Here is a 57,671-nt window from a genome sequence, read left to right as displayed (position 1 = left end):
ACCACTTGGGTCTGGCTTTTAATCATATGTGCTATTTATCGAATTTCCCGCAAGTGCGGTGCCAGTTTGCGGACAAGCGCACAAATCATATGAAAAATGAATGTTTATACTGAATATTGTGGTTAGGCGAAAAGATAATTCTGAATATTTGTAACAGTAGGGTAAAAAAATTTATACACGCTGGAAACATTACCCCGATAGTCTATAGTCATTAGGCATTAAAATTTGCGCCTCATAATAGTTGGGCCGATTGTGGCACCGCAAAGGCGTAATACTCAGCAGGAGACAACAATGAAAATTTTCCAACGGTACAACCCACTTCAGGTGGCGAAGTACGTGAAGATCCTGTTCCGTGGACGGTTATACATCAAGGACGTTGGCGCTTTTGAATTTGATAAGGGTAAGATTCTTATCCCAAAAGTGAAGGATAAACTGCATTTGTCAGTGATGTCCGAAGTTAACCGTCAGGTTATGCGTCTGCAAACAGAGATGGCTTAACCAAGTGCTATGCAGTAATAAGACGGCTCCTGATTCAGGAGCCGTTGATGTTTCTGGGGTTATGCGACGCTTTCTTCTTTATCTTTGGCGTCAGGCAGTTTTGGCGCAAGGGCGGTGGCTTTACTGTCGATTCGCGTAACCAGTAGCTGGTCGATGCGGTAGTTATCAATGTCCACCACTTCAAATTTGTAACCGGAGAACTTCACCGAATCAGTGCGTTTCGGGATCTTACGCAACATAAACATCATAAAGCCGCCGATGGTTTCGTAGTTGCCCGACTGCGGGAACTCGTCGATATCCAGCACGCGCATCACGTCGTCAATCGGCGTACCGCCATCGATTAGCCATGAGTTCTCATCACGCGCTACAATCTGTTCTTCCAGTCCCTGACCAACCAGATCGCCCATCAACGTGGTCATCACGTCGTTGAGGGTGATGATTCCCACCACCAGTGCGTACTCGTTCATGATTACCGCAAAGTCTTCACCCGCAGCCTTAAAACTTTCCAGCGCCTCAGAGAGGGTCAGCGTATCAGGCACGATCAGCGTATTGCGAATTTGCACGCCACTGTTCAGTGCCAGGCTTTGATTGGCCAGCACGCGGTTCAGCAGATCTTTTGAATCGACATAACCGATAATGTGATCGATATCTTCATTACAGACGAGGAATTTCGAGTGCGGATGCTCCGCCACTTTATTCTTCAGGCTTTGCTCATCTTCATGGAGATCGAACCAAATCACGTTTTCACGCGGCGTCATGGAAGACGGCACGGTACGGGATTCCAGTTCAAACACGTTTTCGATCAGTTCGTGTTCCTGTTTACGCAATACACCAGCCAGTGCACCGGCCTCCACTACTGCGTAGATGTCATCAGATGTGATGTCATCTTTACGTACCATTGGCAATTTAAAGATACGGAAGATCATGTTCGCCAGGCCGTTGAAAAACCACACCAGAGGGGTGCAGACGAACAGGCAGAAGCGCATCGGGTTGATGATACGCAAAGCCACAGCTTCTGGCGCAATCATACCGATGCGTTTCGGGGTTAAATCCGCAAACAGAATAAACATGCCAGTCACTAACGAGAAAGAGAGAATAAAGCTCAGTTGCTCAGAGAGTTCCGCCGATATATAGCGGGAGAACAGGCTATTAAAAGCCGGAGAGAACGCCGCATCACCGACGATACCGCCGAGTATTGCCACCGCGTTCAGACCAATTTGCACCACGGTAAAGAACATGCCGGGATTTTCCTGCATATCCAGAACGCGCTGGGCGTTTATATTGCCTTCATCAGCCAGCAGTTTAAGTTTGATTTTGCGTGAGGCGGCAAGCGAGATCTCGGATATCGAGAAGAACGCACTCACAGCGATCAAGCAGAGTATGACTAAAATACTGTTTAACATATCTTATCCGACCGTTCAGGTCAGATCCTCGGAAGGGGAAGTTGATTAATTTGTGCGAAATACACATTGAAAGCCGGCTCGAAGAGAGTGAACCGACATTTTCAGTGGCTAGTATAGCGTAAGGTACTGTAAAGTCGCCAGAGGGTTAAATTTTTGCTTCATTTCGCTTTAGTTCTGCCTTTTATTGCTACGCTTCAGGCGGCAGGCAAATGCCGATCCCACCAATTCCGCAATAACCATACGGGTTTTTATGCAGATATTGCTGGTGGTCATCTTCGGCATAATAAAACGGTGTCGCGTTGGCGATCTCGGTGGTTATTTGACGATCGTCATCGGCGGCAAGCATCGCGGCCTGAAAACGTTCCAGACTGGCGCGGGCGGCAGCATCCTGTTCTGGTGTTAGCGGATAAATCGCGGAACGATACTGCGTGCCATGGTCATTGCCCTGACGCATCCCTTGTGCGGGATCGTGATTCTCCCAGAATACTTGTAACAGTTGTTCGTAGCTGATCACTGACGGATCGTAAACCACGCGTACCGCTTCGGCGTGGCCGGTATCACCAGAACACACTTCCCGATAAGTCGGGTTTGGCGTGTAACCGCCGGTATAACCTGCGGCGGTGCTGTAAACGCCGGGAAGTTGCCAGAAAAGGCGTTCCACGCCCCAGAAACAGCCCATAGCAAAAATGGCGATTTCCATTCCGTCAGGCACATTTGTCATTGAGTGACCATTGACTGCATTCAACGTGGCTACGGGCATCGGGGTATTACGTCCAGGAAGGGCATCGGCGGGGGAAACCAGATGCTTTTTATCAAATAAACTCATGGTATCGCTCTCCCGAAAATCGGTCTTTGGGGTTTAGGTTGTAACAAGAGACGTATTTGCACACAATAACTCTCGTGAATGTGTATAAAGTAAAACATAAGAAATATTTTGGATTTAGTCTGCTTTTAAATCCATATTGCTGGTTTTTTGTTAAGCCGTTTAACGGGGTTCCAGGGGCAGGAACAAAGGATATTCAGGAGAAAATGTGCGCTATATCCGACAGTTATGTTGTGTAAGCTTACTCTGTTTTGGTGGTTCTGCTATCGCCGCGAACGTCCGTCTACAGGTCGAAGGGTTATCAGGACAGCTGGAAAAAAATGTTCGTGCACAGCTTTCTACGATTGAAAGTGATGAAGTGACGCCAGACCGGCGATTTCGCGCGCGTGTCGATGATGCCATCCGCGAAGGCCTGAAGGCGCTGGGCTATTACCAGCCGACCATTGAATTTGATCTTCGCCCACCGCCAAAGAAAGGGCGACAGGTTTTGATCGCCAAAGTCACGCCCGGCGTGCCCGTTTTGATTGGCGGAACCGATGTTGTGTTACGCGGTGGAGCACGGACCGATAAAGACTATTTGAAGTTGCTCGATACTCGCCCGGCTATAGGCACGGTGCTGAATCAGGGCGACTACGAAAATTTCAAAAAGTCCTTAACCAGCATCGCGTTGCGCAAAGGCTATTTCGATAGTGAATTTACCAAAGCCCAGTTGGGTATTGCACTTGGCTTGCATAAAGCCTACTGGGATATTGATTACAACAGTGGCGAACGCTACCGCTTTGGGCATGTGACCTTCGAAGGCTCACAGATCCGCGATGAGTATCTGCAAAACCTTGTTCCGTTTAAAGAAGGTGATGAATACGAGTCAAAAGACCTGGCAGAGCTAAACCGCCGTCTCTCCGCCACTGGTTGGTTTAACTCGGTGGTGGTTGCACCGCAGTTTGATAAAGCGCGAGAAACAAAAGTATTGCCACTTACCGGCGTCGTTTCGCCGCGCACGGAAAACACGATTGAAACCGGGGTCGGGTACTCCACAGACGTAGGTCCACGTGTCAAAGCCACGTGGAAAAAGCCGTGGATGAACTCTTACGGTCACAGCCTGACCACCAGCACAAGTATCTCTGCACCGGAACAAACCCTCGATTTTAGCTATAAAATGCCGCTGCTTAAGAACCCGCTGGAACAATATTATCTGGTACAGGGCGGTTTTAAGCGCACCGATCTAAACGATACTGAATCCGATTCTACAACTCTGGTGGCTTCCCGTTATTGGGATCTCTCCAGCGGCTGGCAGCGCGCCATTAACTTACGCTGGAGTCTTGACCACTTTACCCAGGGTGAAATTACCAACACTACGATGCTGTTTTATCCGGGTGTGATGATTAGCCGCACGCGTTCACGCGGCGGCCTGATGCCGACCTGGGGCGACTCGCAACGCTACTCAATCGACTACTCAAACACGGCCTGGGGCTCGGACGTCGATTTCTCTGTGTTTCAGGCGCAAAACGTCTGGATACGCACACTCTACGATCGCCATCGTTTTGTCACGCGCGGCACGTTGGGCTGGATTGAAACGGGTGACTTCGACAAAGTGCCGCCTGATCTGCGTTTCTTTGCCGGGGGCGACCGTAGCATTCGTGGCTATAAATACAAATCTATCGCCCCGAAATACGCCAATGGTGACCTGAAAGGGGCATCAAAACTGATAACCGGATCGCTGGAGTACCAGTACAACGTGACCGGAAAATGGTGGGGGGCGGTGTTTGTTGATAGCGGCGAAGCGGTAAGCGATATTCGCCGCAGTGACTTTAAAACCGGCACCGGGGTTGGTGTGCGCTGGGAATCACCAGTCGGGCCGATCAAGCTCGATTTCGCCGTTCCGGTCGCTGACAAAGACGAGCATGGTTTACAGTTTTACATCGGTCTGGGGCCAGAATTATGAGTTTATGGAAAAAAATCAGCCTCGGCGTGGTTGTCGTCCTCTTACTATTGCTGGGATCGGTGGCATTTCTGGTGGGCACCACCAGTGGTTTGCATCTGGTATTTAAAGCGGCAGATCGCTGGGTGCCAGGGCTGGACATCGGTAAGGTGACTGGCGGCTGGCGCGACCTTACTCTGTCTGATGTTCGTTATGAGCAGCCAGGTGTGGCGGTTAAAGCGGGTAATCTGCATCTGGCGGTCGGGCTAGAGTGCCTGTGGGACAGCAGTATTTGCATTAACGATTTGGCACTGAAGGATATTCAGGTCAACATCGACAGCAAAAAAATGCCCCCTTCAGAGCAGGTTGAAGAAGAGGAAGACAGCGGCCCGCTGGATCTCACCACGCCGTATCCCATTACCCTGACGCGGGTGGCGCTGGATAACGTCAATATCAAAATTGATGATACTACGGTGTCGGTGATGGACTTCACCTCCGGTCTGAACTGGCAGGAGAAAACCCTGACCCTGAAACCGACATCGCTGAAAGGCCTGCTAATTGCCCTGCCGAAAGTGGCGGAAGTGGCGCAGGAAGAAGTCGTTGAACCGAAAATTGAAAATCCGCAGCCGGATGAAAAGCCGCTCGGCGAAACGCTGAAAGATCTCTTTTCTCGCCCGGTATTGCCGGAAATGACCGACGTGCATTTGCCGCTCAATCTGAACATTGAAGAGTTTAAGGGCGAGCAATTGCGCGTGACGGGCGATACGGACATTACCGTGCGCACCATGCTGCTGAAAGTGAGCAGTATCGACGGCAATACCAAACTGGACGCGCTGGATATCGATTCCAACCAGGGGATCGTCAATGCCAGCGGTACGGCGCAACTGGCCGATAACTGGCCGGTGGATCTCACCCTCAACAGCACACTGAACGTGGAGCCGTTGAAGGGTGAAAAAGTGAAGCTGAAAGTAGGCGGTGCGCTGCGCGAACAACTGGAGATTGGCGTTAACCTTTCCGGTCCGGTTGATATGGATCTGCGTGCCCAGACGCGGCTGGCGGAGGCTGGACTGCCGCTTAACGTCGAAGTGAACAGCAAACAGCTTTACTGGCCGTTTACCGGCGAGAAGCAGTATCAGGCGGACGATCTGAAACTGAAACTCACTGGCAAAATGACCGATTACACGCTCTCTATGCGCACGGCAGTGAAGGGACAGGAGATCCCGCCAGCCACCATTACCCTCGACGCGAAAGGTAATGAACAGCAGGTGAATCTCGACAAACTTACCGTCGCGGCGCTGGAAGGGAAAACTGAGTTGAAAGCGTTGCTCGACTGGCAGCAGGCAATTAGCTGGCGTGGTGAGTTAACGCTTAACGGCATTAACACCGTGAAAGAGTTCCCGGACTGGCCGTCGAAACTCAATGGTTTGATCAAAACGCGCGGCAGCCTGTACGGCGGCACCTGGCAGATGGACGTGCCGGAGCTGAAGCTGACCGGTAACGTTAAACAGAACAAAGTGAACGTTGAAGGTACGCTGAAAGGCAACAGTTATATGCAGTGGATGATCCCAGGTCTGCATCTGGAACTGGGATCAAACAGTGCCGAAGTGAAAGGCGAACTGGGAGTAAAAGATCTCAATCTTGATGCCACGATCAACGCGCCAGGTCTGGATAACGCGCTGCCAGGGCTGGGCGGTACAGCGAAAGGGTTGGTGAAGGTTCGAGGCACGGTGGAAGCACCGCAGTTGCTGGCGGATATCACCGCGCGCAGCCTGCGCTGGCAGGAACTCTCCGTGGCGCAGGTTCGCGTGGAAGGCGATATAAAATCCACCGATCAGATTGCGGGTAAACTCGACGTGCGCGTTGAGCAAATTTCGCAGCCGGATGTGAATATCAACCTCGTTACCCTGAATGCGAAAGGCAGCGAAAAGCAGCACGAGCTACAACTGCGGATTCAGGGTGAGCCGGTTTCCGGACAGCTCAATCTGGCGGGTAGCTTTGATCGTAAAGAAGAACGCTGGAAGGGAACGCTGAGTAATACCCGCTTCCAGACGCCAGTTGGGCCGTGGGCGCTGACCCGCGATATAGCTCTGGATTACCGCAATCAGGAGCAAAAAATCAGCATCGGGCCGCACTGCTGGCTTAACCCGAACGCGGAACTGTGCGTGCCGCAAACCATTGATGCCGGGGCTGAAGGGCGTGCGGTGGTGAATCTCAACCGTTTCGACCTGGCCATGCTGAAACCGTTTATGCCGGAAACGACTCAGGCAAGCGGTATCTTTACAGGTAAAGCAGACGTAGCCTGGGACACCACCAAAGAAGGGGTGCCGCAGGGCAGCATCACCCTTTCGGGGCGTAACGTGCAGGTGACGCAAACCGTCAACGATGCGGCGCTGCCGGTGGCGTTTCAGACGCTGAATCTGACGGCGGAGTTGCGTAACAACCGCGCCGAACTGGGCTGGACCATCCGCCTGACTAATAATGGTCAGTTCGATGGTCAGGTGCAGGTGACCGATCCACAAGGCCGCCGCAATCTCGGTGGCAACGTCAACATCCGCAACTTTAACCTCGCGATGGTAAACCCCATCTTTACGCGTGGCGAAAAAGCGGCGGGGATGGTGAGTGCTAATTTACGTCTGGGCGGTGATGTACAAAGCCCGCAGCTTTTTGGTCAGCTCCAGGTTACGGGTGTGGATATTGATGGCAACTTTATGCCGTTTGATATGCAGCCGAGCCAGCTTGCGGTCAACTTTAACGGTATGCGCTCGACGCTTGCGGGCACCGTGCGAACCCAGCAAGGTGACATTTACCTGAACGGGGATGCAGACTGGAGTCAGATTGAAAACTGGCGCGCGCGGGTAACGGCAAAAGGCAGTAAGGTGCGGATCACCGTACCGCCGATGGTGCGCATGGATGTGTCGCCAGATGTCGTATTCGAAGCCACACCAAGCCTGTTTACCCTTGATGGTCGCGTTGACGTACCGTGGGCGCGCATTGTGGTGCATGATTTGCCAGAAAGTGCGGTGGGCGTCTCCAGCGATGTCGTGATGCTCAACGATAATCTGCAACCGGAGGAGGCGAAAACTGCGTCGATTCCGATTAACAGCAACCTGATTGTCCACGTCGGCAACAACGTGCGCATTGATGCCTTTGGTCTGAAAGCGCGGCTGACGGGCGATCTCAATGTCGTACAGGACAAACAGGGGCTGGGGCTGAACGGACAGATCAACATACCGGAAGGGCGCTTCCATGCCTATGGTCAGGATCTGATCGTTCGCAAAGGCGAGTTGCTGTTCTCTGGTCCACCGGATCAACCGTATCTTAATATCGAAGCAATTCGTAACCCGGATGCTACAGAAGATGACGTAATCGCCGGTGTTCGCGTCACTGGACTGGCGGATGAACCGAAAGCGGAGATTTTCTCTGACCCGGCGATGTCGCAACAGGCTGCGTTGTCTTACTTGTTGCGTGGACAAGGGCTGGAGAGCGATCAGAGCGACAGTGCGGCGATGACCTCGATGCTGATTGGTCTGGGGGTTGCACAAAGTGGTCAGATTGTGGGTAAAATCGGCGAGACATTTGGCGTAAGTAATTTAGCTCTCGACACCGAGGGAGTAGGCGACTCCTCCCAGGTGGTGGTCAGCGGCTATGTACTACCAGGTCTACAAGTGAAATACGGCGTGGGGATATTTGACTCTATAGCAACACTCACGTTACGTTATCGCCTGATGCCAAAGCTATATCTGGAAGCCGTGTCTGGTGTAGATCAGGCACTGGATTTGCTCTATCAGTTCGAGTTTTAGCGATGCGAATATTTGTCTACGGCAGTTTACGTCACAAACAAGGCAACAGCCACTGGATGACCAATGCCCAGTTGCTGGGCGATTTCAGTATCGATAACTACCAGTTGTATAGCCTGGGCCACTATCCAGGCGCAGTTCCGGGAAACGGAACGGTACACGGTGAAGTTTATCGTATTGACAACGCCACGCTGGCCGAACTTGATGCCTTGCGCACCAGGGGCGGTGAATACGCGCGCCAGTTGATTCAGACGCCGTACGGGAGTGCATGGATGTACGTTTATCAACGACCCGTCGATGGATTAACGCTGATTGAAAGCGGCGACTGGTTAGACAGGGGTAAGTCATAATATAAACACGCCACCTTCGGGTGGCGTTGTTTTTTCGAGGTATCTCGCATTCTTTTTTGTAATTCCCCCACCTTTTGCTTTTCTCTCCGAGCCGCTTTCCATATCTGTTAACGCATGAAAAACTCTGCTGGCGTTTACAAATGCGCAGGGGTAAAACCGGGGCACGCTTTGAACGATGAGTATGAGTGAGGTCGGCTAACTTCCAGCAAGTGGCTATGAACAGCAAAATGGTGGTCGAGTTTAGCTTGTTCTTACCGTTCAAGCCTTTCAACTGCTGAGAATAATGATAGTGGAATAGATAGTTTATATATTGCGGGCATAAAAAAACCCTTACTAACCGAAGCCCGGCGTTCAGGGTTATTGCGCTAGAAGAACTTATTTATTCTTTGCGCGCTCGAAGGAAGCAACGATTTCAGCTTTAGCGGCTTCGGCGTTATCCCAGCCGTCAACTTTAACCCACTTGCCTTTTTCGAGGTCTTTGTAGTGCTCGAAGAAGTGAGCGATCTGAGCCTTCAGCAGTTCCGGCAGATCGTTAACGTCTTTGATGTGATCGTATTCTTTGCTCAGCTTGCTGTGCGGAACAGCAACCAGTTTCGCATCTTCACCGGCTTCGTCGGTCATTTTCAGAACGCCAACCGGACGGCAACGGATCACAGAACCCGGCTGCAGCGGGTACGGAGTCGGAACCAGTACGTCAACCGGGTCACCGTCCAGAGACAGGGTGTGGTTGATGTAACCGTAGTTGCACGGATAGAACATCGCGGTGGACATGAAGCGGTCAACGAACAGTGCGCCGCTCTCTTTGTCGATTTCGTATTTGATCGGATCTGCGTTAGCCGGGATCTCAATAACAACGTAGATGTCTTCCGGCAGATCTTTACCCGCAGGGACGTTGAGTAAGCTCATGTCTGTTTCCTTTAAAATATGTGGCAAACAAGTGCCGAGTATTATAGCCAACTCGCGCCGAATGTCTTCGCTTGTTTTCGTCCTCATATTCCTTTTTCGCCAGTTTTAAGACGGCTCGTGGAGCAGGAAAATCCATAACCGTAGCCGCATTTTTCATAGTGATATGAAAGCGATTACAAACTTGTGATTAACGTTTTATTTACTTTTTTGAAGTGTGATGTAACGCAATCCGTTACATAACGAATTGTCTATAGTTTTTTCGCGAACATCTTTTCACCAATAATAATTACCCCGACGAGGACAACCCTATGTGGAAACGCTTACTTGTAGTCTCTGCAGTCTCGGCAGCCATGTCGTCTATGGCGTTGGCCGCTCCATTAACCGTAGGATTTTCGCAGGTCGGATCAGAATCCGGCTGGCGCGCCGCAGAAACCAACGTGGCGAAAAGTGAGGCCGAAAAACGTGGTATCACGCTAAAAATTGCCGATGGTCAGCAAAAGCAGGAAAACCAGATTAAAGCGGTACGTTCCTTCGTTGCACAAGGGGTAGATGCGATCTTTATCGCTCCAGTGGTGGCGACGGGTTGGGAACCGGTATTAAAAGAGGCGAAAGATGCCGAAATTCCGGTCTTTTTGCTCGACCGTTCCATTGATGTGAAAGACAAATCTCTCTATATGACCACTGTCACCGCTGACAACATTCTTGAAGGTAAGCTGATTGGTGACTGGCTGGTAAAAGAAGTGAATGGCAAACCATGCAACGTGGTGGAGTTGCAGGGCACCGTTGGGGCAAGTGTTGCCATCGACCGTAAAAAAGGCTTTGCCGAAGCCATTAAGAATGCGCCAAATATCAAAATCATCCGCTCGCAGTCCGGTGATTTCACCCGCAGTAAAGGCAAAGAAGTTATGGAGAGCTTTATCAAAGCGGAAAACAACGGCAAAAACATCTGCATGGTTTACGCCCATAATGACGACATGGTGATTGGCGCAATTCAGGCAATTAAAGAAGCGGGTCTGAAGCCAGGCAAAGATATCCTCACGGGTTCCATTGACGGCGTGCCGGACATCTACAAAGCAATGATTGATGGCGAAGCGAATGCCAGCGTTGAACTGACGCCAAACATGGCCGGCCCGGCCTTCGACGCGCTGGAGAAATACAAAAAAGACGGCACCATGCCTGAAAAGCTGACGCTGACCAAGTCCACCCTTTACCTGCCTGATACCGCAAAAGAAGAGTTAGAGAAGAAGAAAAACATGGGGTATTGAGGGGCATCAATACCTGATGCCGACTTGTGGGCCGCCGGATAAGGCGTTTATGCCGCATCCGGCGGTTGTACAGCACCGGACTTAACACCGTGCACAATCTGTCCCCTCGCCCCTTCGGGGAGAGGGTTAGGGAGAGGGGGGACAAACGGCGCAGCTCTTAACATCAGGCACGATCTATTCCCAGGCTTTTAGAGCGTGGCTAAGGGAGAAACCATGACGACTAACCAACACCAGGAAATCCTCCGTACCGAAGGATTAAGTAAATTTTTCCCCGGCGTCAAAGCGTTAGACAGCGTTGATTTCAGCCTACGGCGCGGTGAAATTATGGCGCTGCTCGGTGAAAACGGAGCCGGTAAATCGACGCTGATCAAAGCACTTACCGGTGTCTACCACGCCGATCGCGGTACTATCTGGTTGGACGGTCAGACTATCTCACCAAAAAACACCGCCCACGCACAACAGCTAGGCATCGGCACCGTCTATCAGGAAGTCAACCTGTTACCCAACATGTCGGTAGCCGACAATCTATTCATAGGCCGCGAACCCAGGCGTTTCGGCCTGCTACGCCGTAAAGAGATGGAAAAGCGCGCTACCAAACTGATGGCATCGTATGGCTTCTCCCTCGATGTGCGTGAACCACTCAACCGCTTTTCGGTGGCGATGCAACAAATCGTCGCCATTTGCCGGGCTATCGATCTCTCCGCCAAAGTGCTGATCCTCGATGAACCCACCGCCAGTCTCGATACTCAGGAAGTGGAGTTGCTGTTTGGCCTGATGCGCCAGTTGTGCGATCGCGGCGTCAGCCTGATCTTCGTTACGCACTTTCTCGATCAGGTTTATCAGGTCAGCGATCGGATCACTGTCTTACGCAATGGCAGCTTCGTTGGCTGTCGGGAAACCCGCGAGCTACCGCAGATCGAACTGGTCAAAATGATGCTTGGGCGCGAACTCGATACCCACGCGCTACAACGTGCCGGACGGACATTACTTAGCGACAAACCCGTTGCTGCGTTTAAAAATTACGGCAAGAAAGGAACGATCGCGCCGTTTGATCTCGAAGTGCGCCCGGGCGAGATCGTCGGACTGGCAGGCTTGCTGGGATCGGGTCGTACCGAAACCGCTGAAGTTATCTTCGGAATCAAACCCGCCGACAGCGGCACTGCGCTGATCAAAGGCCAACAACAAACGCTACGATCGCCACATCAGGCTTCGGTACTGGGCATAGGTTTTTGCCCGGAAGACAGAAAAACCGATGGCATCATCGCCGCCGCCTCGGTGCGCGAAAATATCATCCTTGCCTTACAAGCCCAGCGCGGCTGGCTACGACCGATCTCTCGCAAAGAACAGCAAGAGATTGCTGAACGTTTTATCCGCCAGCTTGGCATTCGCACACCTTCCACCGAACAGCCGATTGAGTTTCTCTCCGGCGGCAATCAGCAAAAAGTATTACTTTCACGCTGGCTGCTGACTCGTCCGCAATTTCTGATCCTCGACGAGCCAACGCGCGGTATTGACGTGGGAGCCCACGCCGAGATCATCCGCCTGATTGAAACACTTTGCGCCGACGGTCTGGCTTTATTAGTAATTTCTTCCGAACTGGAAGAGCTGGTGGGCTATGCCGATCGGGTGATCATCATGCGCGATCGCAAACAGGTGGCGGAAATCCCGCTGGCAGAACTCTCCGTTCCGGCGATCATGAACGCCATTGCGGCGTAAGGAGAACAGTGTGATGCCTCAATCTCTCCCTGACACCGCGTCGTCGAAAAGGCGTTTTCGCTGGCCGACGGGAATGCCGCAACTGGCGGCGCTATTGCTGGTGCTGCTGGTCGATAGTCTGGTCGCCCCACATTTCTGGCAGGTGGTGCTTCAGGATGGGCGTTTGTTCGGTAGCCCCATCGACATTCTTAACCGTGCGGCTCCCGTTGCGTTACTGGCGATTGGCATGACGCTGGTGATCGCCACTGGTGGGATTGATCTCTCCGTAGGCGCGGTGATGGCTATCGCCGGAGCCACAACTGCCGCGATGACGGTAGCGGGATTCAGCCTGCCGATTGTTTTGTTAAGCGCCCTGGGCACCGGCATTCTGGCAGGATTGTGGAATGGCATTCTGGTGGCGATCCTCAAAATTCAACCGTTTGTCGCCACTCTGATCCTGATGGTTGCCGGGCGCGGCGTGGCGCAACTGATCACCTCCGGGCAGATCGTCACGTTTAACTCGCCGGATCTCTCGTGGTTCGGCAGTGGATCGCTGCTGTTCCTGCCAACGCCAGTCATTATCGCCATGCTGACGCTTCTCCTCTTCTGGCTGTTAACCCGTAAAACGGCGCTGGGGATGTTTATTGAAGCCGTTGGCATCAACATTCGGGCAGCGAAAAATGCCGGAGTGAACACTCGGATCATCGTCATGCTCACCTACGTGTTGAGTGGGCTGTGTGCGGCAATTGCGGGCATTATCGTGGCTGCGGATATTCGCGGTGCGGACGCCAATAACGCCGGATTATGGCTGGAACTGGACGCCATTCTCGCGGTTGTGATCGGCGGTGGATCGCTGATGGGCGGGCGTTTTAACCTGCTGCTTTCGGTAGTGGGGGCGCTGATCATTCAGGGAATGAACACCGGGATTTTACTTTCGGGCTTTCCGCCAGAGATGAACCAGGTGGTGAAAGCGGTGGTGGTGCTTTGCGTACTGATTGTTCAGTCGCAACGCTTTATCAGTCTGATTAAAGGAGTGCGTAGCCGTGATAAAACGTAATTTGCCACTGATGATCACCATCGGCGTTTTTGTGTTGGGCTATCTCTACTGCCTGACGCAGTTTCCCGGTTTTGCTTCTACGCGAGTGATCTGCAATATCCTGACCGATAACGCCTTTTTGGGGATCATCGCCGTCGGTATGACCTTTGTGATCCTCTCTGGCGGTATCGATCTCTCCGTCGGTTCGGTGATCGCTTTTACCGGCGTGTTTCTGGCAAAGGTGATTGGCGACTTTGGAATTTCACCACTCTTGGCCTTCCCACTGGTACTGGCGATGGGCTGTGCATTCGGCGCATTTATGGGGCTTTTGATCGACGCGCTGAAGATCCCGGCATTCATCATTACCCTTGCGGGAATGTTTTTTTTGCGTGGCGTCAGTTACCTTGTTTCGGAAGAGTCGATCCCAATAAACCATCCTGTTTATGACACGCTCTCAAGCCTTGCGTGGAAAATTCCCGGCGGCGGTCGCTTAAGCGCGATGGGGCTGCTGATGCTGGCGGTGGTAGTTATCGGCATATTCCTCGCTCATCGTACCCGTTTTGGTAATCAGGTATACGCCATTGGCGGCAACGCAACGTCGGCGAACCTGATGGGGATTTCCACTCGCAGCACCACGATTCGCATTTATATGCTTTCCACCGGACTGGCGACACTGGCGGGGATTGTCTTCTCTATTTACACCCAGGCCGGATACGCGCTGGCAGGCGTTGGTGTGGAACTGGACGCTATCGCCTCCGTGGTGATTGGCGGTACACTTTTAAGCGGCGGCGTTGGAACAGTATTAGGAACGCTGTTTGGCGTGGCGATTCAGGGACTCATTCAGACTTACATAAACTTTGACGGTACGCTGAGTTCATGGTGGACGAAAATCGCTATCGGAATTTTGTTGTTTATTTTTATTGCCTTACAGCGTGGGTTAACGGTGCTGTGGGAGAATCGTCAGAGTTCGCCAGTAATAAGAGTGAGTCCGGAAAATACAATAAAAGAGTAAATTCACTGATATATAAGGATATTTTTATGTGGGCAAAGGAAGGTGAGGGTTTAAGTACAACATGCAAAAGTTGTGGTGTGGATGTTTTACCACCTGATGATTATTGTAGAAGCTGTGATGATAAAAAACTTACGGGGATTGGCGGTTGGCTGTATTTACCTGCTATTTCTTTAGTGCTGGTGATTATTTCGAGCATTTATTCTTTTGTACGAACATGGGGGCTTGCTCAGAGTAGTCAGGAAGAACCGCTCAGAACTCTGCTTTATCTGGAAGTGGCTGGATTTGCCACGATATTTCTGTTGGTAAGTTATACTACCTTTTTGTTTTTTAATAAGAAACGCCAACTTCCGCACTACTATATTGCCCTTCTTCTGGCGCTCTTCGCATTGAATGTTGCTGATATCTGGGGAGCAGTACAATTTCTTCATGCCACAATTGATTTTTTAGACGCATGGGGTGTGCTGAAAAATATCATTCATCTGGCTATCTGGGTCCCCTATTTCCGAGTCTCTAAACGAGTCAAATTAACTTTTGTTAATTAGAACGCAAAAACGCCGGAACAATCCGGCGTTTTTAGACCATTACGCGTCCGGGAACTCACGGATAAAGCGTTCGACATCTTCAACCATATGGTTATTGCCGACGAAGAACGAACGGCGCTGGTGCAGGGTTTCCGGGATGATATCCAGAATACGCTCTTTGCCATCGCTCGCTTTACCGCCTGCTTGTTCCGCCAGGAATGCCATCGGGTTGCACTCATACAGCAAACGTAGTTTACCGTCTGGGTGGCTGGCGGTGCTTGGGTAGAGATAAATTCCACCTTTCAGCAGGTTACGGTGGAAATCCGCAACCAGTGAACCGATATAACGCGAGGTATACGGGCGGTTGGTGGATTTATCTTCTTCCTGGCAGAATTTAATGTACTTCTTCACCCCATTAGGGAACTTAATGTAGTTTCCTTCGTTGATGGAGTAGGTTGAGCCTTTCTCCGGGAAGCGCATCCGTTCCTGGCACAGGCAGAAAACGCCGAGTGAAGGATCATAGGTAAAGGCGTGAACACCGCATCCTGTGGTGTAAACCAGCATGGTAGAGGAGCCGTATACCACGTAACCTGCGGCAACCTGTTTGTTGCCAGGCTGGAGGAAATCTTCTTCCGTTACCGGCGTACCGACAGGTGTAACGCGGCGGTAGATGGAGAAAATCGTACCGACAGAGACGTTAACATCGATGTTGGACGAGCCATCCAGTGGGTCCATCAGCACAACGTATTTTGCGTGTTCACAGCCTTCAAAGACGACAATCTCATCTTCTTCTTCAGATGCAATGCCCGCAACGATATCGCGCGCTTTCAATGCGGCTTTCAGTTTTTCATTAGCGAACAGGTCGAGTTTCTGTTGAACCTCGCCCTGCACGTTCTCAGCACCGCTGGCACCCAGGATATCAACCAGTCCTGCTTTGTTGATATCGCGATGGATAATCTTGGCGCCCAGTTTTATTGCCGACAGCAAAGCAGTGAGCTCACCGGTAGCATGAGAAAACTCGTGCTGCTTTTCGACAATAAATTCACCTAACGTTTTCATAAAACTTTCCCTGCAATGTTTATGGAGTAAAGCGACCGCAACAATCTTAACAAATAATCTGAATGTTGCGCTCAGGTGAATCGCGCCAGCAAATTACGGATTATCCTGAAATGCGTTTCTCACTTGCCCGACATATGCGTAAAATGAGCGGTAGATTAAAAAAGGATAATGACGTATGCGCATTCATATTTTAGGAATTTGTGGCACGTTTATGGGTGGTCTGGCGATTCTGGCGCGCCAGTTGGGCCATGAAGTAACGGGTTCGGACGCTAATGTGTATCCGCCGATGAGCACCTTACTTGAGAAGCAAGGCATTGAACTGATTCAGGGTTACGATGCCAGCCAACTCGATCCGCAGCCGGATCTGGTGATTATTGGTAATGCCATGACCCGTGGAAATCCGTGTGTGGAAGCGGTACTGGAAAAAAACATTCCGTATATGTCGGGGCCGCAGTGGCTGCACGATTTTGTGCTGCGCGACCGCTGGGTGCTGGCCGTTGCCGGTACACACGGCAAAACCACCACGGCGGGAATGGCGACCTGGATTCTGGAACAGTGTGGCTATAAACCGGGTTTTGTTATTGGCGGTGTGCCTGGAAACTTTGATGTTTCGGCGCGTCTGGGCGAAAGCGACTTCTTTGTTATCGAAGCGGACGAGTATGACTGCGCCTTCTTCGACAAACGCTCCAAATTTGTCCATTACTGCCCGCGCACGCTGATCCTCAACAATCTTGAGTTCGATCACGCCGATATCTTTGATGACCTGAAAGCGATCCAGAAACAATTCCACCATCTGGTGCGTATTGTTCCTGGGCAGGGTCGTATTATCTGGCCGGAAAACGACATCAACCTGAAACAGACCATGGCGATGGGTTGCTGGAGTGATCAGGAACAGGTAGGCGAGCAGGGACGCTGGCAGGCGAAAAAGCTGACCACCGATGCTTCCGAATGGGAAGTATTGCTGGACGGCGAAAAAGTGGGCGAAGTGAAATGGTCGCTGGTTGGCGAACATAACATGCACAACGGTTTGATGGCGATTGCTGCGGCTCGTCATGTTGGTGTTGCGCCGGCAGATGCTGCTAATGCGCTGGGGTCGTTTATCAACGCGCGTCGTCGTCTGGAGTTGCGCGGTGAAGCGAATGGCGTGACGGTGTATGACGATTTTGCCCATCACCCGACGGCGATTCTGGCAACGCTGGCGGCGCTGCGCGGTAAAGTCGGTGGTACGGCGCGTATTATTGCCGTGCTGGAACCGCGCTCAAACACCATGAAGATGGGCGTCTGCAAAGACGATCTGGCACCGTCGTTAGGCCGTGCCGATGAAGTCTTTCTGCTGCAACCGGCGCATATTCCGTGGCAGGTAGCTGAAGTGGCAGAAGCCTGTATTCAGCCTGCGCACTGGAGTGGTGATGTCGATGCGTTGGCAGATATGGTGGTGAAAACCGCCCAGCCTGGCGACCATATTCTGGTGATGAGCAACGGCGGTTTTGGTGGTATTCATCAGAAACTGCTGGATGGTCTGGCGAAGAAGGCGGAAGCTGCGCAGTAATTCTGAAGCTTCAGCCTGGAGTAGCATTGCCGGATAAAGCGTTTACGCCGCATCCGGCAAACCATACTCACATCAACAACACAACTTACCCTTCGTTCTCTGCCAGCTCGCGCAGATACTGGAAAATCTGTCGCGCGGATTTCGGCGGCTTATTCCCTTCTTTCTCTTTCTTCGCGTTGCGGATCAGAGTACGCAGTTGCTGGCGATCGGCATCAGGCCACAAGTTCAATACGTCAGCGATGGCATCATCGCCGTGATCGATCAAACGATCGCGCAGGTTTTCCAGTTTATGGAACAGCACCACCTGCTGGTTGTGGCGGTTTTTCAGCTTATCCAGCGCCTGACGGATAGGCTCTACGTCGCGCTGGCGCAGCATCTTACCGATGAGCTGCAACTGGCGGCGGCGACCTTCCATCTTAATACGCTGGGCTAACTCGATAGCCGCACGCAGATCCGCATCTAACGGGATCTTATCCAGCGCGTTTTTCCCCAGATCAACAATTTCCGCGCCCAGGCGTTTTAACTCCTCGGCATCGCGTTTAATTTCACTTTTACTGACCCAGATAATTTCATCGTCTTCGTCTTCGATATCATCACCGGGAACGTCGTCGAGCCAGTCTTCGGGCTGCTTAGTCATGTCAGGCTCCTTAAAAAAAGAGGCTAATGTTACCAGTTAAGATGCGCACTGAAAAACGGTTCTCTGTTAGACTTCAGAGAAACTCTCTACATTATGGCACTTGCAATGAAAGTAATCTCTCAAGTTGAAGCGCAGCGCAAGATTCTGGAAGAAGCAGTTTCGACTGCGCTGGAGTTGGCCTCAGGCAAATCGGACGGTGCGGAAGTTGCCGTCAGCAAGACCACCGGCATTAGCGTAAGCACGCGCTATGGTGAAGTGGAGAATGTCGAATTCAATAGCGATGGCGCGCTGGGGATCACCGTTTATCACCAGAATCGCAAAGGTAGCGCATCATCCACCGATTTAAGCCCGCAGGCTATTGCCCGCACCGTACAGGCGGCGCTGGATATTGCTCGTTATACCTCGCCAGATCCTTACGCAGGTGTGGCAGATAAAGAACTGCTGGCCTTTGACGCGCCGGATCTCGATTTATTCCATCCTGCAGAAGTTTCCCCGGATGAAGCTATTGAACTGGCGGCTCGTGCTGAACAGGCGGCATTGCAGGCGGACAAACGCATCACCAATACCGAAGGCGGCAGCTTTAACAGCCACTACGGCGTAAAAGTTTTCGGCAACAGCCACGGCATGTTGCAGGGATACTGCTCAACGCGTCATTCACTCTCCAGCTGTGTGATTGCCGAAGAAAATGGCGATATGGAACGTGATTACGCCTACACCATTGGCCGCGCGATGAGCGATCTACAAACGCCAGAGTGGGTTGGGGCAGACTGCGCTCGCCGCACTTTATCGCGCCTGTCACCGCGTAAACTCTCCACCATGAAAGCGCCGGTGATTTTTGCCAATGAAGTCGCAACCGGATTGTTTGGTCATTTAGTTGGCGCAATTGCCGGTGGCGCGGTCTACCGTAAATCCACCTTCCTGCTCGACTCGCTGGGTAAACAAATTCTGCCGGACTGGCTGACCATTGAAGAACATCCGCATCTGCTGAAAGGGCTGGCCTCTACGCCATTCGACAGCGAAGGGGTGCGCACCGAGCGTCGCGATATTATTAAAGATGGCATCCTGACCCAGTGGCTGCTGACCAGCTATTCCGCGCGTAAACTGGGGCTGAAAAGCACCGGACACGCAGGTGGTATTCACAACTGGCGTATTGCCGGGCAAGGACTCAGCTTTGAGCAGATGCTCAAAGAAATGGGCACCGGCCTGGTAGTGACGGAACTGATGGGCCAGGGCGTGAGTGCAATTACCGGTGATTATTCCCGTGGTGCAGCGGGCTTCTGGGTCGAGAATGGCGAAATTCAATATCCGGTTAGTGAAATCACTATCGCAGGTAATTTAAAAGATATGTGGCGCAATATTGTCACCGTCGGTAACGATATTGAAACACGCAGCAATATACAGTGTGGTTCTGTACTGTTGCCGGAGATGAAAATCGCCGGGCAGTAAAAAAACTGGCGCGACCTGCCGCGCCGAATCTTCATAATAAAAAAGGAAGTGAGCAATGCGTAAAAGCCTGTTAGCTATTCTTGCAGTCTCCTCGTTGGTATTCAGTTCGGTGTCGTTTGCCGCTGAGCTGGAAGACAATATGGAAACCCTCAATGACAATTTAAAAGTGGTCGAAAAGGCGGATAACGCGGCACAAGTCAAAGACGCGTTAACCAAAATGCGCGCTGCGGCGCTGGATGCGCAAAAAGCGACGCCGCCGAAGCTGGAAGGTAAATCACCAGACAGCCCGGAAATGAAAGACTTCCGCCACGGTTTTGACATTCTGGTCGGTCAGATTGACGACGCGCTGAAGCTGGCTAATGAAGGTAAAGTCAAAGAAGCACAGGCCGCCGCAGAGCAACTGAAAACGACCCGCAACGCCTATCACCAGAAGTATCGTTAATTCCTTATTGGGCGGTGAAACGTTACCGCCCAACGCTTTCTTCTCCCTTCGTAAAATCACCGCAATATCTATCTTCACCACGGCATATTCCTGCGTGTCGTCCTCATTTTTGCGAGGCGTTTTCCAGAAATGAATGTAATGCATATGTAATGCTATAATGCATTACACTTTTCATAATTACCGGAGGCATAATGGCCACACTTAACGTCCGCCTGGATGACAAACTGAAAAATGAGGCTTATGCGGTGCTGGAAAAATTAAATATCACGCCTACTGAAGCAGTGCGGCTGCTGTTTCAATACGTTGCGGAAAATGGACGAATGCCGGTAAAAACGCTCACTGTTAGTGATAGTGAAGAAGCCTTGTTACGCAATGTCAGGGAACGACTGGCCAACCCACAAGAGGCCATTAAGGTCCGACTGGATGAACTATGAGCTGGCTTTTGATCTGCGGGCGCTGAAAGAGTGGCAAAAACTGGGCGTGACAGTCCGGGAACAATTTAAAAAAAAGCTTGAGGATGTGCTGAAAAGGCCGCGCAATCCATCGGCTAAACTGCGGGATTTACCGGACTGCTACAAAATTAAGCTGCACACACTGGGATATCGCTTGGTTTATCAGGTTAACGATAAAGAGTTGCTCGTGTTGGTGATAGCTATTGGTAAGAGAGAGAACTCAGCCGTTTATGAAGACGCGACTAAACGGCTGGATGAGTGATTAACGCAAATGATGCACCACCTGATTGCTGCTGCCGCGCCAGATCAGGGAAGGGTCTTTTAAATCCTGCACAAATTTGCCGTCGATCAGCACGTTAATCAAATCAACAACCTGCATTTGCGCAGTGTTGAGTTCGTCGAGTTTATAGCCTGTCCACACCCAGATATCTTTACCCGGACACTCGGCGCGGATGCGTTGTACCAGTTTTAAAATGTCCGGCACGTTTTGCGGATGCAGCGGGTCGCCGCCGGAGAGGGAAATGCCCTGGCGTTTGATGCGGGTATCGTTCAGATCGTTGATTATCTGGTCTTCCATTGCTTTGGTAAATGGCTGACCAGAGTTTACCCGCCAGGTGCTTTTGTTATAGCAGCCCGGGCATTCATGGACGCACCCGGAGACAAACAGGGTGCAGCGAGTGCCGGGGCCGTTGACGATGTCGACAGGATAGTACTGATGAAAGTTCATTTTCGCCTGGCTTATCAGTCCGCGTGTAGGCCGGATAAGGCGTTTACGCCACATCCGGCAATCAATGCCTGATGCGACGCTGTCGCGTCTTATCAGGCCTACAGCCGTTGCAACAGTCTGGAATTTGTAGGCCGGATAAGGCGTTTACGCCGCATCCGGCATTTGCTTAGCGCAGAGTGAAGATCAACCGATCTGCCCATTACCCAAATGTTTAACGCGGCGCTTAACTTCTTCCTGCTTACCGGCGTTAAACGGACGCGCATCCGGGCTACCTAAATATCCGCACACGCGGCGAGTTACCGACACACGGGAGGTGTCATGGTTGCCACATTTCGGGCAGGTGAAGCCTTTGCTGGTGCACTCAAACTCACCGGTAAAGCCACATTCATAGCATTCATCGATCGGCGTATTGGTGCCGTAATACGGTACATGCTGATAGCTGTAATCCCAGACATCTTCCAGCGCCTTCAGGTTGTGCTGAATGTTTGGATACTCGCCGTAGCAAATGAAACCACCGTTAGCCAGCGGCGGGTAAGGTGCTTCAAAGTCGATCTTGTCGTATGGGTTCACCTTTTTCTCCACATCAAGGTGGAAACTGTTGGTGTAGTAACCTTTATCGGTCACGCCCGGCACCACGCCAAACTCAGCGGTATCGAGACGGCAGAAGCGGTCGCACAGGTTTTCACTTGGCGTGCTGTAAAGGCTGAAACCGTAGCCAGTCTCTTCTTTCCACTGATCAACCGCCTGACGCAGACGTTCAACAATCGCAATACCTTTCGCGCGAAGCTGCTCGTTGTCATAAACATGCTCGCCGCCGAACAGCGCGTTAATGGTTTCGTGGATACCGATGTAACCCAGCGAAATAGACGCACGGCCGTTTTTGAAGATTTCAGAAACATCATCGTCGGCATTCAGGCGTACACCGCAGGCACCTTCCATATAAAGGATTGGAGCCACGCGCGCTTTCACGCCCTCGAGACGAGCGATACGGGTCATCAGCGCCTTACGTGCCAGCACCAGACGTTCATCCAGCAGCTTCCAGAAGGTGGCTTCATCGCCTTTCGCTTCCAGCGCAATACGTGGCAGGTTCAGGCTGATCACGCCGAGGTTGTTGCGACCATCGTGGATCTGCTCGCCGTTTTCGTTTTCCCATACGCCGAGGAAGCTGCGGCAACCCATCGGGGTTTTAAACGAACCGGTGACTTTCACTACCTGATCGTAGTTCAGGATATCCGGATACATGCGCTTGCTTGCGCACTCCAGCGCCAGCTGTTTGATGTCGTAGTTCGGATCGCCTTTTTTATGGTTCAGGCCATCGCGAATCGCAAACACCAGTTTCGGGAACACGGCGGTTTTGCGGTTTTTACCCAGGCCAGCGATACGGTTACGCAGGATGGATTCCTGAATCAGGCGCGACTCCCAGCTGGTGCCCAGACCAAAGCCAAAGGTTACAAACGGTGTTTGACCGTTGGCGGTGTGCAGGGTGTTTACTTCGTACTCCAGCGACTGGAAGGCGTCGTAGCACTCTTTGATGGTACGAGAGTTGGCGTAGCCTTCGGCGTCCGGGATGCTCCACTCTTCCGCCGTTTTACGGTGCTTGTTGTAGCTGGCGGTGACAAACGGAGCCAGAACTTCGTCGATACGGTTAATGGTGGTGCCGCCATAAATATGGCTGGCAACCTGGGCGATAATCTGCGCAGTTACTGCGGTGGCAGTGGAGATCGACTTCGGTGGTTCGATCTCGGCGTTCCCCATCTTAAAGCCCTGGGTCAGCATACCTTTCAGGTCGATCAACATGCAGTTGAACATCGGGAAGAACGGCGAGTAATCGAGGTCGTGGTAGTGAATATCGCCACGCTCATGCGCCTGCACCACGTCACGCGGCAACAGGTGCTGACGCGCATAGTGTTTAGCAACAATACCAGCCAGCAGGTCGCGTTGGGTTGGAATTACTTTGCTGTCTTTGTTGGCGTTTTCATTGAGCAACGAAGAGTTGGTTTGCTCGACCAGACCACGGATCTCCTGGTTCAGGCGACCGCGTTTTTCACGTTCGATGTCGCGATCGTGACGGTACTCAATGTAAGCACGAGCCAGTTGTTTGTACGGGCCTGACATCAGCTGGTTTTCAACTGCGGTCTGAATTTCGTTAATATCGACCTGGTTGCGGCCTTGCATTTGCTCGCTGACGACGGCGGCAACAGTGGCACAATAATCTGCATCATCGACTTCCGCTGCTTTAGCTGCACGCAGAATGGCTTCTTTGATGCGCTCTGATTTAAACGGCACTTTGCAGCCGTCTCGTTTCATCACATGCGGTGTCATGATCGCTCCATATTTTTAAGAACAGGTTATACACAGAAAGTTGGGAAGTGCGCCCCGCTTTATTTAGCTCTTTTTACGGGGAGTTACTGCAATCCCAATCCGCTTTATCCACAATTTTGTCGGCTTTGTTGGCGTGTGTCTTGGTGCAAGTATAGTCGACGGATACAACATATTGGGTTGAGAGGCATTTTAAAGTCTATATATAGTGCTTTGCATTAAGGATGTTTGAGGTTTTTTTGATTTAGCTCAAAGTAAAAATCAGAGTGTACGGATGACGGGCGCTACAGCGATGTGTAAATTTTTTAATAATTTTCTGTTCAAAAAACCAACAAAAACAACGCTCTGACAGGTAAGGCCCCGGAAATACTCGCTTTACCGGGGCCTGGCGAAGAATTATCTCTGCAACCACCAGACAGCCTCAAAAGGTCGCAATGTCATGGCTCCCGGTTGAGAGGCGGCTTCTTCATAGTTATGCATTAATAGTTGCCAGTCGCCGCTGATTTGCGTTGGTTGCCAGGGCTGCACGTCACGGCTAAGGTTGGCTATCACCAATAAAGTTTGCCCCAGCCATTCACGGCGATAGCACCACAATACAGTGTTGTTTGGCAGGAGATCCTGGTAATTTCCCCATGTCAGAATGGGTTCTTGTTTACGCAGCGTGATTAACTTCTGGTAGGTGTAAAACACTGAGGATTCATCGGCCAGTGCAGCTTCCACGTTGATTTCGCGATAGTTATCACTCAGACCAATCCACGGCTCGCCGGTAGTAAACCCTGCGTTATCGCCGTTGCTCCATTGCATTGGCGTGCGGCTGTTATCGCGGGATTTACTGGCGAGGATTGCCAATAGCTCTTCGGCGTCACGCCCATCGTTGCGCAGCTCGGCAAACATATTGAGGCTCTCCACGTCGCGGTAATCGGTAATGCGCGTGAAATGCGGATTAGTCATGCCAATCTCCTCACCCTGGTAGATATACGGTGTTCCCTGCATACCATGCAGTACCATCGCCAGCATTTTTGCCGCAGGCTCACGGTAGTCACCTTCATCGCCAAAGCGAGAAACAATGCGCGGCTGATCGTGGTTACACCAGAACAAAGCATTCCACGCAACGTTGTGCATTCCCTGTTGCCAGTGGCGGAACAATGTTTTTAACGCCACAAAGTCAGGTTTAGCCAGCGTCCATTTTTCACCGCCGGGGTAATCGACCTTCAGGTGATGAAAATTAAAGGTCATCGACAATTCACTGCCTGTCAGTGCCGCGTATCGCTGGCAATGTTCAAGGCTGGTGGAGGACATTTCACCCACAGTCATTAATCCGCGTGGCGTAAAGACATCGCGGTTCATTTCGTGCAAAAATTCGTGTGCTCGTGGCCCGTCGGTGTAGAAGCGACGCCCGTCGCCATCCAGATCGTTGGGGAAGTTCTGGTCTTTGGAAATCAGATTCACCACATCCAGGCGCAGCCCGTCTACCCCGCGATCGGCCCAAAACTCACAGACTTTTTTCAGTTCTGCGCGTACTGCTGGGTTTTCCCAGTTGAGATCGGCCTGTTCTGGTGCAAACAGATGCAAATAATACTGTTCGCTTTCTGCGTGCCAGCGCCAGGCATTGCCGCCGAATTTAGAACGCCAGTTATTCGGTGGTATTCCTGGTTCGCCATCACGCCAGATATAAAACTGACGGTAAGGACTTTCTTTGTTCAGTGCCTCGCGAAACCAGGCGTGTTGGGTAGAAGTATGGTTAAACACCATATCAAGGATAATGCGAATACCGCGCGATTTCGCCTGCGCCACCAGTTCGTCAAACTCGTCCAGCGTACCGTAGGTGGGATCAATCGCCGTATAGTTCGCTACGTCGTAACCGTTATCGACCTGTGGGGAGACATAAAAAGGTGTCAACCAGATAGCATCGACGCCCAGTTTTTGTAGGTAGTCGAGGCGCAGAGTGACTCCTCGCAGATCGCCGGTGCCGCTGCCCGTGGTGTCCTGAAAACTCTTTGGATAAATCTGGTAGATAACGCCGTTTTGCCACCAGTGGGGAAGATTAGTCATTACGTCATTCCTGCAAATGCGAGGGGGCGCAAGTGCGCCCCGAAGAAAATTAAACAATGTTCAGCGTGCCCAGGCGGTGTTTTCGCTGGTAGATAAACGAGGTGAGCACAATCGGGATGATGATGGCGATAGCCATGGCCAGCGCAAATACCTGCCAGTAGCTCGGCTGAATGGAGAGAATACCAGGCAGGCCACCGACGCCGATGCCATTCGCCATAACGCCGTTCAGGCCGCAGAGCAACCCTGCCAGACCGGAACCAATCATCGCGCACAGCATCGGGAAGCGATATTTCAGGTTGATGCCGTACATTGCCGGCTCCGTGACTCCAAGATAAGCGGAGATCGCCGCTGGAACCGAAATTTCCCGCTCGTTCTGTTTACGGCTGGCGATAATAACTCCTACCACTGCCGACGCCTGAGCAATATTCGAAAGGGCAATCAGCGGCCAGACTGGCGTACCGCCCATGCTTTGAATCATCTGCATATCAATGGCAAGCGTGGTCTGGTGTACGCCGGTAATGACCAGCGGCGCATAGAGGAAGCCAAACAACGCTGCGCCAATCGGAGCAAAGCTGCCAGTCATCAGGTGACGAACCGCAAAGGCAACGCCATCGCCAATCATGCGACCAAACGGACCAATCAGCGCATGGGCGAGGAACACTGCGAGGATCAGCGAGCAGACCGGTACAACCACCAGATAGAGATAATCCGGCACGATGCGCTTAAGGCGAGTTTCAATAAAGCCCAGCGCCAGCCCGGCTAACAGCGCCGGGATCACTTGCGCCTGATAGCCTACTTTCGCAATACTGAACATGCCAAAGTCCCACACTTCCGGCACCTGCTGCCCGAGCAGATAGGCGTTCATCAGTTGTGGAGAAACTAGCGTTACGCCAAGCACGATACCAAGGATCGGCGTGCCGCCCATTTTTTTCACCGCCGACCAGCAAATCCCGACCGGCAGGTAGAAGAAGATCGCCTCACCGATCAACCACAGAAAATCGTAGATCGTTTGCAGGGAAGGGTACATTTGCGCCAGCGTCTGGCCGTTGCTCATCGGCAGATCGCCGATAACATTGCGAAAACCGAGGATCAAACCGCCGCTAATCAGCGCGGGCAGTAACGGGAAGAAGATCTCCGCGAAATGGGAGATCAACTGCTCATGCCATTTCATATTCTGCCTGGCGGCTTTTTTCACCTGCTCTTTATCGACCTGCGCCTGACCAGTCGTTGCCAATAACGCTTTGTAGTAATCGCCAACGTTGGTGCCAATCACTACCTGAAATTGTCCTGCATTGGTGAAACAGCCTTTCACCATGGGGAGTTGTTCAATTTCTTTTGGTCTGGCATTGGCTGGTTGGTTGAGGACAAAGCGCAGGCGAGTAATACAGTGGCTGACCGTCGCGATATTGCCGCGCCCGCCGACCAGTTCAATCAACCGATCGATATCCGTTTGGTTCACTTTGCTCATCATAAGGCCCCGTGGCAGATGACATATTTGGTTGACGGCAGAATATAGTGGGAAGAAAAAATTAAAAATGGGAACGTTCCCGAAACACGGCGAAGATCACAATTTATCGTTCAGGAAACGATCAGGACAGGGTGGCGGGGATGATGATTTGTTGCGGTTCGCTGCGCCCGGTTATCTGCTCAATCAACTGGCAGGCCGCCTGGCGTCCGGCTTCTGCGTAGCCTGGGTCAACGGTGACGATCTCCGGATGGAGGAACTTCATCAACGGTGTATTACCAACGCTCGCCAGCTGTAAGGTATCGATGCGTTGCTCTTGCAGGTATTTACTTGCGCCAAGTGCCAGCGTGTCAGTTGCGCACAGCAACGCGGTGGTTTCAGGGGTAATAACTTTTGCCACGTTCTCATAACCTTGCTTCATGGCGAGGCCAGGCAAAGCGGCGACGGGATGCAGTTTATGCGCTTTGCAGAACGCCAGATAGGCTTCGTGACGTCGTTTACCGGTCGTCACGTCGCTGTGCGGTACGCCGAGATAACTGATATTGCGATGCCCCTGGTCATACAGCCGTTGCATCAGGATTTTGATCGCCCCTTCGTCGTCATAACAGACTGAAGCAAAGCCCTTTGCGTCGCGTGCCAGCAGCACCAGCGATGACTGCCAGTGGGCTAACATCTCTTCGGTTATACCGGTAAAACCAAACAGCACTACGCCGTCGATATTACGACGTTTCAAAACGCCCAGATGTTCGGCAACTAATTGTGGTGAAAACTGGCTTTCCATCATGATGGGGTCGTAACCCTGTTCATAGAACGCCGGCAGCATGGTCTGAACCGCGAGATTTTCTGACAGCGAATCCAGACGTGTCACGATGATGGCGACCACTTTATCGCTTTGCCCACGCATGGCGCGCGCAGAGCGGGAAGGGGAAAATCCATGCTGATTCATCACCGCTTCAACACGCTCGCGCGTACGCTGGCTCACGCCGCTTTCGTTATTCAGCACCCGGGAAACAGTGGATTTTCCCACGCCGCTCAAGCGCGCGATGTCTTTGATGGTCAGCCGATTTTGCATCCTGTTATCCCGTAACTTGTTGTTTAATTATTAGAGACTAACTTTACCCTCGCATTCAGCAATGGGCAAAGTCTGGTTTATCGTTTGTTTAGTTGCCGACAGGTATTATATCGGCATAAATGCTACGAATATTATTGGATTCGCGGCGCTATTTATTCACTTACCGGAGGTTATATGGAACCTGATCCCACGCCTCTCCCTCGACGGAGATTAAAACTTTTCCGGTAAGCCTGTCTTTTCACGGCGTTACCGGATGCGTAAGGCCGTGACGTTTTAACGTCCCTGCTCAGTTTTATTACCTTCAGGTAAGGCTTCGCCACGCCTGAAGATATTTCTGCACTGTTCCTGACAGCGCGGAGGGACTCTCTATGTTTAAAGAAATTTTTACCCGGCTCATTCGCCATTTACCTTCCCGTCTGATCCGTCGCGATCCGCTACCGGGGGCGCAGCAGACAGCGAATGCACCAATCCCGCCTTCCTTAAGCGCGCATTGCCTGAAAATGGCGGTGATGCCAGAAGAAGAATTATGGAAAACGTTCGACACGCACCCGGAAGGGTTGAATCAGGCGGAAGTGGAAGTTGCCCGTGAAAAAGATGGCGAAAATAAATTACCTGCGCAACAACCGTCACCGTGGTGGGTACATTTGTGGGTCTGCTATCGCAACCCCTTTAATATTTTGCTCACGATCCTTGGCGGCATTTCTTACGCCACGGAAGATTTATTTGCTGCTGGCGTTATTGCGTTAATGGTGGCTATTTCTACGTTGCTGAACTTTATTCAGGAAGCACGTTCCACCAAAGCGGCAGATGCCCTGAAAGCGATGGTCAGTAATACCGCGACGGTGCTGCGCGTAATTAACGACAAAGGCGAAAATGGCTGGCTGGAGATCCCGATCGACCAGTTGGTGCCCGGCGATATTATTAAACTGGCGGCGGGGGATATGATCCCGGCAGATTTACGTATCTTGCAGGCGCGGGATCTGTTCGTCGCTCAAGCGTCGTTAACCGGTGAGTCTCTGCCCGTTGAAAAAAACGCGACCACGCGCCAGCCGGATCACAGCAATCCGCTGGAGTGTGACACCCTGTGTTTTATGGGCACCACAGTGGTGAGCGGCACGGCACAAGCGATGGTGATTGCCACAGGTGGCAACACCTGGTTTGGTCAACTGGCGGGGCGTGTCAGTGAGCAGGAAAGTGAGCCGAATGCCTTTCAGCAAGGGATCAGCCGCGTCAGTATGCTGCTGATTCGCTTTATGCTGGTGATGGCGCCCGTGGTGCTGTTGATCAATGGTTACACCAAAGGCGACTGGTGGGAAGCGGCGCTGTTCGCGCTTTCGGTAGCGGTAGGTTTGACGCCGGAAATGTTGCCGATGATTGTCACCTCAACGCTGGCGCGTGGCGCAGTAAAGCTGTCGAAACAGAAAGTGATCGTCAAACATCTGGATGCCATTCAGAACTTTGGCGCTATGGATATTCTGTGTACCGATAAAACCGGCACCCTGACGCAGGATAAAATTGTGCTGGAGAATCATACCGATATCTCCGGTAAAACCAGCGAACGCGTGCTGCATAGCGCGTGGTTGAACAGCCATTACCAGACCGGGCTTAAAAACCTGCTTGATACAGCGGTGCTCGAAGGTACGGATGAAGAGTCGGCGCGCTCGCTGGCCAGCCGTTGGCAGAAAATTGATGAGATACCGTTTGATTTTGAGCGTCGTCGGATGTCGGTGGTAGTGGCAGAAAATACCGAACACCATCAACTGGTGTGCAAAGGCGCATTGCAGGAAATCCTCAATGTGTGTTCGCAGGTACGTCACAATGGCGAGATTGTGCCGCTCGATGACACCATGCTGCGTAAGATTAAGCGGGTTACTGATACGCTGAATCGTCAGGGGCTGCGTGTGGTAGCGGTGGCGACGAAATACCTGCCGGCGCGTGAAGGGGATTACCAGCGGGCAGATGAATCCGACCTGATCCTCGAAGGATATATTGCTTTCCTTGATCCGCCCAAAGAGACAACCGCTCCGGCACTGAAGGCATTAAAAGCGAGTGGCATTACCGTAAAAATCCTCACTGGCGACAGTGAGTTAGTGGCGGCGAAAGTGTGCCATGAAGTGGGGCTGGACGCGGGAGAGGTGGTTACTGGTAGTGATATTGAAACGCTAACTGACAACGAACTGGCAAATCTCGCACAGCGTACCACGCTGTTTGCCCGCCTGACGCCGATGCATAAAGAACGCATCGTAACGTTGCTGAAGCGCGAAGGGCATGTGGTTGGCTTTATGGGCGATGGTATTAATGATGCGCCCGCCTTACGTGCTGCGGATATCGGCATTTCTGTGGATGGCGCGGTAGATATTGCCCGTGAAGCAGCGGATATCATTCTGCTGGAAAAAAGCCTGATGGTGCTGGAAGAGGGGGTTATTGAGGGACGTCGCACTTTCGCCAATATGCTGAAATACATCAAAATGACGGCGAGCTCTAACTTCGGTAATGTGTTCAGCGTGCTGGTGGCGAGTGCTTTTTTGCCCTTCCTGCCGATGTTGCCGTTACACTTGCTTATTCAGAACCTGCTGTATGATGTGTCACAGGTGGCGATCCCGTTTGATAACGTAGACGATGAGCAAATTCAAAAGCCGCAGCGTTGGAATCCGGCGGATCTGGGACGCTTTATGATCTTCTTCGGACCGATCAGTTCGATCTTCGATATTCTGACGTTTTGCCTGATGTGGTGGGTATTTCATGCCAACACGCCGGAAACGCAAACGCTGTTCCAGTCGGGCTGGTTTGTGGTGGGGTTACTGTCACAAACGCTGATTGTGCATATGATCCGCACCCGCCGTGTGCCGTTTATTCAGAGCTGTGCATCGTGGCCGTTAATGATCATGACCGTGATCGTGATGATTGTCGGGATCGCGTTACCGTTTTCGCCGCTGGCCAGTTATCTGCAACTGCAGGCGCTGCCGTTAAGCTATTTCCCGTGGCTGATTGCGATTCTGGCAGGGTATATGACGTTAACCCAGTTAGTGAAAGGATTTTATAGCCGTCGTTACGGCTGGCAATAAGTGAGTGCTGAGACTGATCGATAAATATTCTTACTGGTCAGTCTCCTACGAAAAGACCTGAACAAAAAAATAAATTACTGCAAAAATAAAAAAACAAATAAATGTCCAGCTCAAATTATAAAGGGCGCTATAGCTTTTATTTACCGAACGAGAGAGAAAGATGTCTTCTTTTTTAATGTGTCTGGAGGAGATGTTGCGATACAGGCGGATATAATAAACACAATAAAGTAATAAAGGCGGTATTACCCATCCACCTGTTGGTTTGCCAAATATAAGCGTGAGTATAATGGAGACAGCAAAGAAAAGCAGAAAGACGATTTGCGCTTTGGATTCTATTTTTTTTAATTCGCTTCTTACGCCTTCTGCGTGCTGTTCTTGCCAGCGCCGGAGCGTACTAACACTAAATTGATAGTGTTCACATAGCTCCTTATTAGACGTACCCTCTTTTGACCGCTGTAAAATTTCAGCAATTTGTTCATTCGTGAAACGGGATTTAGCCATCTTCAACCCTCCGTGGTTGAATCAGATAATCCAGGCGCGATTCCTGGATTATCTTTCTGACAGAGATTAGCGACGAACAGCGATCGCTTCGATCTCAATCTTCACGTCTTTCGGCAGACGGGCAACTTCAACGCAAGAACGTGCCGGGAAGGTAGCGTTGTGTTCGGTGAAGAAGGCTTCGTAAGTCGCATTTACGGTTGCGAAGTCGTTCAGATCTTTCACAAACACGGTGGTTTTAACGATGTCGCCCACTTTCAGGCCAGCCGCTTCCACGATCGCTTTCACGTTATCCAGTGACTGACGCGCTTGTGCTGCTACGTCTGCCGGTACTTCGCCAGTTTTCGGGTTTACCGGGATCTGACCGGAGGTGATGATCATACTGCCCAGATCAACGCCCTGAACATAAGGTCCGATAGCTGCCGGTGCATTTTCCGTAGCGATAGTTTTGCTCATGATTTCTCCTTTATTACAGCGGTAAAAAGTCTGGCTCATTATAGGGAGCCAGACTTTTATTACCAACCGCAATTAATTGGCCAGCACCACATTATGGGAAAACTCTTTTTCGCAGTATTTGCATTTGAGCGCGATGTCATTGGCGCGTTTTCGCACTGCAAAGCTGGAAGAAACCGGTTCGGCATGGCTGATACAGTTGCTGTTCGGGCAGACCAGCACATTGTCGATGCGCTCCGGCAGGCTGGGGCGCGATTTACCAACCACTTCATAATTGTCGATACGATTTACTGTGGCTTGCGGTGCGTACAGCGCCAGTTGGTCTACCTGATCTTCACTCAAAAAGGTATTTTCGATCTTGATCAGATCTTTGCGCCCCATCTCGCCAGAAGGCAGGTTCAGACCGATGGTGATACGCTGATCCGTTTCGGTCAGCTTGAACAGACTCAACAGCTTAAAACCGATTTGGGCGGGGATATGGTCAATTACCGTGCCGCGTTTAATAGCTTCAACCTGCAATTTATTATCGTGTGTCATCTCAATTTCCCCTTACAGTACCAGATCGCGATTCAGAACCAGTGCCAGTAACGCCTGGCGAGCGAAAATACCGTTGCCTGCTTGCTGGAAGTACCAGGCGTGCGGCGTTTTATCGACATCCGTTGCAATTTCATCAATACGCGGCAGCGGATGCAGCACTTTCATATTGGCTTTGGCGTTGTGAAGGTCGCTGGCGCGCAGGACAAACTGCGCTTTTACGTTAGCGTATTCGGACGGATCCAGGCGTTCTTTTTGCACGCGGGTCATATACAGAATGTCCACTTCCGCCATCACTTCTTCAATGGAACTATGCAGGCTCCAGGCGATACCTTTTTCATCAAGCATGTCCAGAATGTACTGCGGCATTGCCAGCGCGTCCGGCGCGATGAAGTAAAAACGGTTGCCGTCGAACTTCGCTAACGCCTGAGTCAGGGAGTGAACGGTGCGACCATATTTCAGGTCGCCGACCATTGCGACGCGAAGATTGTCCAGACGTCCCTGGGTTTCCTGAATGGTGAACAGATCCAGCAAGGTTTGCGTCGGATGTTGGTTGGAACCATCACCGGCGTTCAGCACCGGCACATTGCCGGAAAACTCAGTCGCCAGGCGCGCCGCGCCTTCCTGCGGATGGCGCATCACAATTGCATCGACGTAAGTGCTGATAACCGAGATGGTATCAGCCAGCGTTTCACCTTTTTTTCCCAGTGAGGTGTTTGCGCTGTCAGAGAATCCCACCACACTAGCGCCCAGGCGGTGCATTGAGGTTTCGAAAGAGAGGCGGGTGCGGGTTGATGCTTCGAAGAAGCAACTGGCAATCACTTTATGTTTCAACAACTCTGGTTGCGGGTTTGCTTTCAGTTTCGCCGCTGTCGCCAGCACCAGATTAAGGTCATCGCGACTAAGGTCATTTATGGAAATGATATGTTTTTGATATAGCGGATTAGCCATGTTTATCTCCTGACGCCTGGGCAAAAAAAAGCCCCTCGATTGAGGGGCTGGGAATGGGTGATCAACGGGAAGAAAAACGGCAGGCCAGCGTCTTTTTTCAGACGCGGTAAGACAAAATGTCGAACACACTGAACCATACATCCTCCCGGCAAATTGTCCGGCATTATACTCAGCCAGAAAGTGGGATCAAGAGATTAATGCAAGAAATTCCCCAGGTAAACGATTGTTGTGAATTTATATGCTTCAAATTTGAATTTATAACGAAATGAATTTGGGGGGAATGTGGGTGGAAAAATATGCGCTGGCGCAATCAGGCGGCAAAAAATGCTGGTATGGCAGTAAGGAATTACGTATAACAAGAGAAATGAAACGATGTTTTAATTGAGGGAATGAAAAAATGATCATCGGAAATATTCATAATCTCCAGCAATGGTTACCGGAAGAGTTACGCCAGGCGATTGAGTATATTAAAGCGCACGCTACGGCAGAAACGCCAAAAGGTAAGCACGACATCGAAGGCAACCGCCTGTTTTATCTTATCTCTGAAGATATGACCGAGCCGAATGAAGCACGCCGTGCGGAGTACCATGCCCGCTATCTCGATATTCAGATTGTACTAAAAGGGCAGGAAGGCATGACCTTCAGCACACAACCTGCGGGCACGCCGGATACCGATTGGTTAGCCGATAAAGACATCGCCTTTTTGCCAGAAGGTGTTGAGGAGAAAACAGTTATCCTCAATGAAGGCGACTTTGTCGTGTTCTATCCGGGTGAAGTACACAAGCCACTGTGCGCAGTGGGCGAGCCAGCCCAGGTTCGCAAAGCGGTTGTGAAAATGCTGATGGCGTAAGTGGATTATGCTGGAGGCGACGTTACGCCGCCTCCGGTACTGGCGTTATTGGGCGAGCGTCGCAACCATTACCGCTTTGATGGTATGCATGCGGTTTTCCGCCTGATCAAAAACAATACTGGCGGCAGATTCAAAGACCTCATCCGTCACTTCCATCCCACCGTGCAGGCCAAACTCTTCTGCCATCTTTTTACCTAGCGTCGTTTGGTCGTCATGAAACGCGGGCAGGCAGTGCAGAAACTTGACGTCTGGATTACCGGTCAACTGCATCATTTTGCTATTCACCTGATAATCACGCAGCAATGCAATACGTTCTGCCCATTTCTCTTTCGCTTCCCCCATCGACACCCACACATCGGTGTAAATAAAGTCGGCCCCTTTAACGCCTGCTGCGATATCTTCTGTCAGCGTAATATTCCCGCCATTTTGCTGCGCCAGGGCGCGGCATTCCGTAACCAGCGAAGCTTCCGGCCAGCACGCTTGTGGCGCTACCAGGCGTAAATCCAGACCGGTCAACGCCGCAGCTTCCAGCATTGAGTTACCCATGTTGTTGCGTGCATCTCCGGCATAAACCAGCGTCATCTCATTGAAAGCTTTACCTGGTAAATGCTCCTGCATGGTCAGCAGATCCGCCAGAAGCTGTGTAGGATGAAACTCATTGGTCAGGCCGTTCCATACCGGCACACCTGCATATTCCGCCAGCGTTTCGACAATCTCCTGACCATAGCCGCGATACTGAATACCGTCATACATGCGACCAAGTACGCGGGCGGTATCTTTAATCGACTCTTTATGGCCAATCTGGCTGCCGCTGGGGCCGAGATAAGTGACACGTGCGCCCTGGTCATATGCGGCAACTTCGAAAGAGCATCGGGTACGAGTCGAGTCTTTTTCGAAGATGAGCGCGATATTTTTACCTGTGAGTCTGGCTTCTTCTTTACCGCTTTTCTTATCGGCTTTCAGCTTCGCAGCTAATTGCAGCAGGCTGTTGAGTTCAGCTGGCGTGAAATCGAGTAATTTCAGGAAATGTTTATGATAAAACCCGGACATAGATCCCTCCAGTGGCTAACGCTGTAATGAATTAAAATTCAATTTATATGGATGATTATTCATTTGCAAGCCTAAAACATAAATCTTTGTCACAAAGGTGGAGGCAATGTCAGTGGTGTGTGACAATAAGAGTATCGGCAGGACATTAAGAGGAATGAGCCATGGCAAACCCGGAACAACTGGAAGAACAGCGTGAAGAAACGCGTTTGATTATTGAAGAATTACTGGAAGATGGCAGCGATCCGGACGCGCTGTACACCATCGAACATCACCTTTCCGCAGACGATCTGGAAACCCTGGAAAAAGCAGCGGTTGAAGCGTTTAAACTCGGTTACGAAGTGACCGATCCGGAAGAGCTGGAAGTGGAAGATGGCGATATCGTAATTTGCTGTGACATCCTCAGCGAATGCGCGTTGAATGCCGATCTTATCGACGCCCAGGTTGAGCAATTGATGAACCTGGCAGAGAAATTCGACGTTGAATACGACGGTTGGGGCACTTACTTTGAAGATCCTAACGGCGAAGATGGCGACGATGAAGATTATGTCGACGAAGACGATGACGGTGTTCGTCACTAATTAATTGATTAAAATGCCCGCTAGTACACACTAGCGGGCATTTTTTTAGAGTTTACGCAGCATCCGCACTTCACAATCGACATGGCCCGTGCAACCAAGTGCGTAATCGATATGTTGAAAACCTAAATGTTCATACAAACCAATCGCTTCTTTTAAAAAAGCGGTCGTTTCCAGATAGCAGCGTTTGAAGCCCATTTCTCGCGCCTGCTCCATCGCCATTAAGGCCAGTTTTTTCGCCAGTCCTTTACCGCGAATAGCAGGAAGAAAATACATCTTTTGCAGTTCGCAAATGTCCGATTCACTACCTGCTAATGGCGCAATCCCGCCGCCGCCCACCACTTCGCCATTGTGTTCAACTACCCAATACGCATGACCAGGCTGACTATACACTTGATACAATTCGTCGAGATTGGGATCGGCGACGGTGTAGCCTTTATCAGCGGTAAGACCGTATTCTGCGGATACCTGGCGGATGACGCTGGCGATGGCGGGATTATCGGCGGCAGTAAGTTTGCGCAAACGGAGCGCGGGAGAAGCGACAACATTCATAGCATAGCTCAATTTCAAATGTATGATTTATAGCTCACTTTAATACCACCCTCGCTTATGCGGTGCAAGAAGAAGATAAATCAGAAAATATTAAGCATATATCTCTTTGAGAAAGCGTATTCTAGGCGTACCAGTATCAATTTACTGGGATTATTATCTATATGAATGGAATTTATTTTAGGGATATGATTCATGAATGGTGTAACCGTCGGGAAAGATAAATCTCGTCACTCATTTGTTTTTACAGGCAAAGGTGGTGAGTATTTTCTTATTTGTCTTGTGAATTTTTTACTGACAATTATTACTCTGGGAATATATGGGCCGTGGGCATTGGTGAAGTGCCGTCGTTATATTTATCAACATGTGACACTCAATGGGCAACCATTTAGTTATAAGGGAACTGGTGGTGCCATTTTCGTTAGCATGTTCCTTATTATGGTCGTTTATCTTCTCAGTATTTCTTGTTTTTCAGGCCAGCACTTTGTTCTTGGTTTTCTCCTGTTTGCTCTCTTGATCTGCGGTATTCCTTGCATGGCAGTGAAGAGTCTGCAATATCAGGCGAACATGACCTCACTGAATGGCATTCGCTTTGGCTTTAACTGCTCGATGCTCCGTGCATGGTGGGTCATGTTAGGTCTGCCTGTTCTGTTGGCGTTAGCTTTTTGGTTCGCACTGTATCTTATTGCGCAAGTGACGACATCGATAGGAGGATTATTCTTTAACTTAGTCGCGTTAAGTTTGCTTTCTGCCATCGGGCTGGGTGTTGTCCATGGTATAACCTATAGTAAATGGATGCCATTGCTGGGTAATAATGCAACTTTTGGCATTAATAAATTTTCTATTCAGGTAAACGTAAAAGAATGCATTAAAGGATGTACACTCGCAATATTAACTATGGCTCCTTTCATCATTGTGATTGGTATTATGATTGCGCCAGTATTCCAGCAGTTAATAATGATGAGCATGTTGGGGCAGTCTGATGCAGGAGGTGAGCTTGTATTGCAATATTACCCGCAGATTACGGCTTCCTACTTCCTGTATTTTGTTGCGATTCTTGTGTTTTCCAGTTATCTCTATGTCACGTTACGCAATCTGTTTCTGAATAATTTAACGCTGGCAAATGGAACAATTCGTTTTCATTCGTCCATTACCACGTTCGCTATGCTTCTGCGCATGTTTGCAGTATTAATGGGAGCCTCAATCACCTGTGGCCTGGCTTACCCCTGGTTGAAAATGTGGATGATTAGCTGGATTGCCAACAATACCCACGTTCAGGGTGACCTTGATTCGCTGGAGTTAACCAATGATGACAAACCGCAGGATAGCGGTCCGTTAATGTGGATTTCTCGCGGTATTATGCCGTATGTTCCGTTTATCTAAATAAAAAGGCCGGAGTATGATCCGGCCTTCGTTTTCTTTACTGCATTGATTACAGTGCAGCGATAACAGCCTGCTGTTCAATCAGCTTCGCTTTCGCTTCTGCATAGCCTTCCAGCTTCTCACGCTCTTTAGCGATGACCGCTTCCGGTGCGCGGGCGACAAAGCCTTCGTTCGCCAGCTTGTTCTCGATACGGCTGATTTCACCTTCAATCTTCGCCACTTCTTTCGCCAGACGCGCCAGCTCATCTTCTTTGTTGATGAGGCCTGCCATCGGGATCAGCAACTCTGCGCCGTCGACGATCTTAGTAACGGAAACCGGACCTTTGTCATCGGCAGGCAGCACGGTGATGCTTTCCAGACGCGCCAGCGTTTGCAGGAAGCCACGGTTTTCATTCACGCGACGCTCTGCATCCGCACTGCAACCACGCAGCAGCAGCTCCAGCGGTTTGCCCGGGGCGATGTTCATTTCCGCACGGATGTTACGTACCGCAACGATCGCTTGTTTCAGCCACTCGGTATCGGCCAGTGCGGCTTCATCAACCTGAGATGCATCGTACTGCGGGAACGGCTGCAGCATGATGGTGTCAGCGGTGATGCCGCAAAGCACTTTTACGCGCTGCCAGATAGTTTCGGTGATGAACGGAATGATCGGATGCGCAAGGCGCAGCAGACCTTCCAGCACGGTCACCAGCGTATGGCGAGTACCACGCAGTTCGGCTTCGGTGCCACCGTTCATTACCGGCTTGGTCAGCTCCAGATACCAGTCACAGAACTGGTTCCAGGTGAATTCATACAGAATGCCAGCAGCGATATCGAAGCGGAAGCTATCCAGTGCTTCGCGGTATGCTTTGATGGTCTGGTTGAACTCCGCCAGAATCCAGCGATCCGCCAGCGACAGCGTCATTTCGCCGCCGTTGAAGCCGCAATCCTGACCTTCTGTGTTCATCAGCACAAAGCGGCTGGCGTTCCACAGTTTGTTACAGAAGTTACGGTAACCTTCCAGACGCTTCATATCCCAGTTGATGTCACGACCAGTAGAAGCCAGCGCCGCCAGGGTGAAGCGCAGGGCGTCAGTACCGTGCGGCTCAATGCCGTTCGGGAACTGCTTCTCGGTGCGCTTACGGATTTTGTCCGCCAGCTGCGGCTGCATCATGTTGCCGGTACGTTTTTCCAGCAGTTCAGGCAGCGAAATACCGTCGACCATATCCAGCGGGTCAATAACGTTACCCTTGGATTTGGACATCTTCTGGCCTTCGTCGTCACGAATCAGGCCGGTCATGTAAACAGTGTGGAACGGCACCTGCGGTTTGCCATTTTCATCTTTGATGAAGTGCATGGTCATCATGATCATGCGGGCAATCCAGAAGAAGATGATGTCGAAGCCAGAAACCATCACGCTGGTCGGGTGGAACTGACGCAGGGCGTCGGTGTTTTCCGGCCAGCCAAGAGTAGAGAAGGTCCACAGCGCGGAAGAGAACCAGGTGTCGAGAACGTCTTCGTCCTGACGCAGCGCGACGTCCGCGCTCAGGTTGTTTTCCTGACGCACTTCATCTTCGTTGCGGCCAACATAAACGTTACCCGCTTCGTCGTACCATGCCGGGATACGGTGACCCCACCACAGCTGACGAGAGATACACCAGTCCTGAATATCGCGCATCCAGGAGAAGTACATGTTTTCGTACTGCTTCGGTACGAACTGAATGTCGCCGTTCTCAACTGCTTCAACCGCCGGTTTCGCCAGCACGTTGGCACGAACGTACCACTGGTCGGTCAGCATCGGTTCGATAACCACGCCGCCACGGTCGCCGTAAGGAACGGTCAGGTCGTGCGGTTTAATTTCTTCCAGCAGGCCGAGTGCGTCAACCGCAGCAACGACTGCTTTACGCGCAGCAAAACGTTCCAGTTTCTGGAACTCTGCCGGGATTTCGCTGGAATAAACGTCGGATTCGTTGCCTTTGGTATCGAACACCTGGGCGCTTTCACGGATATCACCATCAAAGGTCAGAATGTTGATCATCGGCAGGGCGTGACGTTTACCCACTTCATAGTCGTTAAAGTCGTGCGCTGGAGTAATCTTCACGCAGCCGGTGCCTTTTTCCATGTCGGCGTGTTCGTCGCCAACGATCGGAATACGGCGGTTAACCAGCGGCAGAATGACATATTTGCCAATCAGATCTTTATAACGCGGATCTTCCGGGTTAACGGCCACGCCGGTGTCGCCCAGCAGGGTTTCCGGGCGAGTGGTCGCAACCACCAGATAATCTTTACCGTCTGCGGTTTCCGCGCCGTCAGCCAGCGGATAGCGGATATGCCACATTGAGCCTTTCGACTCGCGGTTTTCCACTTCCAGGTCAGAGATGGCGGTACGCAGTTTCGGATCCCAGTTTACCAGGCGTTTACCACGGTAAATCAGATCTTCTTTATACAGACGAACGAAAACTTCTTTCACCGCATTGGACAGACCTTCGTCCATGGTGAAGCGTTCACGCTCCCAGTCTACGGAGTTGCCAAGACGACGCATCTGACGGGTAATGGTGCCGCCGGATTCTGCTTTCCATTCCCAGATTTTGTCGATGAAGGCTTCGCGGCCATAGTCGTGACGGGTTTTACCTTCTTCTGCGGCAATCTTGCGCTCAACGACCATCTGGGTAGCGATCCCGGCGTGGTCAGTACCGACCTGCCACAGGGTGTTTTTACCCTGCATACGCTGATAGCGGATCATGGTATCCATGATGGTTTGCTGGAAGGCGTGACCCATATGCAAACTGCCGGTGACGTTCGGCGGCGGGATCATGATGCAGAAACTTTCCTGGCTTTCATCGCCATTAGGCTTAAAGTAGCCCTGCTTTTCCCAGTGCTCGTAAAGCGGCTGTTCGATATCTTGTGGGTTATATGTCTTTTCCATTATTTCCAGGTTGCCGTATTCAGGTTGAAACCAGCCACGCGGTAGGCTTTATAGCGTTCGCGCGCCAGTTGTTTCAGAGAATCTTCATAAGGAACGAAGTCTACCACTTCTGTGAAAGCGGTGGCAAAATCTGCAAAGCTTGTTCGCAGACTAATCAATATATCGCGCGGGCTGCTGCTACGTTTTTGCGGCCAAGCGATCTCCACCGGCGCACCGCCGCGCGGTCCTTCTCCCGCTAAATTGTGCGGAACAAAACTTTCTGCCGGACGCGCCCACAGGGATTCATCCAGCCGGTAAGCCTGCTTTTCATCTTCACAGGCGATGAGCACGCGCTTACCGCTGCGCCAACGTTCTGCGGCAATTTCACACACCAGTTGCTCAACGGCGCTTAAGCCATCGACGGTGGTGTCATTGTCCAGAAGGTAGAACGTTGCGTTTTTCATATATGGGGCTTCTTGTGGTGGATTTAAATACGCCTCAGGCATACACAACATGGCCTGATGCGACGCTGTCGCGTCTTATCAGGCCTACGAGTTCGGTGCTCTGTGTAGGTCGGATAAGGCGTTCACGCCGCATCCGACAATAACAGCATTGCCTGATGCAATTACTCTTCGCCGTTAAACCCGGCGCGGTTTAACAGGAACTGTGCCAGCAACGCTACCGGACGACCGGTTGCGCCTTTTGCTTTTCCAGAACGCCATGCGGTTCCCGCGATATCCAGGTGCGCCCAGTTGTACTTACGGGTAAAGCGCGACAGGAAGCAACCTGCGGTAATCGCCCCGCCAGGACGCCCGCCAATGTTCGCCATATCAGCAAAATTGGATTCCAGCTGTTCCTGATACTCATCACCCAGCGGTAAACGCCATGCGCGGTCGCCAGACTGTTCAGACGCGGCAATCAGCTCATGGGCCAGCGGATTATGGTTCGCCATCAGGCCGGTGATGTGATGACCCAGCGCGATTACGCAGGCTCCGGTCAACGTCGCTACGTCAATTACCGCTTCCGGCTCAAAACGCTCAACGTAAGTTAACACATCGCACAGCACCAGACGGCCTTCGGCGTCGGTGTTTAGTACTTCAACGGTTTGACCGGACATGGTGGTTAACACATCACCCGGACGATAGGCACGACCGCCTGGCATGTTTTCGCACCCTGCCAGAACGCCGATAACGTTAATCGGCAGTTGCAGCTCCGCGACCATCCGCATCACGCCGTAAACCGCCGCCGCGCCGCACATATCGTACTTCATCTCATCCATGCCTTCTGAAGGCTTGATCGAGATACCGCCGGAGTCGAAGGTTAAACCTTTACCCACCAGCACAATCGGGCGCGCATCTTCTGACGCATTACCTTTGTACTCAATCACCGACATCAGCGATTCGTTTTGTGAACCCTGACCAACTGCCAGATAGGAGTGCATCCCCAGCTCTTTCATCTGCTGTTCGCCGATAACGCGGGTGATGACATTCTTGCTGTAGCTGTCAGCCAACTGGCGCGCCTGAGAGGCGAGGTAAGCAGCGTTACAGATATTCGGTGGCATATTGCCGAGATCTTTCGCGGCTTTGATCCCGGCAGCAATCGCCAGACCGTGCTGGATCGCGCGCTCACCGCTGGTCAGTTCGCGGCGGGTCGGCACGTTGAAGACCATCTTACGCAGCGGACGACGCGGCTCGGTCTTGTTTGTTTTCAGCTGGTCAAAGCTGTAGAGCGTCTCTTTTGCCGTCTCGACCGCCTGACGCACTTTCCAGTAGTTGTTGCGACCTTTGACGTGCAGCTCGGTCAGGAAACAGACCGCTTCCATTGAACCAGTATCATTCAGTGTATTAATGGTTTTCTGAATAACCTGCTTGTACTGACGCTCATCCAGCTCACGTTCTTTGCCGCAACCAATAAGGAGGATGCGCTCGGAGAGCACATTTGGCACATGGTGCAGCAACAGGGTCTGCCCCGGTTTTCCTTCCAGTTCGCCCCGACGCAGCAGGGCGCTGATGTACCCATCACTGATCTTATCGAGCTGTTCTGCAATCGGAGAAAGGCGACGTGGTTCGAAGACGCCCACGACGATGCAGGCACTCCGCTGTTTCTCCGGGCTACCGCTTTTTACACTAAACTCCATGCACTACGCTCCTGAATCTTAAAGACAACGGCGGTGGCTACAGATAGAATTGCAAGCTTTCGTAACTCATGTCCGCTGTTGCGATGACTTCGTGTTAATCTTAACGTTATTACGGCATTGGCACGTCAGAACAAAATCTGAGAGGTGAATCCGTTGAGTATAATTATCTTAGCGACGATTTCGACGACTCAAGAGAATAAATGACGTTTAAGCCATGAAACAAGCTAAAATCCTGCAAAAGACGAGTTTTTACGGGCGTATTTAAAGTGATAATCATAAGATATCTGGTTCGGGAGACGCTCAAAAGCCAGCTGGCGATACTCTTCATCTTGCTTTTGATCTTCTTCTGTCAAAAGTTAGTGAGGATACTCGGCGCAGCGGTTGACGGCGACATTCCGGCGAACCTGGTGCTCTCCCTTCTCGGGTTGGGCGTGCCGGAAATGGCGCAGCTTATCCTGCCATTAAGCCTGTTCCTCGGGCTGCTGATGACGTTGGGTAAACTGTATACCGAAAGTGAAATTACGGTAATGCATGCCTGCGGCCTGAGCAAAGCGGTTCTGGTGAAAGCGGCAATGGTTCTCGCGGTGTTCACGGCGATTGTCGCGGCGGTTAACGTCATGTGGGCGGGGCCGTGGTCATCGCGTCATCAGGATGAGGTGTTAGCCGAAGCGAAAGCTAACCCTGGCATGGCTGCGCTGGCGCAAGGGCAATTCCAGCAAGCGACCAATGGCAGCTCGGTGCTGTTCATCGAAAGCGTTGACGGCAGCGATTTCAAAGATGTGTTCCTCGCGCAAATTCGACCAAAAGGTAATGCACGACCTTCTGTGGTGGTGGCCGATTCCGGACATTTAACTCAGTTGCGGGATGGCTCTCAGGTGGTGACTCTCAACCAGGGAACGCGTTTCGAAGGCACTGCACTATTACGTGATTTCCGCATTACTGACTTCCAGGATTATCAGGCGATCATTGGTCACCAGGCGGTGGCGCTCGACCCGAACGATACCGACCAGATGGACATGCGCACGTTGTGGAACACCGACACCGATCGCGCCCGTGCGGAGCTAAACTGGCGTATCACGCTGGTATTCACCGTGTTTATGATGGCGTTGATGGTCGTACCGCTGAGTGTGGTTAACCCACGTCAGGGACGCGTACTGTCGATGCTGCCTGCGATGCTGCTGTATCTGCTTTTCTTCCTGATCCAGACCTCCCTGAAATCGAACGGCGGCAAAGGTAAGCTGGACCCGACGCTGTGGATGTGGACTGTTAACCTGATTTATCTGGCTTTGGCGATTGTTCTCAACCTTTGGGACACCGTGCCGGTCCGCCGCCTGCGCGCCAGTTTTTCGCGTAAAGGAGCGGTGTGATGCAACCTTTTGGCGTACTTGACCGCTATATCGGTAAAACTATTTTCACCACCATCATGATGACGCTGTTCATGCTGGTGTCGCTCTCCGGCATTATCAAATTTGTCGATCAGCTGAAAAAAGCCGGGCAGGGGAGTTACGACGCGTTAGGCGCAGGAATGTATACCCTGCTGAGCGTGCCGAAAGATGTGCAAATCTTCTTCCCGATGGCGGCTCTGCTGGGGGCGTTGCTGGGTCTTGGGATGCTGGCGCAGCGCAGCGAACTGGTGGTGATGCAGGCTTCTGGTTTTACCCGTATGCAGGTGGCGTTGTCGGTAATGAAAACCGCCATTCCGCTGGTCTTGCTGACGATGGCGATTGGCGAATGGGTCGCACCGCAGGGCGAGCAGATGGCACGTAACTACCGTGCACAGGCGATGTACGGCGGCTCGTTGCTCTCTACCCAGCAAGGTTTATGGGCTAAAGATGGCAATAATTTTGTCTATATTGAGCGGGTAAAAGGTGACGAAGAGTTAGGGGGTATCAGTATTTATGCCTTTAACGAAAATCGTCGTCTGCAATCTGTGCGCTATGCCGCTTCCGCTAAGTTTGATCCTGAACATAAAGTCTGGCGTCTGTCGCAGGTTGATGAATCTGACCTGACTAATCCAAAACAAATCACCGGTTCACAGACCGTGAGTGGCACCTGGAAAACCAACCTCACTCCAGACAAACTGGGCGTGGTGGCGCTGGACCCGGATGCACTCTCCATCAGCGGTTTGCACAACTATGTGAAGTATCTGAAGTCGAGCGGTCAGGACGCCGGACGTTATCAGCTCAACATGTGGAGCAAAATCTTCCAGCCGCTATCCGTGGCGGTGATGATGCTGATGGCTCTGTCGTTCATCTTCGGCCCACTGCGTAGCGTGCCGATGGGCGTGCGCGTGGTTACTGGTATCAGCTTCGGTTTTGTGTTCTATGTACTGGATCAGATCTTCGGCCCGCTGACGTTGGTTTACGGCATCCCGCCGATCATCGGCGCACTGTTGCCAAGTGCAAGTTTCTTCTTAATCAGCCTGTGGCTGTTAATGAGAAAATCGTAACCAGATGAGTGAAGAAAGGGAGCGAAAGCTCCCTTTCAGATTTTTGATAAAGTCAAATACGAGCTCGATCGGTCCCCTCGCCCCTTTGGGGAGAGGGCTAGGGTGAGGGGCACAGACAGCACCTTACTTACCTTTTTCTCCCTCCCAGCAAGCTCCCCAGCACACCGCGTATAATTTGGTTCGTGACCTGGCGGGCGGCACTTTTCGCCATAGTCTGTACTACGCCATCTTTCTTTCCGCCACGCGGTCCGGTAGTGCCAAACAAAATGTCCTTTAACCCACCGAGAATACCGTCATCCACAGCCATCTCTTTTCCTTTGGCTGGTGGATTATTTTGCTGTTCGGTACTGGTTTGCACTCCTTTTTGCAGCATCTCATAGGCAGATTCCCGATCCACGTCATCTTCATACTTGCCATATACCGGCGAGTGATTAATCAGGCCGTTACGCTCATCTTCCGTCACCGGTCCCATCCGTGAACAAGGTGCAATCACCATTGCACGCTCCACCACAGAAGGACTACCTTTCGCATCCAGAAATGAGATCAACGCTTCGCCGGTTCCCAGCTCCTGGATTGCCTTTTCTGTATCAAACGCTGGATTGGGTCGCATGGTTTGCGCTGCCGTCTTCACTGCTTTCTGGTCTTTCGGCGTAAAGGCGCGCAGAGCGTGTTGAACGCGATTCCCCAACTGCCCGAGTACGTTGTCGGGTATATCCGAAGGGTTTTGCGAGACAAACCAGACGCCCACGCCTTTCGAGCGGATAAGCCGTATTACCTGCTCAATTTTATCCAGCAGCACTTGCGGTGCATCGTTAAACAACAGATGCGCTTCGTCGAAGAAAAAGACGAGTTTCGGTTTATCCAGATCCCCCGCTTCCGGCAGTTGCTCATACAGCTCAGAAAGCATCCACAGCAGACTGGCAGCGTACAGTTTTGGCATCTGGTAGAGCTTTTCGGCGCTAAGGATATTGATAACGCCTTTACCGTTAGCATCGGTACGCATCCAGTCTTTGATATCCAGCATCGGCTCGCCAAAGAAATGCGTCGCTCCTTGCTGCTCCAGCGACAGTAATCCGCGCTGGATTGCACCAACAGATGCGTTACTGATATTGCCATACTGATTCTGGAATGATTTTGCGTTATCACCGATGTACTGGGTAATGGCTCGAAGATCCTTAAAGTCGAGCAACAACAGTCCCTGATCGTCAGCAATGCGGAAGATGATATCCAGCACGCCAGTTTGCACGTCGTTGAGATTCAACAAACGCGCCAGCAACAACGGCCCGAGATCCGATACCGTTGCCCGCACTGGATGACCTTTCTCACCAAAAATATCCCATACCACCACTGGATTCGCATGTGGTTGCCAGTCGTTGACGCCGATACCTTTCAACCGAGCGAGCAGTTTTTCCGAGGTCGTACCTTCCTGTGCAACCCCGGTCAAATCGCCTTTCACATCGGCCATAAACACGGGTACACCGATTTCTGACAGTGATTCCGCTAGTTTTTGCAGCGTGACAGTTTTACCCGTCCCCGTTGCACCAGTAATCAGCCCGTGACGGTTAGCCATAGCGGGTAATAAAAACAGTTCCGTGTCAGGCGTGCGTGCAATTAAAAGTGGTTCGCTCATGAGATTTCCTCCAGTTCCCTGCCTGGAGTATAGGCACGGTTGAAAAGTTTTCACCACTAAATTCAGCCGATTGCGAGATGTCTTAAAGGCCGGGCAGAATCGACCTGATAAAGGGATTAGAAGTCGGCTTTCAGGACCACGCGGCAGCGCGCCTTACCGTCACGTACATGCTGGATGGCATCGTTAATTTTCGACATTGGGAACAGTTCGGTTGTTGGTGCGACTTTGCTGCGGGAAGTGTAGAGCATGGTCGGCAGGTGCCTGGAGTGTGACAGAGGTTACACATCGTGGAATACAATGCCGAAATTTTCAGCACTTAGCGAGGCAGGCGTAAGCTGGCGCTTGCATGGCGGCGCATGACAGGTATAATCCACAACGTTTTCCGCATACCTCTTCAGTGCCGAAGTGGCGAAATCGGTAGACGCAGTTGATTCAAAATCAACCGTAGAAATACGTGCCGGTTCGAGTCCGGCCTTCGGCACCAAAAGTATGTAAATAGACCTCAACTGAGGTCTTTTTTTATGCCTGAAATCCGCGCTACACAAGGCTTTTCCAGCTTTTCTCCTCAACTGAAGTCAACCTGACTCAACCCACATCACCCGCAATATCGATCGCAGCATCTGGCGCGATCTCATGCTGAAGTCCGGGATGTTGACTCTGATGGATGCCGAAGCCCGCAGTCAGTGGGCAAATAACCTGGAGGAGGGCGATCTTCCGGCGATTAGCGAAGCCAACATCCTGAGTACCTTTGAACAACTCCACAACAACAAGCAGGACGTTTTCGAACGTGGGATTATCAATGTATTTAAGGGATTGAGCTGGGATTACAAAACCAATAATCCCTGTTATTTCGGTAAGAAGATTATCGTTAACAATCTGGTGAAGCATGACAGATGGGGCTACAGCCTGAACTGGGGCTGGCGAGGAGATCAACTCGCCGATCTGGAACGGATGTTCTATCTGCTGGATGGGAAGACCATTCCCGATAACCGGCATGATGTTTCGATTCGGTTTATGGACTTCGTTAGTGCTCACCCGCATGAGCAGGTATTTGATGACGATTTATTTGTCATCCGCTATTACCAGAAAGGCAGTGGGCATATCACTTTCAAACGTTTGGATCTGGTGGATAAGATGAATGACATTGTGGCGAAGCACTATCCGTCAGCGTTATCAGCAAAATGAATGTCGTATGTTTGCTATCTAAAATGTCGTATTTTTGCTACTCTTTATGCAATGACTCAGGAGGCGAATATGACGATAAAAGCACGCATTCAGTCACGACTGAAACGTTCTAAACGTTACGTATTTACTCGTGACGACTTTAAAGATATTGCAGGCTACGATCAGGTTGGTCGGGTATTGCGCGATCTTGTCAGGGAAGGGCAACTGTTGAAGGTTGGTTATGGCGTATATACCAAAGCACGGCGGAACAGTATTACAGGTAAGGTAATGCCAGCGGCTCCCGGAGGCTCTTCAGCGGTGATTGTCGAAACGCTGGAACGCCTGAAAGTACGCTATCGTTTTGCTGGTGCAACGCAGGCATACAACAGCGGTACTTCTACGCAGATCCCAGCTTCACCGGAGATAAAAACCCCCCGGCGTTTTAAACGCGTATTATCTGTAGGGAACAGCAGATTAAATGGATGATTTAACCACTCTTTTTTCTGAAGTGGCTGACGCGCTTGGTATTGAGTCTGTCGCAATTGTGGAAAAAGATCACTATATCGTTGAGCTTTTGCAATTACTTAAACCTCTGGTGTTCGATACTCATCAATTGGTGTTTGCCGGAGGAACAGCTCTGGCAAAATCAGGTGTCGCACTTAATCGCATGTCGGAAGATGTGGATATCAAACTGGTGCCTAAGGATGCATTTCAGACACTTTCCCGCACTCAGCGAAAAAATACCCGTAAAGAAATTTTTCAGGCAGTTTCCAGTGCAATAGCTTCATCGGGTGTGTTCAATTTTGATGATGATTACCCAAAAGTGACGCGGGATGAATATCGCTATAATGACATACCTGTTCGTTATCCACAGCGAGTGGTGCAGGCACCTTGTTTGCGTCCTTTTATCCGACTGGAACTGATGGAAGCGAAGTTACTGGAGCCTTCTGAATTACGGGATATTCATTCACTGGTAACAGGGATCACGGGAAAAGCGGCTATTGTTTCAGCGTTTCCATGCGCAACTATCATTAGCACACAGGCTGAAAAGCTGGTGGCGATGTTACGTCGTACTGCGGCAGTTGTGCGAGATGTTGAGCGATTTGATGATGCATCGCTGGTACGTCATATCTACGATACAAACTGTATTGTTGAGACGAGTCATGTTGATATGAGTCTGCTCGTTGATTTTGTTCAACAAACTATTGAGCAGGACATTCAGCGTTACGGCAACCAGTACCCGCAGTTTTGCGCGTGTCCAGTTGATGAGTTAAAAATGGGACTGGATGAGTTGGCGAACAATCCTCTCTACCAGATGCGCTATCAGCAGTTTGTTTCTCCAATGGTGTATGGAGAGCGAAAGATCACATGGGATGAGGCTTACTCCAGGTTTAGGAGCTTAGCGTTATCCATCCTGAATACTTGATATGCAGCATTTGTCTTTACTTGAAATTCCGATAAACATTGTGAAGCGTTAAAGTACCGACTGATTATTCAGGTTGTTGATTTCTCAGAGAATCGCGCTGAGTATACAAAGTGATTTTTGGGTTAATAAATCACATTAATTTCAATGAATTATGTTTGAAAGAGCTGTGCGGCCTTCGCACCACATCGTATGCACATCAAGTCGCTCAAGGGCGGCTTTTTTTGTGTCTATGACCCGTCCTGAATAGTGTTGACACGTTCCAGACTTAAATCCGGAGAACGTGATGATGACTGAGTTCAAACGCACCCAACGTGATTATCCTCTATCCTTTAAAATAGCTGTTGTTGAGCAGGTTGAAAAAGGCGAGATGACCTATAAACAGGCCCAGCAGCGGTATGGCATTCAGGGGCGCTCCACCGTTCTTGTCTGGTTGCGTAAATATGGCCAGCTTGACTGGAGTCCCGGACTTCCTGATCTGGTGAAGAGGAAACTGCCTGTGACTCAGACAACTATCCCGCTCACACCCGAGCAAAGAATCAGGGAACTTGAAGAGCAGCTTGAGCTGGCGAACCAGAAAGCTGAGTTTTTTGAGTCGGTTATCAATGTCCTGAAAAATGATTACGGGGTGAGTATCGTAAAAAAGCGGCCCGGCAAGTCCTCGCGCAAAGTTCGGCCCCAAAAATAACTGTTACGCGTGCATGTCAGTTCCTGGGGCACAGCAGACAGGCATGGTATCAGGACAACGCAAGGCGCAGAAAACGCCAGGAACATCATGCTCAGGTTCTTGATTTTGTTGCCCGTATCAGATGTCGTCAGCCTCGAATCGGTGCGCGTAAACTGCACTATCTGCTGAATACTCAGGCCGATAAAAGGCTGAATATCGGACGAGACCGCCTGTTTAACCTGCTGGATGAATACCGGCTCCTGGTGCCAGTAAAACGGGCATATCACAAAACCACCAACAGCCATCACCGCTTTTACCGGCATCCCAATCTGCTGAAACACGACCCGGAGCAGGTTACCGCCCTTGTGCCAGAGCAGGTCTGGGTTGCCGACATTACTTACCTTCCCCTGCTCAGCGGCATGGCTTATCTGAGTCTGGTCACTGATGCCTGCTCCAGAAAAATCATGGGTTACCATGTCGGGGAAAATCTGCAGACAGAAAATGTGGTAAAAGCGTTCAGACAGGCTCTGAGGCGAAGAAAAACGACAGGTCCTCTGGTACATCACTCTGACAGAGGGTTGCAATACTGTTCAGCTCTTTATCAGTCAGTCCATGAGAAAAACGGAATAACCTGTTCAATGACTGATGGTTATGACTGCTACCAGAACGCACTGGCTGAGCGAATAAACGGTATCCTGAAAAATGAGTTTTTACTCTCGCGTCCTGCAGACCTGATGCAGGCCCGGGAAATGGTAAAAGAGTCCGTGACAATTTATAACTGTGAGCGGCCACATCTGGCTCTGAAATACAAAACGCCCGATGACGTTCATCAGGCGTTTTACAGACAGAAAAGTGTCAACTTATATCAGGACTAGTCATTAACTTATTGATGGCGAGTGCCTCTGCTTGTATTTCCCGGTTAGATAATAGTAAAAGCTTATAAACTAACGGACAGTAAACTATTAATAAAAGCGAAAGGGGGCTATCTGGAATACCTCGGCAACATGCCGCTGCCTGAACAGATTACAAATGTCGCTGTATTCGAAGATGTGTATCGTTTCCTGTTGAATGGTTCCGGCGGTTGGAGTTGCGCCGTACTGATGAGGCTGCTGTCCGCGTCTTCCTTTAGAATTATCGATATCGCCATTGTGATGCAATAGGTAAACCGCAGCGCCTCATGTCTTCCGTGTGCCGGATCATTGCTATCGAACCAGGCACCAACGTGCTGTAGTACATCGTTCTGCTAATGATGCGGAGAGGGGAGATGTATCGTAAGAATTATTTTGCAATAAATCTAACGAATCCAACATAGGGTAAGAATAAAAGGGTAGGCCATGAAACCTACCCAGTATGGTTATCTTTTATTTATCTTATCTAAAAGATGTACCACAGATTTGCCAACAGCAAATGACAGATTAACAGGAACAGCATTTCCTATTTGCTTATATTTCGCTGACATTGGGCCTTCAAATACCCAGTCATCGGGGAAGGTCTGTATTCTTGCATACTCACGCACAGTTAATGGTCTTGTTTCTTCTGGGTGGCAACGCTCTGTTTGTTTCTGTGCTGGGGCACATGTTAATGTTAGGCTTGGTTCATCCCATGACAAGCGACGAGCCATACCAGTTTTGCCCCCTCCTAAGTAAAAACTCTTGAGCATGTATTCTTTTTGAATATCTTCTGGAAGATCTCTCCAATAGCCACCGGGAGGAACCATACTTAGGATCTCTGCTTTTCTTTTGGGATATTTTTGTCCCTCAGATTCTGGCACGTCGCTATCGTACAACTCTCCCTTTTTTAATGCATCTTTAAGGGTTAATATTTTATTGTAAGAAGAAGGCCACTCATAATCGATGCCATCAGCAAGATCATTTCTTACAGCTACAATGATCAAACGCTCGCGTTTTTGCGGCACTTTGTAGAAAATAGCCTTAAGTACTCTCGGCTCAAATAAAGTGTAGCCCAAGTCTGTGATAATATTTTTTATTGTTTCTAAAGTTCGTCCATCATCATGATTTAGCAACCCTCGAACATTCTCTGCTAAAAGAACTTTCGGATTGATTTCTTTAGCGGCTCGGGCGAATTCAAAGAAAAGGGTGCCCCGTGTATCTTCAAAACCAAGTTTTTTGCCTGCATAAGAGAATGCCTGGCAAGGAAAGCCACCAGCCAGCACATCAACGGTATTCCTATAAGGTGTGAAGTCTACTTGGCTCACATCACCTTCAACCACATTCCATTCAGGCCTATTTTTTCGTAACGTCTTACAAGCATGGGAGTCAATTTCATTTAGTAAAACAGATTTTAAACCGGCTTTTTCTAAACCTAAAGCCATCCCCCCTGCGCCAGCAAATAACTCTAATACAGTATAAACATTATTGCTTATTTTAGTCTCATCAGACCACTGGCTTTTAAATAAAAACTGAGCTTGTTCAAAATTTTTAAGTTGCTCTTTTTTATAAAATCGATAGTTGTTTTCGTCATTTCTTTGAGAAACTAATTTTCCAGCAGTATCCCAACGCCTTAAAGTTTCTTTTGAAACGCCCAAAATGTCTGCAACTTCTGAAAGTGAAAACTCTTCCTTTAACATATTTAGTAACCATGCCAACATTAGTCATGGTTACTACTGTATGGGTTTACATGTACTTTGTCAAACGTTGATCATGGTTATTAGCCGTAAGCGAGCCCAAAATACTTAATAAAACTATCTTTATCAGGGATGGAAAAGCCTTGCTGCCCAAAACGTTCGCTCAAAATATACTCAATTGCGTGAGGAAGAGCACTATGGAGTTCTTGCAGAGCATCTGGTCTGCCAGTGACAAGCTCATAGAAACTCGCACCATCAATGATTCGAATGTTAGGGTTCGAAGGACACTGAGTACCGCTACCTTTATTGGAAGGGGTAAAAGGGATGTCATATCTGATAGGTTTACGAGGGATTATATTAACAAAGTACGCGCAGTAATCCTTAAATCGGCTATGTTTCGGTGATACCAACTCATCTAAACCTTTATACTTATCTGCTAAATCCCCGCCAGTAACCGTTGAGTATTTATTTTTCACCTCAGCGATGATTTTTCTTTCTTCGTTGAGAAGATCAACGATGCCACCAATACCCATATCCCGCCATCCTTCAACATGGCCGAGGATTTTTTGGTGAAAAGTACCAACATGATTTTGAATGGTTTTCTGCTGTTGTCGTGCTAGTTCGGAGTTTCGCCACTCTTCATGGGATGAGAACCCCGGAGCTTCAAAAAGTGCGCCAAAAGGGTCAATAACATTGCTGGTAAAAGTCTTCTCAGCAGCGTCTTTTTTCTTTTTAGCTTTCGTTAATAAGGTTTCAACTTCGTTAAAAAGATCTTCATCACTGATATATTCAAGTAATGACATAGTTGTCTCTCCATCATTCTTTATAATTCAATAAATTTTTCGCGTAATAACCTTTGGGGACTATTGCGGTTGCGGCTAATTACACGACAGCTCTCAAAAACGACACTGGAGCAAGTTTTCTAATCATAACGATTACAGACATAGATTAAAACGATCAATAAGCACTTAAAGAGCGGATGTTTGTTGTGGCGGGATCTGAATGGTTTGTGCTGAGGATTCGAGCAATATGTTACAGGGATAGAGGATTTGAAGTGGTTTACTGAATTTGGCCACCTGAAAAGAGGTGATATGCTCACCTCAGAACAACACAGGTGCACAAATGAAAAGAAGAAATTTTAGTCCTGAATTCAAATGCGAATCCGCTCAACTGGTTGTTGACCAGAACTATACAGTGGCAGTCATTATACGAGCAGGCAGTTCCGGCAGTTACTGTGGCGATACCGGATCAGGCAGAGTATGAGCCGGCGCGGAAACTGCTGGGATAACAGCCCAATGGAACGCTTCTTCAGGAGTCTGAAGAACGAATGGATGCCGGTGGTGGGTTACGTAAGCTTCAGCGAGGCAGCTCACGCCATAACGGACTATATCGTTGGATATTACAGCGCACTAAGACCGCACGAATATAACGGTGGGTTACCCCCAAACGAATCGGAAAATCGATACTGGAAAACTCTAACTCGGTGGCCAGTTTTTGTTGACCACTACAAACCGTTGTATAAAGTCGTTGTCATTGTGACGCCATTTTCGGCACAGGTTAATGCCATCAAGACGTCATTGCGTAAGCTGGAGATTAATTGCAGTGACGAAGATGATTCGCTGACCGTGGGAACTGTGCATTCCTTGCAGGGGGCGGAGAGGGCGATAGTTCTTTTCTCTACGGTCTATTCAAAACATGAGGATGGGCGGTTTATTGATAGCAATAGCAGCATCCTCAATGTCGCAGTCTCGCGTGCGAAAGATAGTTTTCTGGTTTTTGGGGATATGGACCTTATTGAGATGCAGCCGGCTTCCTCGCCGCGAGGATTACTGGCTACATATCTGTTTGCTTCAGACAACAATGCGTTGCAATTTGAGTTTCAGAAACGACAAGATTTAAGTTCCGCAAATGCACAAATTTCAACGCTGCATGGTGTGGAGCAGCATGATGCATTTTTGAATAAGGCTCTTGCCGGGGCTCAAAAGAAAATAACGATCATTTCTCCCTGGTTATCCTGGCAAAAAGTGGAGCAAACCGGGTTTCTGGCGTCAATGGCTCTGGCCCGTTCCCGGGGCATTGATATTACCGTGGTGACGGATAAAAACTGCAATATAGCGCATGTCGATGATGGTAAGCGTCAGGAGAAACGACATCTGCTGAATGATGCTGTTGAAAAGCTCAATAATATGGGTATCGCTACGAAATTGGTTAATCGTGTCCACAGCAAAATTGTGATTGAGGATGAAGAGCTGCTGTGCGTCGGATCTTTTAACTGGTTCAGTGCCGCGCGGGAAGATAAATATCAACGATACGATACGTCTTTGGTGTACCGTGGCGAAGGCGTAAAAAATGAAATAAAGGCAATATATAGCAGTCTGGAGCAGCGTCAGCTATAAGTGCGAAGATCGGTTCCTGACACAGGATGACGTAATAATGTCATCGGTGAAATCGATAAAGAGAATATTTTACTCATATGAAGGCGACTATAAGATTTATTGCGAGTCGCCTTCCCTATTTTCAATCTCATTGTTTATCTCATCTTTCATCTTTGCATAATGCGCATGGCATTATAAGAAAAGATTTTACAGAGGAAATCCAGATAACCCCGCCCTTGATGGGCAGGGTTAACGTCGAATTACTGGCCTTTGTTTTCCAGATTCTCAACCTGCGGTACGCCTGAAGCTGCAGAAGATGAGAGCAGACCCGTTTTGGCATAACCGAAAAGTTTCTCGCGAGTATCGGTGATATCCAGGTTGCGCATGGTCAGTTGACCAATACGATCATCTGGCGAGAACACCGAGTCACCTTTTTCCATCGTCAGACGTTCTGGTTTGTAAGTCAGATTGTCAGAGACGGTATTAAGGATGGAGTAATCATTCCCGCGACGCAGCTCCAGGGTAACTTCACCTGTAATCTGGCTGGCAACCCAGCGTTGCAGAGAGTCACGTAGCATCAATGCCTGGGAATCGAACCAACGTCCCTGGTACAACAGACGACCCAACTGACGACCATGCGCGTGATACTGCTCGATGGTGTCTTCGTTGTGAATACCTGTCAGCAGACGTTCATAAGCGATATGCAACAGCGCCATCCCCGGAGCTTCGTAGATACCACGGCTTTTCGCTTCGATGATACGGTTTTCGATTTGGTCGCTCATGCCCAGGCCGTGACGACCGCCGATGCGGTTGGCTTCCAGCATCATTTCCACATCATCGCTAAAGGTTTTGCCATTCAGCGCCACCGGATGACCCTGTTCGAAACGTACCGTGACTTCTTCTGCCGGGATCTTCACACTCTCATCCCAGAATTTCACACCCATAATCGGGTTGACGATTTTGACGCTGGAATTGAGATATTCCAGATCTTTCGCTTCGTGCGTGGCACCAAGCATGTTGGAGTCGGTGGAGTAGGCTTTCTCGACGGACATTTTGTAGTCGAAACCGCAGGCAATCATAAATTCAGACATTTCATGACGACCGCCTAACTCATCAATAAAGTCAGTATCAAGCCACGGTTTGTAAATTTGCAGTTCCGCGTTGGTCAGCAGGCCGTAACGATAGAAACGTTCGATATCGTTTCCTTTATAGGTGCTGCCATCACCCCAGATGTTAACGCCGTCTTCTTTCATGGCAGCAACCAGCATGGTGCCAGTCACGGCGCGACCCAGCGGCGTGGTGTTAAAATAGGTCAGGCCGCCAGTGGTGTTATGGAAAGCACCACACTGAATAGCGGCAATGCCTTCGGCCACCAGTTGTTTGCGGCAGTCGATTAGACGAGCGTTCTCCGCGCCGTATTCCATAGCACGACGAGGGATCGCATCATAATCCTCTTCGTCTGGCTGACCCAAATTTGCAGTATATGCATAAGGGACAGCTCCCTTTTGTCGCATCCACAGCAGTGCGGCACTGGTGTCCAGACCGCCAGAAAAAGCGATGCCAATACGTTGACCTACCGGGAGATGCTTGAGAATCGTCGTCATAAAATAACACCCTGCTTGATTAACTGATGATGAGCCTGGATTTCCGCTCTCACTGAATTTTTATGCAAAATAAATGAGTTTTCATTTAATCATCTTTTATCGGAGACCGGAAGAGTTTAGTGCGTTTTTTGTAAAATAATGCGTTTAAGAGAAGTAAGGTGAGGTAGAAATTATTCAATCAATGAAAGTGAACTGGATATCCATTCACGTGAGTAGCAATAAATGTTGACAAAATGTGGCGTGGATCACTATAATGACCGCAGATTTTACGTCCCGTCTCGGTACACCAAATCCCAGCAGTATTTGCATTTTTTACTCAAAACGAGTAGAATTTGCCACGTTTCAGGCGCGGGGTGGAGCAGCCTGGTAGCTCGTCGGGCTCATAACCCGAAGGTCGTCGGT

General features: G+C 50.4%; 49 protein-coding genes, 1 tRNA gene and 5 pseudogenes. 30 read left to right on the top strand and 25 right to left on the bottom strand.

Going from position 1 to position 57,671, the window contains the following annotated elements; genetic code table 11:
- Nucleotides 1-291: 291 nt before the first annotated feature.
- Nucleotides 292-498, top strand: a complete 207-nt coding sequence (locus tag BEG40_RS14890) for a DUF1107 domain-containing protein (protein WP_000689228.1) — start codon at nucleotides 292-294, stop codon at nucleotides 496-498.
- 59 nt (nucleotides 499-557) lie between these two features.
- Here BEG40_RS14890 and paeA read toward each other — a convergent pair whose 3' ends face one another.
- Nucleotides 558-1,901 carry a polyamine export protein PaeA gene (gene paeA / locus BEG40_RS14885; protein ID WP_105285658.1) on the bottom strand — a complete coding sequence of 448 codons (1,344 nt, stop codon included), beginning with the start codon at nucleotides 1,899-1,901 and terminating at the stop codon, nucleotides 558-560.
- A gap of 187 nt (nucleotides 1,902-2,088) precedes the next feature.
- Nucleotides 2,089-2,727, bottom strand: coding sequence for a peptide-methionine (S)-S-oxide reductase MsrA (gene msrA, locus BEG40_RS14880; RefSeq protein ID WP_105285657.1), 639 nt, complete (start codon nucleotides 2,725-2,727; stop codon nucleotides 2,089-2,091).
- A gap of 205 nt (nucleotides 2,728-2,932) precedes the next feature.
- Here msrA and tamA point away from each other — a divergent pair, with 205 nt between their 5' ends.
- From tamA to BEG40_RS14860, 3 genes are read left to right on the top strand one after another with little or no spacing between them, the layout of a single operon-like run.
- Nucleotides 2,933-4,666: an autotransporter assembly complex protein TamA gene (gene tamA / locus BEG40_RS14870; protein WP_001269289.1), complete on the top strand. Its 1,734-nt coding sequence runs from the start codon at nucleotides 2,933-2,935 to the stop codon at nucleotides 4,664-4,666.
- Nucleotides 4,663-8,442 (top strand): autotransporter assembly complex protein TamB, encoded by a 3,780-nt coding sequence (gene tamB, locus BEG40_RS14865; protein ID WP_105285656.1) that lies wholly within the window; start codon nucleotides 4,663-4,665, stop codon nucleotides 8,440-8,442. The genes tamA and tamB overlap by 4 nt, the downstream gene beginning before the upstream one ends.
- Nucleotides 8,443-8,444: 2 nt before the next feature.
- Nucleotides 8,445-8,789: a gamma-glutamylcyclotransferase family protein gene (locus BEG40_RS14860; protein ID WP_021551488.1), complete on the top strand. Its 345-nt coding sequence runs from the start codon at nucleotides 8,445-8,447 to the stop codon at nucleotides 8,787-8,789.
- A 375-nt stretch (nucleotides 8,790-9,164) separates the two neighbouring features.
- Here BEG40_RS14860 and ppa read toward each other — a convergent pair whose 3' ends face one another.
- Nucleotides 9,165-9,695 (bottom strand): inorganic diphosphatase, encoded by a 531-nt coding sequence (ppa, locus tag BEG40_RS14855; RefSeq protein WP_000055074.1) that lies wholly within the window; start codon nucleotides 9,693-9,695, stop codon nucleotides 9,165-9,167.
- A gap of 308 nt (nucleotides 9,696-10,003) precedes the next feature.
- On the opposite strand from ppa, the gene ytfQ reads away from it, so the two are divergent.
- From ytfQ to BEG40_RS14825, 5 genes are all read left to right on the top strand, one after another.
- Nucleotides 10,004-10,960 (top strand): galactofuranose ABC transporter substrate-binding protein YtfQ, encoded by a 957-nt coding sequence (gene ytfQ / locus BEG40_RS14845; RefSeq protein ID WP_000265933.1) that lies wholly within the window; start codon nucleotides 10,004-10,006, stop codon nucleotides 10,958-10,960.
- 213 nt (nucleotides 10,961-11,173) lie between these two features.
- Nucleotides 11,174-12,676 carry a galactofuranose ABC transporter, ATP-binding protein YtfR gene (ytfR, locus tag BEG40_RS14840; protein WP_105285655.1) on the top strand — a complete coding sequence of 501 codons (1,503 nt, stop codon included), beginning with the start codon at nucleotides 11,174-11,176 and terminating at the stop codon, nucleotides 12,674-12,676.
- A 13-nt stretch (nucleotides 12,677-12,689) separates the two neighbouring features.
- Nucleotides 12,690-13,712, top strand: a complete 1,023-nt coding sequence (gene ytfT / locus BEG40_RS14835; RefSeq protein WP_123058472.1) for a galactofuranose ABC transporter, ATP-binding protein YtfT — start codon at nucleotides 12,690-12,692, stop codon at nucleotides 13,710-13,712.
- On the top strand, nucleotides 13,699-14,703 hold the full coding sequence (gene yjfF / locus BEG40_RS14830) for a galactofuranose ABC transporter, permease protein YjfF (RefSeq protein ID WP_105285653.1): 1,005 nt from the start codon (nucleotides 13,699-13,701) through the stop codon (nucleotides 14,701-14,703). Before ytfT ends, yjfF begins: the two co-directional genes overlap by 14 nt.
- 26 nt (nucleotides 14,704-14,729) lie before the next feature.
- Nucleotides 14,730-15,245: a DUF2569 domain-containing protein gene (locus tag BEG40_RS14825; protein ID WP_000263318.1), complete on the top strand. Its 516-nt coding sequence runs from the start codon at nucleotides 14,730-14,732 to the stop codon at nucleotides 15,243-15,245.
- 39 nt (nucleotides 15,246-15,284) lie between these two features.
- Here the strand turns inward: BEG40_RS14825 and fbp are convergent, their stop codons facing one another.
- Nucleotides 15,285-16,283 (bottom strand): class 1 fructose-bisphosphatase, encoded by a 999-nt coding sequence (gene fbp, locus BEG40_RS14820; RefSeq protein WP_000853756.1) that lies wholly within the window; start codon nucleotides 16,281-16,283, stop codon nucleotides 15,285-15,287.
- Nucleotides 16,284-16,458: 175 nt separating this feature from the next.
- Between fbp and mpl the strand changes: the two genes are divergently transcribed.
- A complete protein-coding gene (mpl, locus tag BEG40_RS14815) occupies nucleotides 16,459-17,832 on the top strand; it encodes a UDP-N-acetylmuramate:L-alanyl-gamma-D-glutamyl-meso-diaminopimelate ligase (protein WP_001219776.1) in 1,374 nt (457 codons plus the stop codon).
- 85 nt (nucleotides 17,833-17,917) lie between these two features.
- Here the strand turns inward: mpl and yjgA are convergent, their stop codons facing one another.
- Complete coding sequence (yjgA, locus tag BEG40_RS14810) at nucleotides 17,918-18,469, bottom strand: ribosome biogenesis factor YjgA (RefSeq protein WP_000166265.1); 552 nt, start codon at nucleotides 18,467-18,469, stop codon at nucleotides 17,918-17,920.
- Between the two features lie 93 nt (nucleotides 18,470-18,562).
- Between yjgA and pmbA the strand changes: the two genes are divergently transcribed.
- The 4 genes from pmbA to BEG40_RS14785 all read left to right on the top strand — a co-directional run bounded on the left by pmbA (nucleotide 18,563) and on the right by BEG40_RS14785 (nucleotide 21,071).
- On the top strand, nucleotides 18,563-19,915 hold the full coding sequence (pmbA, locus tag BEG40_RS14805; RefSeq protein WP_001162191.1) for a metalloprotease PmbA: 1,353 nt from the start codon (nucleotides 18,563-18,565) through the stop codon (nucleotides 19,913-19,915).
- 55 nt (nucleotides 19,916-19,970) lie between these two features.
- Complete coding sequence (gene cybC, locus BEG40_RS14800; RefSeq protein ID WP_001232262.1) at nucleotides 19,971-20,357, top strand: cytochrome b562; 387 nt, start codon at nucleotides 19,971-19,973, stop codon at nucleotides 20,355-20,357.
- A 191-nt stretch (nucleotides 20,358-20,548) separates the two neighbouring features.
- Entirely contained in the window at nucleotides 20,549-20,791 is a 243-nt protein-coding gene (locus BEG40_RS14790; protein ID WP_105285652.1) for a type II toxin-antitoxin system RelB/DinJ family antitoxin, read from the top strand.
- Nucleotides 20,781-21,071, top strand: coding sequence for a type II toxin-antitoxin system RelE family toxin (locus tag BEG40_RS14785; RefSeq protein ID WP_001105430.1), 291 nt, complete (start codon nucleotides 20,781-20,783; stop codon nucleotides 21,069-21,071). Before BEG40_RS14790 ends, BEG40_RS14785 begins: the two co-directional genes overlap by 11 nt.
- On the opposite strand, the gene nrdG is transcribed toward BEG40_RS14785, so the two are convergent.
- The 5 genes and pseudogenes from nrdG to treR form a co-directional block, all read right to left on the bottom strand.
- Nucleotides 21,072-21,536: an anaerobic ribonucleoside-triphosphate reductase-activating protein gene (gene nrdG, locus BEG40_RS14780; RefSeq protein WP_105285680.1), complete on the bottom strand. Its 465-nt coding sequence runs from the start codon at nucleotides 21,534-21,536 to the stop codon at nucleotides 21,072-21,074.
- A gap of 183 nt (nucleotides 21,537-21,719) precedes the next feature.
- Nucleotides 21,720-23,858, bottom strand: a complete 2,139-nt coding sequence (gene nrdD / locus BEG40_RS14775; protein ID WP_000187803.1) for an anaerobic ribonucleoside-triphosphate reductase — start codon at nucleotides 23,856-23,858, stop codon at nucleotides 21,720-21,722.
- A 393-nt stretch (nucleotides 23,859-24,251) separates the two neighbouring features.
- A complete protein-coding gene (gene treC, locus BEG40_RS14770; RefSeq protein WP_105285651.1) occupies nucleotides 24,252-25,907 on the bottom strand; it encodes an alpha,alpha-phosphotrehalase in 1,656 nt (551 codons plus the stop codon).
- Nucleotides 25,908-25,956: 49 nt separating this feature from the next.
- Nucleotides 25,957-27,378 (bottom strand): PTS trehalose transporter subunit IIBC, encoded by a 1,422-nt coding sequence (treB, locus tag BEG40_RS14765; RefSeq protein ID WP_016159997.1) that lies wholly within the window; start codon nucleotides 27,376-27,378, stop codon nucleotides 25,957-25,959.
- Between the two features lie 118 nt (nucleotides 27,379-27,496).
- Nucleotides 27,497-28,447, bottom strand: a pseudogene (gene treR / locus BEG40_RS14760) (trehalose operon repressor TreR); the annotation flags it as partial.
- A gap of 171 nt (nucleotides 28,448-28,618) precedes the next feature.
- Here treR and mgtL point away from each other — a divergent pair.
- Together mgtL and mgtA are read left to right on the top strand one after the other, a co-directional pair.
- Nucleotides 28,619-28,672 carry a mgtA regulatory leader peptide MgtL gene (gene mgtL / locus BEG40_RS14755; protein WP_001387276.1) on the top strand — a complete coding sequence of 18 codons (54 nt, stop codon included), beginning with the start codon at nucleotides 28,619-28,621 and terminating at the stop codon, nucleotides 28,670-28,672.
- Between the two features lie 140 nt (nucleotides 28,673-28,812).
- Entirely contained in the window at nucleotides 28,813-31,509 is a 2,697-nt protein-coding gene (gene mgtA, locus BEG40_RS14750) for a magnesium-translocating P-type ATPase (RefSeq protein ID WP_105285649.1), read from the top strand.
- 45 nt (nucleotides 31,510-31,554) lie between these two features.
- On the opposite strand, the gene BEG40_RS14745 is transcribed toward mgtA, so the two are convergent.
- The 5 genes from BEG40_RS14745 to pyrL form a co-directional block, all read right to left on the bottom strand.
- The gene (locus BEG40_RS14745; protein WP_001130091.1) at nucleotides 31,555-32,010 is read right to left on the bottom strand and encodes a transposase; all 456 of its coding nucleotides are present in this window, start codon (nucleotides 32,008-32,010) and stop codon (nucleotides 31,555-31,557) included.
- 66 nt (nucleotides 32,011-32,076) lie between these two features.
- The gene (locus BEG40_RS14740) at nucleotides 32,077-32,463 is read right to left on the bottom strand and encodes an enamine/imine deaminase (protein WP_000047542.1); all 387 of its coding nucleotides are present in this window, start codon (nucleotides 32,461-32,463) and stop codon (nucleotides 32,077-32,079) included.
- A gap of 72 nt (nucleotides 32,464-32,535) precedes the next feature.
- Entirely contained in the window at nucleotides 32,536-32,997 is a 462-nt protein-coding gene (pyrI, locus tag BEG40_RS14735) for an aspartate carbamoyltransferase regulatory subunit (RefSeq protein ID WP_000148581.1), read from the bottom strand.
- Between the two features lie 12 nt (nucleotides 32,998-33,009).
- Complete coding sequence (pyrB, locus tag BEG40_RS14730; protein ID WP_000013052.1) at nucleotides 33,010-33,945, bottom strand: aspartate carbamoyltransferase; 936 nt, start codon at nucleotides 33,943-33,945, stop codon at nucleotides 33,010-33,012.
- 2 nt (nucleotides 33,946-33,947) lie between these two features.
- Nucleotides 33,948-34,082, bottom strand: coding sequence for a pyr operon leader peptide (pyrL, locus tag BEG40_RS14725; RefSeq protein WP_001296693.1), 135 nt, complete (start codon nucleotides 34,080-34,082; stop codon nucleotides 33,948-33,950).
- 260 nt (nucleotides 34,083-34,342) lie between these two features.
- Here pyrL and tabA point away from each other — a divergent pair, with 260 nt between their 5' ends.
- Nucleotides 34,343-34,795, top strand: coding sequence for a toxin-antitoxin biofilm protein TabA (gene tabA / locus BEG40_RS14720; RefSeq protein WP_105285648.1), 453 nt, complete (start codon nucleotides 34,343-34,345; stop codon nucleotides 34,793-34,795).
- Between the two features lie 45 nt (nucleotides 34,796-34,840).
- On the opposite strand, the gene argF is transcribed toward tabA, so the two are convergent.
- Nucleotides 34,841-35,845, bottom strand: a complete 1,005-nt coding sequence (gene argF / locus BEG40_RS14715; protein ID WP_000012938.1) for an ornithine carbamoyltransferase — start codon at nucleotides 35,843-35,845, stop codon at nucleotides 34,841-34,843.
- 161 nt (nucleotides 35,846-36,006) lie between these two features.
- Between argF and rraB the strand changes: the two genes are divergently transcribed.
- Complete coding sequence (gene rraB, locus BEG40_RS14710) at nucleotides 36,007-36,423, top strand: ribonuclease E inhibitor RraB (protein WP_000002947.1); 417 nt, start codon at nucleotides 36,007-36,009, stop codon at nucleotides 36,421-36,423.
- Nucleotides 36,424-36,468: 45 nt separating this feature from the next.
- Here rraB and BEG40_RS14705 read toward each other — a convergent pair whose 3' ends face one another.
- Nucleotides 36,469-36,972 (bottom strand): GNAT family N-acetyltransferase, encoded by a 504-nt coding sequence (locus BEG40_RS14705; protein WP_010353854.1) that lies wholly within the window; start codon nucleotides 36,970-36,972, stop codon nucleotides 36,469-36,471.
- Between the two features lie 192 nt (nucleotides 36,973-37,164).
- Here BEG40_RS14705 and BEG40_RS14700 point away from each other — a divergent pair, with 192 nt between their 5' ends.
- Nucleotides 37,165-38,352, top strand: coding sequence for a YjgN family protein (locus tag BEG40_RS14700; RefSeq protein ID WP_105285647.1), 1,188 nt, complete (start codon nucleotides 37,165-37,167; stop codon nucleotides 38,350-38,352).
- A 49-nt stretch (nucleotides 38,353-38,401) separates the two neighbouring features.
- Here BEG40_RS14700 and valS read toward each other — a convergent pair whose 3' ends face one another.
- From valS to pepA, 3 genes are all read right to left on the bottom strand, one after another.
- Nucleotides 38,402-41,257, bottom strand: coding sequence for a valine--tRNA ligase (gene valS, locus BEG40_RS14695; RefSeq protein WP_105285646.1), 2,856 nt, complete (start codon nucleotides 41,255-41,257; stop codon nucleotides 38,402-38,404).
- The gene (gene holC, locus BEG40_RS14690; RefSeq protein WP_105285645.1) at nucleotides 41,257-41,700 is read right to left on the bottom strand and encodes a DNA polymerase III subunit chi; all 444 of its coding nucleotides are present in this window, start codon (nucleotides 41,698-41,700) and stop codon (nucleotides 41,257-41,259) included. Before holC ends, valS begins: the two co-directional genes overlap by 1 nt.
- A 161-nt stretch (nucleotides 41,701-41,861) precedes the next feature.
- Entirely contained in the window at nucleotides 41,862-43,373 is a 1,512-nt protein-coding gene (pepA, locus tag BEG40_RS14685) for a leucyl aminopeptidase (RefSeq protein WP_000397162.1), read from the bottom strand.
- Nucleotides 43,374-43,526: 153 nt separating this feature from the next.
- Between pepA and ytgA the strand changes: the two genes are divergently transcribed.
- The 3 genes from ytgA (at nucleotide 43,527) to lptG (ending at nucleotide 45,822) form a co-directional block, all read left to right on the top strand.
- Complete coding sequence (gene ytgA / locus BEG40_RS22130; protein ID WP_211180521.1) at nucleotides 43,527-43,577, top strand: protein YtgA; 51 nt, start codon at nucleotides 43,527-43,529, stop codon at nucleotides 43,575-43,577.
- 62 nt (nucleotides 43,578-43,639) lie between these two features.
- Entirely contained in the window at nucleotides 43,640-44,740 is a 1,101-nt protein-coding gene (gene lptF, locus BEG40_RS14680; protein WP_000584137.1) for an LPS export ABC transporter permease LptF, read from the top strand.
- Nucleotides 44,740-45,822: an LPS export ABC transporter permease LptG gene (lptG, locus tag BEG40_RS14675; RefSeq protein ID WP_010346283.1), complete on the top strand. Its 1,083-nt coding sequence runs from the start codon at nucleotides 44,740-44,742 to the stop codon at nucleotides 45,820-45,822. Before lptF ends, lptG begins: the two co-directional genes overlap by 1 nt.
- Before the next feature lie 127 nt (nucleotides 45,823-45,949).
- Here the strand turns inward: lptG and BEG40_RS14670 are convergent, their stop codons facing one another.
- Together BEG40_RS14670 and BEG40_RS14665 are read right to left on the bottom strand one after the other, a co-directional pair.
- Complete coding sequence (locus tag BEG40_RS14670; RefSeq protein WP_105285644.1) at nucleotides 45,950-47,452, bottom strand: helicase HerA-like C-terminal domain-containing protein; 1,503 nt, start codon at nucleotides 47,450-47,452, stop codon at nucleotides 45,950-45,952.
- Nucleotides 47,453-47,568: 116 nt separating this feature from the next.
- Nucleotides 47,569-47,700: pseudogene (locus BEG40_RS14665) on the bottom strand (alcohol dehydrogenase); the annotation flags it as partial.
- A 151-nt stretch (nucleotides 47,701-47,851) separates the two neighbouring features.
- Here BEG40_RS14665 and BEG40_RS14655 point away from each other — a divergent pair.
- The 6 genes and pseudogenes from BEG40_RS14655 to BEG40_RS22125 form a co-directional block, all read left to right on the top strand.
- Nucleotides 47,852-47,936: transfer RNA gene (locus BEG40_RS14655), tRNA-Leu, on the top strand.
- A gap of 110 nt (nucleotides 47,937-48,046) precedes the next feature.
- Nucleotides 48,047-48,637: pseudogene (locus BEG40_RS14650) on the top strand (DUF4942 domain-containing protein); the annotation flags it as partial.
- A 69-nt stretch (nucleotides 48,638-48,706) separates the two neighbouring features.
- Entirely contained in the window at nucleotides 48,707-49,102 is a 396-nt protein-coding gene (locus BEG40_RS14645; protein WP_000152740.1) for a DUF6088 family protein, read from the top strand.
- Nucleotides 49,095-50,042, top strand: coding sequence for a nucleotidyl transferase AbiEii/AbiGii toxin family protein (locus tag BEG40_RS14640; protein ID WP_105285642.1), 948 nt, complete (start codon nucleotides 49,095-49,097; stop codon nucleotides 50,040-50,042). The genes BEG40_RS14645 and BEG40_RS14640 overlap by 8 nt, the downstream gene beginning before the upstream one ends.
- A 283-nt stretch (nucleotides 50,043-50,325) precedes the next feature.
- Nucleotides 50,326-51,581 (top strand): IS3 family transposase gene (locus tag BEG40_RS14635; protein ID WP_105285641.1). Its coding sequence is split into 2 segments (ribosomal slippage): nucleotides 50,326-50,677 and nucleotides 50,677-51,581, totalling 1,257 coding nucleotides; the frame shifts between segments, so codons are not numbered across the junction.
- A gap of 129 nt (nucleotides 51,582-51,710) precedes the next feature.
- A pseudogene (locus tag BEG40_RS22125) lies at nucleotides 51,711-51,969 on the top strand (endonuclease domain-containing protein); the annotation flags it as partial.
- 91 nt (nucleotides 51,970-52,060) lie between these two features.
- Here BEG40_RS22125 and dcm read toward each other — a convergent pair.
- Both dcm and BEG40_RS14620 read right to left on the bottom strand, forming a co-directional pair.
- Nucleotides 52,061-53,293 carry a DNA (cytosine-5-)-methyltransferase gene (gene dcm, locus BEG40_RS14625; RefSeq protein ID WP_105285640.1) on the bottom strand — a complete coding sequence of 411 codons (1,233 nt, stop codon included), beginning with the start codon at nucleotides 53,291-53,293 and terminating at the stop codon, nucleotides 52,061-52,063.
- 80 nt (nucleotides 53,294-53,373) lie between these two features.
- On the bottom strand, nucleotides 53,374-54,093 hold the full coding sequence (locus BEG40_RS14620) for an Eco47II family restriction endonuclease (protein ID WP_105285639.1): 720 nt from the start codon (nucleotides 54,091-54,093) through the stop codon (nucleotides 53,374-53,376).
- 393 nt (nucleotides 54,094-54,486) lie between these two features.
- Here BEG40_RS14620 and BEG40_RS14605 point away from each other — a divergent pair.
- Together BEG40_RS14605 and BEG40_RS14600 are read left to right on the top strand one after the other, a co-directional pair.
- Nucleotides 54,487-54,791 (top strand): annotated as a pseudogene (locus BEG40_RS14605) (integrase core domain-containing protein); the annotation flags it as partial.
- Between the two features lie 13 nt (nucleotides 54,792-54,804).
- Nucleotides 54,805-55,686 (top strand): AAA domain-containing protein, encoded by an 882-nt coding sequence (locus BEG40_RS14600; RefSeq protein ID WP_105285679.1) that lies wholly within the window; start codon nucleotides 54,805-54,807, stop codon nucleotides 55,684-55,686.
- Nucleotides 55,687-55,925: 239 nt separating this feature from the next.
- Here BEG40_RS14600 and argG read toward each other — a convergent pair whose 3' ends face one another.
- The gene (argG, locus tag BEG40_RS14595) at nucleotides 55,926-57,269 is read right to left on the bottom strand and encodes an argininosuccinate synthase (RefSeq protein ID WP_000207675.1); all 1,344 of its coding nucleotides are present in this window, start codon (nucleotides 57,267-57,269) and stop codon (nucleotides 55,926-55,928) included.
- Nucleotides 57,270-57,671 lie beyond the last annotated feature (402 nt).

Source organism: Escherichia sp. MOD1-EC5495 (genome assembly GCF_002965965.1).
GTDB classification, from domain to species: Bacteria; Pseudomonadota; Gammaproteobacteria; order Enterobacterales; family Enterobacteriaceae; genus Escherichia; species Escherichia ruysiae.
Note: the sequence above shows the minus strand (reverse complement) of the source record. Positions and strands in the feature narration are given on the sequence as shown.

What these genes read in the sequence shown, in the direction of transcription:
- BEG40_RS14890 (WP_000689228.1), top strand. Translation starts at nt 292, where the DNA reads ATGAAAATTTTCCAACGGTACAACCCACTTCAGGTGGCGAAGTACGTG.
- paeA (WP_105285658.1), bottom strand. Translation starts at nt 1,901, where the DNA reads ATGTTAAACAGTATTTTAGTCATACTCTGCTTGATCGCTGTGAGTGCG.
- msrA (WP_105285657.1), bottom strand. Translation starts at nt 2,727, where the DNA reads ATGAGTTTATTTGATAAAAAGCATCTGGTTTCCCCCGCCGATGCCCTT.
- tamB (WP_105285656.1), top strand. Translation starts at nt 4,663, where the DNA reads ATGAGTTTATGGAAAAAAATCAGCCTCGGCGTGGTTGTCGTCCTCTTA.
- BEG40_RS14860 (WP_021551488.1), top strand. Translation starts at nt 8,445, where the DNA reads ATGCGAATATTTGTCTACGGCAGTTTACGTCACAAACAAGGCAACAGC.
- ppa (WP_000055074.1), bottom strand. Translation starts at nt 9,695, where the DNA reads ATGAGCTTACTCAACGTCCCTGCGGGTAAAGATCTGCCGGAAGACATC.
- ytfQ (WP_000265933.1), top strand. Translation starts at nt 10,004, where the DNA reads ATGTGGAAACGCTTACTTGTAGTCTCTGCAGTCTCGGCAGCCATGTCG.
- ytfR (WP_105285655.1), top strand. Translation starts at nt 11,174, where the DNA reads ATGACGACTAACCAACACCAGGAAATCCTCCGTACCGAAGGATTAAGT.
- ytfT (WP_123058472.1), top strand. Translation starts at nt 12,690, where the DNA reads ATGCCTCAATCTCTCCCTGACACCGCGTCGTCGAAAAGGCGTTTTCGC.
- BEG40_RS14825 (WP_000263318.1), top strand. Translation starts at nt 14,730, where the DNA reads ATGTGGGCAAAGGAAGGTGAGGGTTTAAGTACAACATGCAAAAGTTGT.
- fbp (WP_000853756.1), bottom strand. Translation starts at nt 16,283, where the DNA reads ATGAAAACGTTAGGTGAATTTATTGTCGAAAAGCAGCACGAGTTTTCT.
- mpl (WP_001219776.1), top strand. Translation starts at nt 16,459, where the DNA reads ATGCGCATTCATATTTTAGGAATTTGTGGCACGTTTATGGGTGGTCTG.
- yjgA (WP_000166265.1), bottom strand. Translation starts at nt 18,469, where the DNA reads ATGACTAAGCAGCCCGAAGACTGGCTCGACGACGTTCCCGGTGATGAT.
- pmbA (WP_001162191.1), top strand. Translation starts at nt 18,563, where the DNA reads ATGGCACTTGCAATGAAAGTAATCTCTCAAGTTGAAGCGCAGCGCAAG.
- cybC (WP_001232262.1), top strand. Translation starts at nt 19,971, where the DNA reads ATGCGTAAAAGCCTGTTAGCTATTCTTGCAGTCTCCTCGTTGGTATTC.
- BEG40_RS14790 (WP_105285652.1), top strand. Translation starts at nt 20,549, where the DNA reads ATGGCCACACTTAACGTCCGCCTGGATGACAAACTGAAAAATGAGGCT.
- BEG40_RS14785 (WP_001105430.1), top strand. Translation starts at nt 20,781, where the DNA reads ATGAACTATGAGCTGGCTTTTGATCTGCGGGCGCTGAAAGAGTGGCAA.
- nrdG (WP_105285680.1), bottom strand. Translation starts at nt 21,536, where the DNA reads ATGAACTTTCATCAGTACTATCCTGTCGACATCGTCAACGGCCCCGGC.
- nrdD (WP_000187803.1), bottom strand. Translation starts at nt 23,858, where the DNA reads ATGACACCGCATGTGATGAAACGAGACGGCTGCAAAGTGCCGTTTAAA.
- treC (WP_105285651.1), bottom strand. Translation starts at nt 25,907, where the DNA reads ATGACTAATCTTCCCCACTGGTGGCAAAACGGCGTTATCTACCAGATT.
- treB (WP_016159997.1), bottom strand. Translation starts at nt 27,378, where the DNA reads ATGATGAGCAAAGTGAACCAAACGGATATCGATCGGTTGATTGAACTG.
- mgtA (WP_105285649.1), top strand. Translation starts at nt 28,813, where the DNA reads ATGTTTAAAGAAATTTTTACCCGGCTCATTCGCCATTTACCTTCCCGT.
- BEG40_RS14745 (WP_001130091.1), bottom strand. Translation starts at nt 32,010, where the DNA reads ATGGCTAAATCCCGTTTCACGAATGAACAAATTGCTGAAATTTTACAG.
- BEG40_RS14740 (WP_000047542.1), bottom strand. Translation starts at nt 32,463, where the DNA reads ATGAGCAAAACTATCGCTACGGAAAATGCACCGGCAGCTATCGGACCT.
- pyrI (WP_000148581.1), bottom strand. Translation starts at nt 32,997, where the DNA reads ATGACACACGATAATAAATTGCAGGTTGAAGCTATTAAACGCGGCACG.
- pyrB (WP_000013052.1), bottom strand. Translation starts at nt 33,945, where the DNA reads ATGGCTAATCCGCTATATCAAAAACATATCATTTCCATAAATGACCTT.
- pyrL (WP_001296693.1), bottom strand. Translation starts at nt 34,082, where the DNA reads ATGGTTCAGTGTGTTCGACATTTTGTCTTACCGCGTCTGAAAAAAGAC.
- tabA (WP_105285648.1), top strand. Translation starts at nt 34,343, where the DNA reads ATGATCATCGGAAATATTCATAATCTCCAGCAATGGTTACCGGAAGAG.
- argF (WP_000012938.1), bottom strand. Translation starts at nt 35,845, where the DNA reads ATGTCCGGGTTTTATCATAAACATTTCCTGAAATTACTCGATTTCACG.
- rraB (WP_000002947.1), top strand. Translation starts at nt 36,007, where the DNA reads ATGGCAAACCCGGAACAACTGGAAGAACAGCGTGAAGAAACGCGTTTG.
- BEG40_RS14705 (WP_010353854.1), bottom strand. Translation starts at nt 36,972, where the DNA reads ATGAATGTTGTCGCTTCTCCCGCGCTCCGTTTGCGCAAACTTACTGCC.
- BEG40_RS14700 (WP_105285647.1), top strand. Translation starts at nt 37,165, where the DNA reads ATGAATGGTGTAACCGTCGGGAAAGATAAATCTCGTCACTCATTTGTT.
- valS (WP_105285646.1), bottom strand. Translation starts at nt 41,257, where the DNA reads ATGGAAAAGACATATAACCCACAAGATATCGAACAGCCGCTTTACGAG.
- holC (WP_105285645.1), bottom strand. Translation starts at nt 41,700, where the DNA reads ATGAAAAACGCAACGTTCTACCTTCTGGACAATGACACCACCGTCGAT.
- pepA (WP_000397162.1), bottom strand. Translation starts at nt 43,373, where the DNA reads ATGGAGTTTAGTGTAAAAAGCGGTAGCCCGGAGAAACAGCGGAGTGCC.
- lptG (WP_010346283.1), top strand. Translation starts at nt 44,740, where the DNA reads ATGCAACCTTTTGGCGTACTTGACCGCTATATCGGTAAAACTATTTTC.
- BEG40_RS14670 (WP_105285644.1), bottom strand. Translation starts at nt 47,452, where the DNA reads ATGAGCGAACCACTTTTAATTGCACGCACGCCTGACACGGAACTGTTT.
- BEG40_RS14645 (WP_000152740.1), top strand. Translation starts at nt 48,707, where the DNA reads ATGACGATAAAAGCACGCATTCAGTCACGACTGAAACGTTCTAAACGT.
- BEG40_RS14640 (WP_105285642.1), top strand. Translation starts at nt 49,095, where the DNA reads ATGGATGATTTAACCACTCTTTTTTCTGAAGTGGCTGACGCGCTTGGT.
- dcm (WP_105285640.1), bottom strand. Translation starts at nt 53,293, where the DNA reads ATGTTAAAGGAAGAGTTTTCACTTTCAGAAGTTGCAGACATTTTGGGC.
- BEG40_RS14620 (WP_105285639.1), bottom strand. Translation starts at nt 54,093, where the DNA reads ATGTCATTACTTGAATATATCAGTGATGAAGATCTTTTTAACGAAGTT.
- argG (WP_000207675.1), bottom strand. Translation starts at nt 57,269, where the DNA reads ATGACGACGATTCTCAAGCATCTCCCGGTAGGTCAACGTATTGGCATC.